The sequence below is a fragment of the Pseudomaricurvus sp. genome (genome assembly GCF_965662505.1).
Taxonomy (GTDB): Bacteria; Pseudomonadota; Gammaproteobacteria; order Pseudomonadales; family Cellvibrionaceae; genus Pseudomaricurvus.
Map to the genome: position 1 here is coordinate 1 of NZ_CBFIHX010000014.1, position 44,982 is coordinate 44,982.

The following is a 44,982-nucleotide window of genomic DNA, read 5'->3' on the forward strand; positions in this document are numbered from 1 at the left end:
TCACGTTGCGGGTTATCCCGGGCTATCAGCAAGACACCTTCAGTCCGGTGCAGCAGCGTCTGTTTTTCCACAACACGTTTGAAGTCAGCGATCGTTGCGACCGCATGGGCTATCGACTCACAGGGCCACAGGTAACATCCAACATTGAGGGTATTTTGTCCGAAGGCATTTGTCTGGGCGCGATACAGGTTCCCGCCGACGGCCAGCCAATTATTTTGATGAACGATCGGCAGACCATTGGCGGCTACCCGAAGCTGGGCTCGGTACTGTCACTGGATCTGGCCAAGCTGGCGCAACTGTTACCCGGCGGCAAGGTCAACTTTACCGCCATCAATATTCACGACGCCCACAATGCACTGCATTTGGCACACAGCCGGTTTAAGCGAGCGCAACTGACGCCGCTCGATTGAAGCGACCAAACCGCGTACACATAAAGCCGAGCTCACACCCACACACTGAGCCGGACTCAAACCCAAGCACTGAGACTGTATGAACCAGACCACAACCGACGAACAAACCCTGAGCCAGTCCATCGAAGACTTGTTGGTCGCTCGCAACCCGCGCGGCATGAAAGAAGCCCAGTGTGCGTTGACGCCGGGCTACTATCGACGGGCAGCCCGTTTGATGCGCGACATCAAAGGCACTGTATTGATCGGTACCGGTTTTCCTGTGGTCGACACCTTTGAAACCGATGGCCCGGTCGGCGCAATTGCTCTGTACAACGCGCTGGAGAAACTGGGAGCCCAGCCGGTGATTGTCTGCGGTCCGCCACTGTCCACGTCCATGGCCGATCAGTTTCGCGTGCACGAAATCAAAGTTGGCCCCCACAATCAGCGAGAGCAGGAAGCGCAGCAGGCGCTGCAACAACTGCAGCCGGAACTGATCATTTCCATTGAACGCCCCGGACAGGCAGCCGATGGCAACTACTACAATATGCGCGGAGAGGACATCAGTCCGCGCGCGGCCTGTTTCGATACATTTATGCAACAAGCCAGCTGCCCGACCATTGCCATTGGTGACGGCGGCAACGAAATCGGCATGGGGAACATTCAGGACGCGCTCAAAAATCTGGACATTGTTCCCGCAGCCACCACTTGCAGCGAACTGGTTATTGCCGATGTGTCCAACTGGGCGGCGCACGGACTGATTGCCCTTCTGGGCTGGTGGAAACAACAGGACTTACTGGCAGACATTGACCCGGAAGCCATTCTGCAATATTTATCGGAGCGAGGTAGCGTTGACGGCGTCACTCGCCTGAATACATTAACCGAGGATGGCATGCCCGCATCCGAAGGCATCAGTGTGATTCACGAACTGCGCAAGCTGACTGGATTTAACAACTGATGCGTCAACTCACCGGCTTTGCAAATTAAAACGCAACCTCTTACAAGAGCAACCAGTATGCGGATCAGAAACTTATCGACCTTTGTCAAAGTGGCTCAACTGGAAAGCTTTCACGCCGCGGCGCGCCAACTGCACGCCACTCAACCGGCTATTTCCGCCCGCATTGCGGCACTGGAAACCGAGCTGGGCGTGAAGCTGTTTATCCGCGATACCGGTGGTACACGCCTTACGTCACGTGGCCAGCAACTTCTGCCCTACGCCGAAAAGCTGGTTGCCATCAGCCGCGAGATGAAAAATCAGATCAGTGAAGACGTGCCCGAAACGGGCACCATCAAAATCGGCATCGCCGACACCATCGCTCACCTGTGGGTCGGACCGCTGCTCAGCCACTGGCACGAACAGTTTCCGCTGATTGAATTCGAAATTGCCGTGGACGTTTCCAGCCTGCTGCAAAAACAACTGGAAAACCACGAACTGGATCTGGCGTTGATGGTGGCCCGGGAGCACTCCCACACCACGGTCAGCCAACCACTGTGCAGCTATTCACAGTGCTGGGTTGCCTCTCCGGCGCTGTTCGAAACCCACCCCAGCCTGAGCGGAACCCTGGAGCTGGACCAACTGGCCCGCTTTCCAATTCTCAGTTTTCCCCGCGGCACCCACCCCTGGCAATACCTGCACGACCTGTTTGCCCCGATGAACGATCGACGCCCAATGCTGCACACCTGCAGCTCTGCCGAAAGCCTGTTAACCCTGGCCCGACAGGGACTGGGAATCACGCTGCTGCCTCGCCCTCTGGTAGAAGACCTGTTAAAGCAAGAACAACTGATGGAACTGGACACCACACAGGAAGCTCCGGAATTGAGCTTTTGTTGTAACTGGCGCACAGACGATGATCGCATCCTGCCAAGACTGCTGGCAGACAGCAGCCGGGACACCATCAACTAACGTCAGCAGTTGAAATCGACGACACCAAAATCTGCCGCCAGTCGTCATTAATAAGGTTAAAATCAGTGGATTCCACTAAAACCTGAGTTTTGGTAGTGGATTTCACCGAACCAGCGTATGAATAATCGATTTTACTCCGGGGCCTTATGATAAAGTTTGCCTTATTGATAAGCCTTATTAGTCAGTTGGCATCTAGCTCCACAAGGGGAAAGCAAGCCAGCCCCACCACCGATGTATAGAGAAAGAACCCATGAGTATTGTTTTTTTGAATGACGCGTTTATGCCAATGGAAGAGGCCAAAATCTCTCCCATGGATCGTGGCTTTTTGTTTGGCGATGGCATTTACGAAGTGATTCCATCTTATGATGGTCAGCTGGTGGGTTTCGCACCGCACATCGAGCGCATGAACAACGGCATGCAAGAAATTGGTATCGACTTCTCCTGGCCGCTGGAAAAGTGGCGTGAAGTCTGTGAAAACCTGATCGAAAAAAATGGCAACGGCAATCTGGGCATTTACCTTCACGTCAGCCGTGGTGCCGACACCAAACGTTTCCACGCTTATCCGGAAGGCGTTGCGCCAACCGTGTTTGCGTTCGCTTTTGAAATTCCCGCCGCTCCCGTTGCCGATAAGCAACAAGCCAAAGGCTACAAGGTCAGCACCACCCGCGATCTGCGCTGGGAACGCTGCCACATTAAATCCACGGCTCTGCTGGGCAATGTCATGCATTTCCAACAAGGCTATGCACAGGGCGCGAACGAAACTCTGCTGTTCAACGCCAACAATGAATTGACTGAAGCTTCCGCCTGCAACGCCTACATCGTGAAAGACGGTGTTGTGGCCACGCCACCACTGGACAATCAGATTCTGCCAGGCATCACCCGCTTTATGCTGCTCGACATCCTGAAAAAAGACGGCACCATTAAAATGGAAGAGCGCATTGTGACCATGGACGAAGTCTTCAATGCCGACGAAGTGTGGGTCACTTCTTCTTCCAAAGAAATTGCTCCCGTCATCGAAATTGATGGCAAGCCCGTGGGCAATGGCGAAGTGGGCGATGTGTGGCAAGCCGCACAAACGCTTTACAGTGCCGGCAAGCACAACTACTGATCGCAGGCTGAGAGTAAAAGACGCGTATGAGCCGTCCCGCCAAAGCCATCGTTGATCTGGCTGCTATTCGCCACAACTATCAACTGGCTCAAAAGTTAACGCCCAATGCGCAACCGCTGGGCGTTGTGAAAGCCAACGCTTATGGTCACGGCAGTGTGGCCGTCGCTAAAACTCTGGAGCCACTGGCTCCGATTCTGGCTGTTGCCTGTATCGAAGAAGCCATCGAATTGCGTCAGGCCGGAATCGTAAAACCGATTCTGCTTTTAGAAGGCGCGTTCGAAGCCGACGAAATCATCACCGCCAGCGAACAAAATTTCTGGTTGATGGCCAGCGGCATTGAGCAGGTTGAGATGATCGCCCAAGCCAAGCTCGACGCAACACAAGCCAACCTGGACGCAACACCGTCCAACGCACTGAACGTCTGGCTAAAAGCCGACACCGGCATGCACCGTTTAGGGCTCACCGGTGATCAGGTAAAACAGTCGTACGCCCGCCTTAAGGCTTTGCCGTTTGTGGCCGATGACATAGTTATCGCCACTCACTTTGCAGCCGCCGATGAACTGAACAGTGATTTTACTCAGCAACAGATTGATTGCTTTGCCTCTATGACAGAAGGCTTAACAGCCCCCGTCAGTCTGGCCAACTCAGCGGGCATTCTTGCGTGGCCACAAGCACACGGCAACTATACCCGCCCCGGTATTATGTTGTACGGATCGTCACCGTTCCCGGACGCGCAAGTGAATGCGGATAAATTGAAGACCGTTATGTCACTGGAGTCAGAAGTGATTGGTGTGCGTACCATCGAGGCGGGCGAAACCGTCGGTTACGGTCGCAGCTGGACAGCACAACGTCGCTCTACTATTGCCACCGTCGCCATCGGATACGGTGACGGTTATCCACGACAGATGCCCAACGGCACGCCGGTATTTATCAACGGCCAACGCGCCGAACTGGCCGGACGTGTTTCCATGGATATGATTACCGTGGATGTCACTGAAATCGGGACTGTTAATGTAGGCGACAATGTGGAATTATGGGGGCACAACATTCCACTTAATGACATTGCCAATTGTGTTGGCACCATCAGTTATGAACTGGTCACGCGTATGCCTTTACGCACACCGCGACTGTACATAAACGCAACCTGAAAACGTAAATACTGAATACGCTGTGTGATTTTTTATCGAAAGCCACGGTGTTCAGACACGAACCGCAAGCACTCAACAGGTAACCCCTGAATGTTTGCCAATGGGTCACAAGCCCAAAGCAGGAGTTTATATGTTGTACAAAGGTTATTTTTCTCTGGCTCACTGGTCTAATGCGGGCGAACAATTCTGGGTTCGCTACTGCGCTGTATTCCAGGCTGATTTTTTTCAAACCGGCGGCGCGGTGTTGCGTAAACTGGCTGCGAAAAAAATGCAGGAGCTCAATGCCGGTGGCATCAGTATTGAAGACATCGACGTTATCGCTGACAAAACAGCGGGCAACGCAGAGCAGATTGATTGCGTTGGAATATATTCCCGCGCAGACAGCGGCAACGAGCGCATCGAATTCCGCATCTAATCTCCCGAGCTTCATGCTCATCCGGGGCGACTGACTGAATCCTTCGCTCACGCCCCTGACCTTTGCACCGCTCACCGGTTGTGCATCTTTTGCCTGCCGGAAGCTTTGGCGCACCATTACACATCAAAAAAACAAATCCTCTACGCCACCGTTTCCCCGATACCGTTAGATTTTTTCACGAATTGAAGTGCTGTCAGGCAAGAGTGAAATACAGCGGCGCTACTGAGTGTGAACTGAAGAATCGTTGTGCAAGAGCAGGAAAACAGGTGTGAAGAAGCGTAATCGAGCGGGATTTCAGGAAACCTAAATAAGAAGATATCAACGCCAACGTCCCTATTGGCGCCAACTGGCATTAACTTTGTGTAATGCCTTGCTGCAGTGCGGACGGCATTTGCTGATCATCGGCAAAGGCTTCACCCAAGTCCAGGGAGCTGCCTAACACACCGAGAACAAACACCACCACTGCGATCGTAAGTACATCAACTTTCATTTAAAACCCCCTAAGGCCCTTCTTATTATGTTGTTGTCTAGAGCGAAGAGAGCAAGTTTTATACCGAATAAACATTAAAACGCCAAGCCTTTCACTACAATTGGTTCTGAGAGTTGTATTTTATGAGAAATACGTCCTTCAACAAGAGGCTTGGCATTCAGTTGAGACGCAGCTCACAGAGTGAGTGAGCACTTACAGAGGAGAAGTTGGCGTATTATGCCTTTTTATCTAATTCAGCACCCGGCAGACCAAAATTCCGACATAAGAAAAAGTAATTGATCCGGCACGCAGTGGCAGCCCCAAAAAGGGGCGGCGGCTGTAGATCCTCATCCAGGAAGTACTCTTTCACTTCTGAAGTACTCTTTCACTTCTGAAAGAACCGCCTGGAGAAAGCACTGCCTAGCCCAGGAAGAACTGATAAGCCTCGTTTTGCGTCTCATCCCAGTAGGGATAACCCAGCTCACTAAGAAACTTATCGACCTGTTTGTGTTCTTCTTTAGGCACCTGCATACCGACCAGTACCCGACCGTAGGCAGAGCCGTGGTTGCGATAGTGGAACATGGAGATATTCCAGCGCCCGGCCAGCTGCGAAAGAAAGTTAAACAAGGCACCGGGACGCTCCGGGAACTCAAACCGGTAGACTTTTTCGTTGTCCACTTGCGGAGCGTGTCCACCTACCATATGGCGGATGTGCATCTTGGCCACATCGTTATCGGTCATATCGACCACTTCGTAACCCTTATCCACCAGCCCCTGTACCAGATCTTTGCGATCCTCCTGATCCGGGGAGACCTGCACACCGACAAAAATCCGCGCTTCGCGGTCATCGGCGTAACGGTAGTTAAACTCTGAGATATTGCGGCTTTTGCCCAGATCCCGGCAGAAGGTCTTGTAGGAACCCGCTTTTTCCGGAATCGTTACCGCCAGAATGGCTTCACGTTTCTCACCGATCTCGGTGCGCTCAGAAATGTAGCGCAGACGATCGAAGTTGGTGTTGGCACCACTGGTGATCGCAACAAGCGTCTGATTTTCCACGCCCTGCTCCGCCACGTACTTCTTCAGACCTGCCAATGCCAGCGCGCCGGCGGGCTCGGTGATAGAGCGGGTATCTTCAAACACGTCCTTGATCGCCGCGCAGATCTCGTCCGTGGACGCCGTGATCACGCCGTCGATGGTGTCTTTAAGCACCCGGTAGGTCTCTTTGCCGATCTGGGCCACAGCGACACCATCCGCAAAAATACCTACCTGCGACAGTTTCACCCGACGCTTGTTCTCCATCGCGGCTTTCAGACAGGCCGCATCTTCCGGCTCCACCGCAAACACCTTCACATCCGGACGCACAAACTTGATATACGCCGCCACGCCTGCGCACAGACCACCACCGCCCACAGGGACAAACACGGCATCGATATGCGCCGGATGCTGACGCAGAATCTCCAGCGCTACCGTACCCTGACCCGCAATTACGTCAGGATCGTCGTAGGGGTGGATATAGGTCATGCCTTTTTCTTTCACCAGCATCTGCGCGTGAGCGGACGCCTCATCGTAGGTATCGCCGTGCAGCACCAGCTTGGCACCGCGGGCTTTTACGGCGTTCACTTTAATAGCCGGCGTGGTGCGCGGCATGACGATGGTGGCCTTCACCCCCATTTTTGCCGCCGACAAGGCCAGTCCCTGAGCGTGATTGCCCGCTGAAGCGCAAATCACCCCCGCATCCAGTTGCTCTTTCGACAACTGACGCAGCTTGTTGTAAGCCCCGCGAATTTTGAAAGAAAACACCGGTTGCAGGTCTTCACGCTTAAACAACACGTTATTTTTCAAACGGGTCGACATGTAACCTGCGTGATCCAAAGGTGTCTCAACGGCTACGTCATAGATACGTGCGTCGAGGATTCGCTTGATGTAAGACTGGGGCATGGTGAAACTCATTCCGGTCGGTCGTGAAAAATCAGATGGCAAACTGAAACGGGCCGAAACCTCGACAGGCTCCGGCGAATCAAAGGGGGACATAGTAAATCATTGACCCAGAAACGGCTATCGACGCAACCGCTGTCACCGTATAATAGGCCGCAAATCTTCCCTCTTTCACCGAAACGCACAGAAGACCAAGCCATGACCCAAGACGAACTCAAAAAAGCCGTTGCCAAAGCCGCTGTCGATTACATCCAGCCAAAACTCGATATCGACAGTATTGTCGGCGTGGGCACCGGCTCTACCGCCAACTTCTTTATCGACTATCTGGCCGAAATCCAAGGCAGCTTTGACGGCGCTGTGGCCAGCTCCGAAGCATCTGCCGAGCGACTGAAATCCCACGGGATTCCGGTGTACGATCTCAACAATGCCGACTCTCTGGTGGTCTACGTCGATGGTGCCGATGAAACCAACCCGGCTCTGGAGTTGATCAAAGGCGGCGGCGCCGCTCTGACTCGTGAAAAAATCGTAGCGGCAGTCGCCGATGAATTTGTCTGTATTGCTGACGGCAGCAAGTGGGTCGACACTCTGGGGAGCTTCCCGCTGCCGGTGGAAGTGATTCCCATGGCTCGCTCCCACGTGGCTCGTGAGCTGGTCAAACTGGGCGGCGACCCGGTCTACCGCGAAAACTGCATCACCGATAACGGCAACGTCATCCTCGACGTCTACAACATGGCAATCCACCTCCCCACCGAGATGGAGACGGCCATCAACCAGATCGTCGGTGTAGTCACTAACGGCCTGTTCGCCTGTCGTCCGGCCGATGTGTTGCTGATTGGTCGCGAATCCGGTGTCGAAACTGTTCGCGCCTGAGCCGGCATCTTAACCCGTCTGACAGACCGGCCATGGATGGCCACTGAACACCTCAAACCGCAACCTATAGCTCAGCGCACTACCTAGCCCATTACCTATAGCGAGCCTCACAGGGTACAATGACCCGGCCCCACGTCATCGAACAAGCGAAGAGACCATGAGCGAGAAAAAAACCACCCATTTTGGCTTTCAGGAAGTTCCGGTGGACGAGAAAGCCGGTCGCGTAGCCGATGTATTCCACTCGGTTGCCGCCAAGTACGACCTGATGAACGATCTCATGTCCGGCGGAGTTCACCGTCTGTGGAAACGCTTCACCATCGAATTGTCCGGTGTGCGCCGCGGCCACAAAGTGCTCGACATTGCCGGCGGGACCGGCGACCTCAGCTATAAGTTTTCCAAGCTGGTAGGCCCCGAGGGTCTGGTGGTTCTGGCTGATATCAACGAATCCATGCTGCGGGTGGGTCGCGACCGCCTCACAGACCGCGGCGTTGCGGGCAACCTGGTGGTCAGTCAGGCGGACGCTCAATATTTGCCGTTTCCGGACAACACCTTTGATTGCATCACCATCGCCTTCGGTCTGCGCAATGTGACGGACAAGGATCTGGCGCTGCGCTCCATGCTGCGAGTCCTGAAGCCCGGTGGCCGCCTGCTGGTGCTGGAGTTTTCCAAACCCCAGAGCGATCTGCTGACCAAAGCCTACGACACCTACTCGTTCAAACTGCTGCCGTTTATGGGCAAGCTGGTCACCAACGATGCCGACAGCTACGCGTATCTGGCGGAATCCATCCGTATGCATCCGGATCAGCAAACGCTGAAAACCATGATGGCGGACGCCGGCTTTGCCAACTGCGAGTTCCACAATATGACCGGTGGTATTGTCGCGCTGCACAAAGGCACCAAACCTTAACCACGCCCCGAACACAGGAATCACACGGTTATGGTCGACCCCACACTCAGCGCTGCGGCCACCGCCTCACTGGAGGCTGCGATCAATAAAGCGCTGCGCTACGATCCGGCTTCCCGCCTGCGTTGTCAGGCCCTGGCCGGCAAAAGCCTGGCGATCGAAATCGCTCTTGCCGGAAAGCACTTTCCCCTGTGTTGCCACTTCGAGGAAGACGGCATCCGTATATCGGCCAATATCGACGATCCGACCACCTGTTTACGCGGTTCACTGCCAGGCTTACTGGTGCTGGCCACCAGCGAGCGGGTCAATCTGGCTGAAGCGAATGTCGAAGCCTGGGGCAACACCGCACTGCTGGCGGACATCAAAAGCATCGCCAGCGATCTGGATCTCGACTGGGAAGAAGCCATCAACGAGTGGCTGGGAGATGTAGCGGGTCATCAGCTGGCAGAGAAAGCCCGCAGTCAGTTTCGCTGGATCAAAGAGCGCGGCCAGAGCGGTAAACGGCTGATGAGTGAATTTCTGACCGAAGAGTTGCGCGCGATTCCTTCCGCTGCCGAATTGCAGCACTTTAACGATCAAGTGGATGCCCTGCGGCTGGCCAGTGACCGACTGCTGGCTCGCTTCGAACGTCTGCGTTCATCTTCTACCAAGTCAAAAGCATAAGGATTTCCCCCCACGTGGTTGCCCTGTTCCGATTTTTGAGAATCCTCATCACCGCTCTGCGCTACCGACTGGATGAGCTGCTGCCACGCCACCGGCTGCCCTGGGCTCTGGCGCTGTTACTGAAACTCTTGGCCCTGATCCTGCCAGCCAGCTCGCAGACTCGCGGCCAGCGCCTGCGGCATTTCTTTGAAGATCTGGGGCCCGTGTTTATCAAGTTTGGGCAGGTGCTCTCCACGCGTCCGGACCTGATTGCTCCCGATATTGTGGAAGAACTGGACCACCTGCAGGACAACGTCGCCCCGTTTGATAACGACCAGTGCCGGGACATTATTGAGAAAGCCCTGGGCAAACCCGTGGGCGAGCTGTTCGACGACTTTGATCCCGAACCCCTGGCCTCCGCCTCGGTGGCCCAGGTGCACACGGCCAAATTGAAAGAATCCGGGCAGGACATCGTCATCAAGGTCATCCGCCCCGGTATCGAAACCACCATCGAAAAAGACATCACTCTGATGTACCTGCTGGCGAAACTGGTGCAGCGTTTTGCCACCGACGGCCAGCGCCTGCGGCCAGTGGAAGTGGTGGAAGAGTACGAACACACCATTTTCGACGAACTGAATCTACAGCGGGAAGCCGCCAACGCCTCGCAGCTGCGCCGCAACTTTGCCAACTCCCCCATGCTCTATGTGCCGGAAATTTTCTGGGATTACACCCGCGCCAACGTGATGGTGATGGAACGTATCTACGGCATTCCGGTGACCGACATGAACGCGCTGGCCGAACAGAATACCAATATGAAAATGCTGGCCGAACGCGGCGTTGAAATTTTCTTCACTCAGGTGTTCGAGCACAACTTCTTCCACGCCGACATGCACCCGGGCAACATCTTTGTCTCCCGCGAGCATCCCCAGCGGCCGCAGTACATCGCCGTGGATATGGCCATTGTTGGCTCGCTGACTCAGGCCGACCAGTACTATATGGCGCGCAATCTGCTGGCCATCTTCCGCCGCGACTACCGCCTTGTCGCCGAACTCCACGTACAGAGCGGCTGGGTGCCGGAAGATACCCCGGTGAACGAGTTTGAGGCCGCCATTCGTACCGTCTGTGAACCGATTTTTGAAAAGCCCCTGCGGGAGATCTCCTTCGGACAGATCGTTATTACGCTGTTCCAAACCGCTCGTCGCTTTGACATGGAAGTGCAGCCGCAACTGGTCCTACTGCAAAAAACCCTGCTCAATATCGAAGGATTGGGGCGCCAACTCTATCCCGATCTGGACCTGTGGCAGACCGCCCACCCCTATATGGAACGCTGGATGCAGGAGCGCTTCAATCCTCGCAGCCTGTGGCAACAGCTCAAGCGCTATGGCCCCGAATTGATGGAGCAGGCGCCACAAATGCCTCACAAGCTCTCCGCTGCGCTGGATCAGGTCCAGCAGCTGGGCGAACTCACGCCCAAGCTGGAACGGGCCACCGAGCTCATCAATCGTCAGAAAGCCAACGCCGGACGAACCCGCCGTCGACTATTGATTGGTGTATTGGCAGGCTTTGGCGCAGTCGCCACAGCACTGCCGGCTGCCGGCGTTAATTTGAGTGCCATTCCCACCTACAGCTGGGTGCTGGTGGCTATCGCTGGCTGGGCCTGGGTCAGCCAGTAACCACCTTGCTGGCGGTTGTATGGTGAATATCCAAAGACGGCGGGATAGGTTAGAATCGGCGACCTGATACGTTATTTGTAAGGTGAAAACACACGTGACCGACAAGGCCTTTCTCGACAGCATCAAGTGGACCGACGACGGTCTGGTGCCCGCCATCGCTCAAGATGCCAAAAGCGGCCGCATTCTGATGATGGCGTGGATGAACCGCGAATCCCTACAACTCACCGCCGATGAAGGCCGCGCTGTATACTGGTCCCGCTCGCGCCAACAGTTGTGGCGCAAAGGTGAAAGCTCAGGCCACACTCAGATAGTCAGTGAAATCCGTCTGGACTGCGACGAAGACGTGATTGTCCTGCAAGTGGAACAATTGGGCGGCATGGCCTGTCATACCGGCAGAGAATCCTGCTTTTATCGCGTGCTGAAAGATGGACAGTGGGTCGCCGTTGACCCGGTATTGAAAGACCCCAAAGAGATCTACGCATGAGTGTCACAAATGATTTACGCAACACGGATATACTGACCGAATTGTGCCGCATTCTTGAAGAGCGCAAAACCGCCGGAGACGACAGCAAGTCTTACGTCGCCAGCCTGCATCAGAAAGGGCTCAACAAAATTCTGGAAAAGGTCGGCGAAGAAGCGGTTGAGACGGTGTTAGCGGCCAAAGACGCACAAACCAGCGGTGACAACCGCGAGGTGATCTACGAAACGGCAGATCTGTGGTTTCACTCACTGGTGATGCTCTCTCATCTGGGTGAAGACGCCTCAGCGGTATTGAATGAACTGGCTCGTCGATTTGATATGTCCGGCCTGGAAGAAAAAGCGTCTCGCAACAAACACTGATCAATAAAAACAATTGAAGCGGCTCCAGCAAGCCATCACGCAAACGAGTTTGCTTCACACACTTTTGATTAACGTACAATTCTTGTACATCGACTTGGAGTAACCCTATGGGTATCGGTGGAATTAGTATTTGGCAGCTGTTGATTATCCTGGCCATTGTTTTCATGTTGTTCGGCACCAAACGCCTGCGCAACCTCGGCGGCGATCTCGGCGGCGCGATCAAGGGCTTCAAAAAAGCCATGGGCGATGAAGATAAAAAAGCCGAAGAAGAAGCTGAAGCAGGCAAGGTCGAAAACAAAAGTGGGGATGCCGAGAAAGTCGTTAACGGCGAATCCGAAAAAGTCGACAGTAACAAGTAAGCTGACGTGTTTGATATCGGTTTTTTCGAGCTTCTTGTCATCGGTGTCGTTGGCCTGCTGGTCATCGGCCCTGAACGCCTGCCCGAAACCCTGCGCACCCTGGGTTTGTGGTGGGGGCGACTGAAGCGCGGCATCCAAAACACACGCACCGAGTTTGAACAACAAATCGGTGCTGATGATATTCGTCGTCAACTGCACAATGAAGACATTATGCAGCGCCTGAATTCTTCCAAAGATGCAATCGCCCGCGCCGTCGGTGAGAACGTCGATGATATCCAGGGCAGTATGAAAGACGTCGAAAACAGCCTGAAAGATGTGTCCGACTCGCTGAGTGATCTGGATAACGCCAGTGACACGACGCCAAGTAAGACCGGTGAAGCAGATCACAAGATTGGCAGCGACATTCCCGCTGACGACACTCCGGCAGCAGACACCCCTAATAACACCACAGAAAGTTCTATTTCTGCTGAGCCGCAGGAAGGTGCCCAACGCAAACCTTCAGACAGCGGCCGTCACTGAGACTTCGTAATAAACTTATGAACGACAATCCTTCCAACGATCAGGAAATGACACTGGTTCAGCATCTGGTAGAACTGCGTGATCGGGTGCTGCGAATTGTTCTGTTTATCCTCGTCATCTTTTGTGGCCTGTTTTACTTTGCCAATGACATCTACACCTTTGTCTCTGAGCCTCTGCAAAACCTGCTCCCCGAAAACAGCACCATGATTGCCACCGAAGTGGCTTCCCCCTTTCTAACGCCGTTTAAGCTGACCTTTTTCCTGGCGCTGTTTTTATCGATGCCGTTTGTGCTTTACCAAATCTGGTCATTTATCTCACCAGCTCTCTACCACCAAGAAAGACGGCTGGCCGTTCCCATTCTGATTTCCAGCATACTGTTATTCTACGCCGGAATGGCGTTTGCGTATTTCGTCGTCTTTCCGCTGATTTTTGGCTTTTTTACCAGCGTCGGCCCGACCAACGTCACCGTCATGACCGACATCAGCAGCTATCTGGACTTTGTACTCAAGCTGTTTTTTGCTTTCGGACTGGCGTTTGAGATCCCCATCGCCGCCGTAATTCTGATTGTCGCTGGCGTGATCTCGCCGGAGGGACTGGCACAAAAACGTCCTTACATTATCGTCGGCTGTTTTGTGTTTGGTATGCTGCTGACCCCGCCGGACATTATGTCCCAGTCGTTACTGGCACTGCCGATGTGGCTGTTGTTTGAGGTGGGACTATTATTCGGACGCATACTCAGTCGCGCGCCCAAAGAATCCAGGCTTGAAGATTAAACCCGGAGAACGGATCCACTGGTTCTCCCCTTTTGCTGAAGTTCTCTCTCAGTGAAAATCAACTCTGTAGATCATGCCTGTCAAATACGGTCGTACAAATAACCCGCCGGGGATTCACCTCAATGCATGACCGTAATATCTGGAAACCGATAGCGTAATGAGACCACCCGATCCAGTACCCGCACAAACGCCTCTACTACAGCTGGATCGAACTGAGTCCCGCTGTGGGCATGCAGATAGTCCATCGCTTCTTTAACACTCCAGGCTTTTTTGTAGGGACGCTCTGAAGTTAGGGCATCAAACACATCACAAACACTGACAATGCGAGTGTACAGAGGAATTTCTTCCCCTTTCAGGCCACTGGGATAACCCTTGCCATCCCAGCGCTCGTGATGAGTTCTGGCGATTTCAGCGGCAGCCTGCATCAACTCGGAATCATAACCGCTGAGAATTTCTGCCCCCACTTCCGAATGAGTCTTCATCGTCTCCCATTCTTGTGTGTTCAGAATACCGGGCTTTAGCAATACCTCGTCAGGAATGGCAATCTTGCCAATATCGTGCATGGGACTGGCTCGCAGGATAAGTTCACACTGCTCATCATCCAGCCCCAGCTCCTTGCCCAGTAGCGCACAGCTTTGACTCATACGAATCACGTGCATACCGGTCTCATTATCACGGTACTCAGCGGCCTTACCCAGGCACTCAATCACTTTACTCTGCGCCTCATAAAGCTGCTGGGTGCGCTCCTGAACACGCTCTTCCAACTCTTCGTTCTGGTCTTTTAATGCCTTGTGCAGTAAACGAGATTCCATAATGTTGCGTACACGCAGTGCCACTTCAGTGCGATCAAAAGGCTTGCCAATAAAATCCTTGGCGCCTGCGGATAAACACTGATTGCGGGTTTCATCACTGTGATCGGCCGTCAGCATCACCACCGGCAAGTACTCATCCGGAAACGACTCCCGCAGTTTTGCCAAAACCTGCAGGCCATTCATGGTTGGCATGTGCACATCCAAAAGCACCAGGTCGTAAGGGTCATCACCGTACATCTCGACCACTTTTACCGGTTTACAGGTCACATCGATTTGCGTGTAACCTTCGTGACGCAGAATTTTCTCCATCAGCGCGGTGTTCACAGGATTGTCGTCCACAATTAGGATTCGTCCCTCAAGGACCTCCGTAATTTCCGGTGCATCCGGTATCAACTGCTCATTCCCTTCTGTATTCAAATATGACTGCCCCACAGTATAGACCTTAAGCTTTTCTGAAGAATTTTCGATGAATTTTCTGCCACCCTGTTTGGGGGCTAGGTTTCCAGTAAAAACGTCACCGGACCATCATTGAGCAACTCTATTTTCATATCCGCAGCAAAAATGCCCGTGGCCACATCATCGTGGCGAGCTTTAAGCTGCTCAACAAACTGATTGTAAAGCTCTTGAGCCAATTCCGGGGCCGCTGCCGTGGAGAACCCAGGGCGCATCCCCTTGCGGGTATCCGCAGCCAAAGTGAATTGGGAAACCACCAGAATCCCGCCCTCGATATCCGATACGCTCAAATTCATTTTGCCATCGTCGTCCGGGAATATCCGATAGTTCACTAACTTGTGAATCATCTTCTCCACAGACGCCGGCGTGTCGTCTCGCTCTACACCCAACAACAACAATATGCCTCGGGAAATATTACCGACGCTTTCCCCTTCGACTTCGACACTGGCCCGGCTGACCCTCTGAATTAATCCCCGCACACTCACGCTCCCGCACGTTCAAAAATGACGTATTGTACAGATATAGAGTGCACTGAGTACGGGTTTCATCGCTCAGCAAGGTATCAGGCATACACATCAAGCGAGTGTTGGGTTGTCCTCGGAAAACCGTCTGGCCATCGCCCGTGTGGCACGTATTAATGCATCCACAATACTGGCTTCACAGGAAGCGTGTCCGGCATCACGGACAATATGCAATTCGGAATCGTGCCAGACATGATGCAGCGCCAACGCATTGTCCAGAGGACAGATCATATCGTAACGACCATGCACGATGATACCCGGAATTCCCTCCAACTGTGCTGCCTGCCGGAGAACCTGGTTCTCTTCCAGAAACCCGCGATTGCAAAAATAAAACGCTTCAATACGCGCCAGCGCTAGCGCGGTATGGGGATCCGAAAAGGCATCGTGTAAATCGGGGTTTGGCCTCAAGGTAGCACAGCGCGCCTCCCACAAAGACCAGGCCTTGGCACAGGACATTTTCGCCAGCTCGTTATCGCCAGTGAGACGCTGATAGTACGCCTCAACCAGGTTGTCCCTCTCTTCGTCGGGAACCGGGTGCAGAAAATCCTCCCAGTAATCCGGGAAAATCAAACTCGCTCCGCGACGGTAAAACCAGTCAATATCCTGCTCGCGACACAAAAAGATCCCCCGCAGGATCATACCCATCACCCGCGTCGGATGGGTCTGTGCATAAACCAGACTTAAGGTCGATCCCCAGGATCCACCAAACAGTACCCATCGCTCGATGCCCAAGTACTGCCGTATGGTTTCGATATCCTCCACCAGTGTCTGTGTATTGTTGTTCTCCAGTGACGCATGAGGCGTCGAGCGACCGGCTCCGCGCTGATCAAACAGAATAATGCGGTAGCGAGCCGGATCAAAAAAACTGCGATCCTGTTTATGGCTGCCCGCGCCCGGGCCACCGTGCACAAAGAGCACCGGAATTCCCTCTGGATTGCCGGACTGTTCAACATAGAGAGAGTGACCGCGGTCGACGGGCAACATCTGGGTTTGATACGGTTTGATTTCGGGATAATGGATATGCATAACCGTCCTCTGAGCACTCGGCTCAATTATTGGGTTCCGCCACGCATGATGACCTCCCCCATTCCGGTGACAGCGTCAAAGACAACATAAACCCAGGTCGACTCGCCGGTTTTGTGCCACAGAATGGGTAAATTCTCTTGCCTGAGCGCGTCAAAATGATCCGGTTTAATCACCACAAAGTCACCCGTGCTTTCGAAGTACCGGCTAACCTCTGAATATTCCGGCAGGTCTTTCGTGGTTCGCGAAAAGGCACTGCGCAGGGCTTTTTTTACATAGTAGGACATCAACTGCCCCAGCTGTGGTTCATAAATCAATGCCGGCAAATGATCTATCAGGCGTCCCTGATAGCGATAGACTTCATTGCCATCGGCCTGAGTGACCGTAAGCCGAACACCCGCCTCACTGCAGGGCCCACCGCCCACCAAAATGGTTAATGTATCTGGCGCCTCGGCATCCGTGAAACTTATCAGCCGAGACCTCTCAACTTTGCAAGGCGCCAGCGCATCGACCTGCTCTTCCGGTATCGAGGCCTTGCTTGTATTTTCAGGAGCAGCGTCCGTCAAACCCGACTCCTGCCCCGTGGCTGCAATGGCTATCAGCGACAGGAGAATGGCGCAAAAAGCTACCGGCAGATGTATTTTTATACGCATAGTAACAACCCGTGACGGTGGACCCTGTTATAAAGCCAACTAACCTGTATTCGTTCCTGTCTTAGTTAGAACGGGTTTGTACTAATAACTTGGGTATAATGAGTGTAGACCAATCCGGTTTCCCGGGAGATAAGGCAACCCGGCCGCCAAACGCAAGATCGCGAACAAGGACAGCCGATACGACCAAACAACATGAACCGTGTTTGGTTTATTATGCAGCCCTCCATTCGGGATTCAATGACCGAGTTCTCTTTACAGGAAAGACTGATTCATGAGTGAAAAGCGCTGTGACTGGTGTCGAGGCAATCCATTGTATGAGAAGTACCACGATGAAGAATGGGGAGTCCCCTGCTATGACGATCTGACTCTGTTTGAGTTTCTGCTACTGGAAGGTGCTCAGGCCGGGCTTTCCTGGATTACTGTTCTGAAAAAGCGCGAGGGCTATCGCAAAGCCTTCGATCAGTTTAACCCGGAAAAAATTGCCCGCTACAGCGACAAGAAAATTGAAAAGCTTCTGTTAAACCCGGACATTATTCGCAACCGTTTAAAGGTTCAAAGTGCGGTGAAGAATGCCCAGGCATTTCTGCGTATTGCAGAAAACCAATCAAGCTTTAGCGATTATCTCTGGCAATTTGTCGACGGAACACCGATTCAGAACAAGTTTAAAACTCTGAGCGATGTCCCTGCTTCAACCCCGGTTTCGGACCTCATGAGCAAAACCTTAAAAAAAGACGGCTTTTCTTTTGTCGGCAGTACGATCTGCTACGCACACATGCAAGCAACGGGTATGGTAAATGATCACCTGATTAGCTGCCCAAGGCATGCTGACGTGAAACACAGCGTTTAAAAGTAATCGGATAGATTAGATCACAGCTGTGATTCAAGCGGAAAAAGAGCCATCAACCAGACAGCCATACGCTGAAACACCGTCGCCATGGGCTCAGTGCGGAAACGCACCCTGCCCTCATCGGTTTCCAACTCCCACATCAGTTTTCCCGTTTCATCCAAGACTAGTGCGTAGGCGTTTCCAGACAGAGACGCCAAGATGTCTTCAACCGCTTCACAGGTCATCTCCGGATTGTCCACGAGCACACCAATTTCCGTATTGATGAGCAACGAGCGGGGATCGAGATTCATGGAACCCACAAAGGTTTTCTGACGATCGATAAAAAACGCTTTGGCGTGCAAACTGGCTCTGGACGAACTGCCGATATGCATCTTTTTATTGGCATCTTTCTTTCGACGAAAGGCCCAACGCCGTATCCTGTGTTTTGGTTTCAGCTTTGGTGCGCCAGGGCCTTTTTCATGTCGTACGTCATAGCCCGGCCGTGCGTTAAAATCAGATCGGGTTTCATAAATCGAAACCCCCATTTTCAAAAGCCGTTTGCGATATTTTGCGTACCCGGAGTGGACCACGCCAACATCCGTTGCAGCCAGTGAGTTGGTCAGAATCGTGATCGCTACACCGCGGGATCTCAGCAAGCTAAAATAATCGAGGCCGGCCCGGCCTGGCACAAAATAGGGAGAAACTAATAATAGTTCCTGACTGACACTGTTCGACAACTCCGCCAACTGCGAGCTCAGAGATTTAAACTTGCCAAACCCGCGACCCAGCACCTTGTTCGGGTGATCGTAAAGAATGCTGGCCTGGCTCCAATACCATTTGACGTGACTGTCCGTTTCAACGCCACTGCCAGCAGAACCATCCACATAAAGAAATGCGTCGACCCATGCCTTGGGTGTGTATTGCTTAACGTATTCCCGGTATTTTCGATTGGCCTGAGCAAGCCTCTGGACACTGAATTTTTTATGGGCAATCAGTTCAATAGGGCAACTGAAATCGGAGTTCCAGTATTCATCAAATCCGTCCGACGCGTTCTCCACAACGGGTCCAATGGCCATCACATCCAGATCAGAGAAATCCACCTGACTGCAGGCTTCAAAATATTCATCGCCAATATTACGACCACCCACCAAAGTCACGGTGTTATCCACCGTCAGGGATTTATTGTGCATACGGCGATTGGCGCGACCAAAATTCCAAACCATGGACCACAGGCGTCTGACCCGGCTAATCAATGGGTTGAACAATCGCACACTGATGTTCACATGCTGGCTGAGCAGTAACAATCGTTCATCACCGATGGGGGAGCCCACATCGTCCAGCAACAAACGCACGCGCACGCCACGATCTGCGGCTTCGAGCAAATACGACGCCATCAGGTGCCCGCTCTGATCCCGGTGCCATATGTAGTATTGTAAATCCAGCGAGACTTCTGCTGCCGCAATCAACGCCAATCGCGCATCCAGAGCATCCTTTCCGGACACCAGTGGATACACACCACTCTCCCGAGGATGCTGATCGACATAAGGACGAATACGGCGCGATAAGCTGCTGCGCTCAACATCCGTTATCTTGAAAGTCGTTTCGACAACCTGTTTCTTCCGCGATTTCATTCAGCCCGCTTTTTCATCAAGCCCACGTCTTCATCTGCGCCTAACTGATACACATTTGCCGCATGGGTCAGAACGACAGTTCCACACCACTGAGCGCACTGGCGTCAGCTTTATGTTTGGGCAGGCAGACCAGCAACTGACTGGACGGTACCTTAAGTGCATCGCGCAAATACCGTTTCAAATTGTCCGTACGGGCATTGCCTAACTTTTTCAGCGGGTCTTTGTACTTTTCGGCTAATTCCACCGGAATCTGACTTGCCGCGGTAGTAGCGGGCTGGTCAGTCGCAGGGGCGGGCAAGGTATCACCACCCGCCGTCATTAGCGCCTGAAAATCCTGAAGATTGGTACGGCCACACATTTTTAAGGTCAACGCTTGTCGCTCTGTGAGCATGGCACCAATTTTTCCGGCATAGTCTTGGGCAACCGCATTCAGTTCGCTACTGCCAGCCTCAAACTTCACGGAATCCAACTTAACTTCCGTCATCTTTTCACCGGCCATTTGCGCCACGGTAATAATTGCCCCATACGGCTGCAACAGTGATTGCAACACCAACATCGAGGCTTTCTTCATCGCACCAGCCAGCGCTTTGTTAATAATCTGCTGAATATCCACATCGGGATCATTTAATGCGCCGGTGACAGGCACTTCCAGTTTTATTTGATCATTACTATCGCGCAACAAATCCAGAGCCTGATCCAGAGGCATAGTCAACGAGTGAGCAAAGTTCTCTACCGTATCCGTGTGCTCAGGTCGCAGTGTGACATGATTAATAATGGCTTCGTTATGAGAATCGAGCGTATTGTCCGCCAGCTTCACCGTAGAGCTTAAATTGAATACACCCGTTTCCAGCGCGTAACCGGTGAACTGCTCACTGTAGCCACTGAGACTGAGCAGTTGATACTCGTCCAACTTAATTTTGACATCCGCACTGGGCGCCAGCGCGTTGAATTTGCCCTCTGCGCTGATCGCAGCATCGTGAGTCAGCAATAACGCCATGGATAACTCAGCCGCCTCAGACGAATCTTTCAGTGACAGGTTTTTGATATCCAGCTTTGTAAAACGCACCTTTTCCTCAAACGGCGGTTTAACACCCGCATCCGCGATATCGACAACCACATCCGGCCCGATCAGCAGATGCTTCACCAATACCGGAGTGCCTGAAGCGGCCTCGCTTTCAGATGGGCTTGATGTCTTGTCACCCTGCTCGCTGGTCTGTGAATCAGCCTGAGTCGGGCTCTGACTTGCGCTGCTTCCACCCGCGCTTGCCTCCGCGTCGGGCTGCTCACTTTGCGGAGGTAATATCGCCGCCAATTGCGGCATCTCACCGTCTGAGTTGCGAATAAATGTGATCGCCGCTTTTGGCAGAGCGATTTTATCCACGACGACGTCCAGTGGGCGATCATCACTGGGCAGCGCAATGGACATACCATCCAGCGAGAGATTCGCGTCACTGACCAGTGGGGGTTGGTTTGGTGACGACAACAGCGTCAACCCACTCAGCAATAACTGTTTCACGGTGACATCATTGGTGCTCTGGTCACCGCTGCTGTCTCCCTGCAGACTGGACGTCAACGTCAGCTTTTTGAGATCGGCCAGAGGCGCATCCTTGAGTCCTGCGCTGGCAGGGCCGGTTTTCACGACACCCTCATCAGCAACAATATCCACATCTGCCTGATAGCTGACCGCCTCTCCCAGAGAGGCTTCGCTGTCGATATTGATTTCGGCATTGGCCCAGTGCAACAGCGCCTGAGGAGAGCGGACTTCCAACTCAGACAGCGCTGTCTTTGTGGTTCCGGTCACCGCCCAGTCACCATTTTTATTGCCGTTGGCATCCAGTTCGAGGGTCAGCTTGGGCAGCTTCACCGCGTTCTCATCCGCTTTTAGATCCAAGTCTGTCAACGTCAGCTTGCTTTTCAGAATCGCGGCCTGCGTTTCGCCCGACACGCTGCCGTCAATATTCATCTGCAGCGCTGCCTTGGGTAGTTTTATCGTGGTACTTGCTTTTGCGGTCTCAACCTCCAGCTTTGTCAGCGCCAGGTTCAGCAGTCCCGAGAGCGTTTGCTCGCCACTCTCTGATGCCGCATCCAGCTTCAAACCAATCACCCCTTCCGGCAAAATCACCGCCACATCCGGAGTTTTCACATCCAGACGGCTCAAGGTCGTTTTGGTATCGGCTTTCAGGGTCCAGTCTGCATCGATATATTCCGCCTCGCCATCCAGTTTCAGGTGTGTGTCAGGCAAGCTCAACTGACCCTGGGGGGTCATCAGCTGAATATCGGAGAGCGTTGACTCTGCGTGGGAGACCAACTTCCAGCTGTCCAGCCCGCGTCGTTCAAGGTCAAGCAATGTTGAGAGCTTCAACGCCAGCGATGCCTCCAGTTTCGCAGAGGGCAACACCAGCTTGTTCAGTTGTAACAGAATATCGACATCGCCCTTGTGCTCCACTCCGGTATCCAGTCGGGCGATAGAAATCTTTTCAATATTTACATCAGCCAGTACATTCGGTAAATCGACCAGCACACGCACATCTTCAACCCCGAGACTGTCGAGGGCAAACTGCCAGGTCGTCGCATCTTCATCCACTTCTGGCTCGTCCTCGACCACCTCCTCAACAACTTCTTGCGTGGCATCACCCGCCAAGTTAATGTCGTTAATGATGAAGTTGCCTTCCGCATCCTGCCGCAGCACCAACCTGGCACTGACCAGCCTGAGTCCTTTGACCCGAACCTTGCTACCCCATAGCGCCGACAATTCCAGATCCAGCTCCAGCTCATTGAGATGGTAATGCTCTGTGTCTTTAGAGAAATTGAGCCCCTGAATCGAGGCCACGCCGGTGTAGGGGTTGAGCCACAGTTTTTCAACGCTGACTTCGCTCATACCGCGTTTCTCAAGCTCAGAAGTAAGTGAATACTTAATAGCCAGAGACAAGAGAAGCGGCAGAAAGACTAAAAACAGGAGCAGCAAGACGAGTGCTGAGCGAGTCCATACGCGTTTATTCATGACTTATACATCACCAGACAACAAGGAGGTCTTCAAAGTGTATCAGCTAAACCTCGATTTGTTAGTTTCGCAACAGTCCGCCAGCGTCAGTCCGTTTGAATGTGCCACACAGGAACCTTAAATCCCGCTCCTCACGGCTTAAATCACCCCACGTTCCCTGTATGTAGCCGCACGAACCCGCTATAGTGCACAACCTTGGCAGACAGATTTACAGGTAAGAGCATCATGGGTAAGTTGATCGGGGCTATTTTAGGCATTTGGGCAGGTGGCTTTTGGGGGTTCCTGCTGGGGCTGTTTTTAGGCCACCTCGTCGACCGCAGCATCACCGTCAGTCGTTTCAGCATCCCTTCGGGCAATCGTCAGGCAATTCAGGATACTTTTTTCAACACAGCCTTTACCCTGTTGGGTTATCTGGCCAAAGCTGACGGCCGTGTTTCCGAAGCTGAAGTGCAGCAGACCGAAAAGCTGATGGACAAGCTGGGCCTCACCGCAGACCACCGTCGCGCAGCCATTGATCTGTTCAAAAAAGGCAGCCAACACAATTTCTCACTGCCGGAATTACTCAGCAACTTCAACCAGGTGTGCGGCCGTCACCCCAACCTGAAGCAAATGCTGCTGGTGTATTTGATCAGCATTGCCATGGCCGATGGTCAGATTGATAGCAGCGAAGAAGCGGTGTTACGCCAAGTCGCACAGGGAATTGGCTTTTCCGGCTTTGCCTTTGAGCAGCTACTGCGCATGATCAAGGCGCAGAGTCAGTTTTCCGGTCAGGGTCAGGGGCAATATCGCCATCACCAGCAAGCCCCTACCGCCAACGAGCTGGATATGGCCTATGACGCCCTCGGCGTCGATAAATCCATCAGCGACAAAGACTTAAAACGCGCTTATCGCAAACTGATGAGCCAGTATCACCCCGACAAGTTGATGGGTCAGGGCTTGCCTGAAGATATGATTCACGAAGCCACCGAGCGCTCCAAGGAAATTCAGGTGGCCTACGACCTGATTCAGAAAAGCCGCAAATAACTCAGATTTGTAACTCCGCAGCGTTCACCCCGCAGCTTTTACTCCGCGGCCTCCGACAGCCGCCCCGTCAGGATCAGCGACATCAGCTGATCCGTTTCTGGATGCCGGGGCTCGATAATTTCCTCCAACATCAAACGACTGTCTTCAAGTAAAGCAAGCCACTGAGCCTGCGTTCGGGAAAACCAAGGGGACGGTGCAGGAAAGTGCTCATCAAACGCCTCCCAGGTTTCTCTCTGCCATCCAGCGCTATCGGAGCTGCTCTTAACAGAATCTTCCGAGACCAGCCTGTCAGGATGAAGAGTTTGGATAATCAGGCAACCACCTGGAGTTAACAGCGAGTGAACCTTGGAGAATAATTGCGTCACGCTCTGCTCACCCAGCAGAGAGAAATTGCAAATCACGATATCAAAAGCAGTACCCAGATACCCCTGAGAGACATCCTCGTAGCTCATCGTTCTGTATTCAATCGCAGAGTCGGCAGGCAAAGTAGGCTCTGTCTGACGAGCCTGTTCAATCAACGCAGGAACAGCATCGATGCCGGTTACCGCCATTCCGAGGACTGCCAGCGCTCTGCACAACCAACCCTCACCGCACCCCAGATCCAATACCTTGGGCCGAGACTGAGGAGCAGCCTTCGACAAGCTCCCCACAACCGCATCGACGATGGCGTGATTAGTGATTTTGCGGCTATCGACCCGATTCTGCTGAATGACGTTAATCCAGGCCTCGGCATTCTCAACCCAGGCCCGGACGATGCCATCTTCGCTCAGCTCGGGATTGCTATGATGCTCCGTATTCAAGACATAAGGCATCCACGGTAAAAGCAACCTCGGACAGGTTAAGTGCCTGTCTTCGGTCCAACCCACACCTGCTGTGCGTTGACAAAGGCCAGTATGCCATGAGGCCCTAACTCACGCCCAATGCCCGAGTTTTTAATACCACCACTGGGCAGCCGAGGATCGGTTTTAACAATGCCGTTGATCGAAACCTGGCCGGCCTCGACCGTTGGCGCGATGGCTTCCGCCTGCTCACTGCCGCCCCAGATGGACGACGCCAGACCAAAGCGAGTGTCGTTGGCGATGGCCAATGCCTGACCCGCATTATCCGCTTTTAAGATGACAGTCACAGGGCCAAAAGTTTCCTCCTGACAAGCCACCATGTCATTGGTCACATCTGCCAGCAGCGTCGGCGGGAAGAAGTAACCCGGACCAGGCACAGGACGACCGCCCATTAAACACCGGGCCCCCTGCTCAATGGTGGCTTCGACCTGACGGGTCAGGTTGTCCCTCAAATCTGCTCGGGCGATGGGCCCAATGGTCGTGGTTTCTTCCCGGGGGTTACCCACCACCAACGCTTCCATTCGGGCTTTGATTTTATTGATAAAGGTATCGTACACCGGTGCTTCGACAATCAGACGTTTAGCGGCAATGCAGGATTGTCCAGCATTGATCATGCGTGACAACACCAACGTATCCGCGGCCTGATCCAGATCAGCGTCTGCCAGCACGATACTGGGGTCTGAACCACCCAACTCCAAAACACAGGGTTTCAGCGCCGCACCGGCCATACCCGCGACCCGGCTGCCCGCCTGACTGGAGCCCGTGAACGATACGCCTCGCACACGAAAATCCGCAATCACATTGCCCACCTGATCGTTTGCCAATGGCAGATTCTGCAACAACCCGTTTGGCACACCGGCCTTAACAAACAACTCTGCAATAGCTGCAGCGCAAGCCGGAACATGTGGATCGTGTTTCATCAGGCAGGTATTGCCCGCCATCAACGCCGGCGCGCAAAAACGAAACGCCAGCCAGAAGGGCGCGTTCCAGGGCAAGATACCCAACAGCGGCCCCAGCGGAAGATGCTGCACATAGCTGTGGTGAGCATCCGACTCCAACGTTTGACTGGCCAGATACTCCGCCGCGTGTTCTGCGTAATGTTCTGCACACCAGATGGATTTTTGCACCTCGGCTCGAGCTTCAACGATGGGCTTACCCATCTCATCCGTCATCAACAGAGCCAGCCGCTCCTGATCCTGTTTCATCATATCGGCAACCGCACACAAAGCGTCTGCCCGCTCTTCAAAGGTGACGGTTTTCCAGTAATCAAACGCAGCTACCGCTGTCTGAAGACTCTTTTCGATCTGTGCGCTATCCAGCGTCGGATAGGCGTGCAGCTCTTCACCCGTTGCGGGGTTAATCACATTCAGCATGATGTTGTCCTCATTATTGTTTCAGTCTCCTGCAGTACCCTTCTCAGAATCAGGGGCCAGGAGTCAGGAAAAACCGGGCTCAAGAACCCGATTTTTCTGCACGCTTGTCTTTTGCGCCTTTTGTGTCTTTGTTGCTATCGGTTTTCGCATTCTCCTGATCCGCCGAACCGTCTTTGGCCGCCGTCCGGCTCTCGATGGAAACCAGTCGCTTGGCTTCATCTGTCTTAGGCGATTCCGATTTCGAGGTGTCGGGTTTAAATTTGGCTTTTCCCTGATCGTCACCTTTGACGACGAAGTCCTGAGGAAAGTCCTGAAAGATGGATTTACAGCCGTCATCGGTCAAATAAATCGTGTCTGAAATCCCACAGGTCTTATCGCCTTCAACACCCCACATCCAGGGAATAATATGCAGCGTCATGCCTTTTTGCATCACGGTGGAGTCACCCTGCTTCAGACTGACGATATAGCCTTCATCCCAACTGGGTGGAAACGCGATGCCAATGGAGTAACCCGAACGGGTAATCAGCTGACCGCCGACATCATTTTCAGTGACGGCCGTGCGAATTAAAATATCCGCATCGGAAACCGTCATTCCTGGACGCACATTCTCATACACCTGACGCAGCGCGTACTTCATCACTTCCTGAGCTTTGTACATGGCATCGGTCATAGAACCACACATCACGGTGCGCATCATCGCTGTGTGGTATCGACGGAAACAGCCACCCACTTCCAGGAATACATGTTCATTAGGCTGAACGGTTCGCCCCTCCCAGGTGGCGTGACCAATCATGCTTCGAGGCCCCGAAGTAACATAGGGCATGACCGCGGGCGGCTCACCTCCCGCCCGAAACATGGCTTCACTGATCGCCGCACCGATTTCATTTTCTGTGATTCCGGGACGCACTATTTCAATACCGGCTTTCATCCCTGCTTCGGTAGCCACCGCCGCGCGTCGCATAATTTCAAGCTCTGCCTCGGATTTGGTTTTCCGCCCTTCTTCGACAATTCCGAAACAGTCCATCAGACGACCTTCACGGAATGACGTATTCAGAACATCCTGATGATAGGCCGGGAAAAAATAACTGTTGCGCTCATAACCGAGAATTTTTTTCGACAGACCAAATTCCCGCAGTGACTCCACCAGCATTTGAATCGAATCACCGGTATCCGAATAGGGTCGGGTGTGTTCCAGCCAGGTTCTGGCGTGCACGTTCGACTCTTCGAGTTTTCGAGTAATCATAAACGGCGAGTCATCAAGAGGGACAACCAACGCCTGAAAAAAAGAATAACCGGTGGTTTGATAATCCGTCAGGTACATCAGGTTTTCCGGATCGGTGATAATCACCGCATCCAGCAATCGATCTGCCATTCGGTCACGAAGCTCCCCCATGCGTCGTTCATACTCAGCAAAAGGAAACGTCATATCATCACGATGTCGCATAACTATCACCCCATACAATGTGCTACAGCAGCAGCAAGAATCGACAGCCCTTTATCCAGGTCATCATCGGAAATCGTCAGCGGTGGTAATAACTTAACCACCTTGCCACTTTCACCACAGGGGCCAACCAACAGCCCGGTTTCGAAGCAGTGTTTGGCAATCGCTTTGGCCAAAGCGCCATCACGCACATCCAGAGCCTGAATCAAGCCGCGCCCACGCACATCAAAACCGGCGTCGGGATAGCTGTCACGGATCTCCATCAGACGCCGGTGAACCAGCTCGCCACGCTCCCGTGTCTGCGCCATCAGACTGTCATCTTCGAAATAACGCAGGGCTTCACGACCGGCAACAAAAGAAAGATCCTGACCGCGGAAAGTACCGGTGTGCTCACCAGGCGACCAATGGGCATCGTGTTCCGGCTTATTCAAATTCATCGCCATGGGCGTACCAAAACCACCGATCCCCTTAGCCAGGCAAATGATATCCGGGTCGAGTCCCATACCATCGAAACTGAAATATTGACCGGTGCGGCCACAGCCCGCCTGAATGTCATCAAAAATCAACAGCGCGCCGGTGTCTTTGGCCAGCTGTTGTAATTCCTGCAACCATTCAACACTGGCAACATTGACACCGCCTTCCGCCTGAATCACTTCTACTAAAAACGCCGCCGGCGCTTCAACACCACTGGACGTATTTTCCAGCATGCTGCGCAATGTTTTTAAGTGCTCCACGCCACCGCCCTGATTGGTTTCAAAGGGGTGATGCGTGGCAAAGTGCAGTGGAACACCCGCCGCATTGCGGAAATATTCGTTCGCAGTACAAGCCAGGGAACCCAGTGTCATGCCGTGGAACCCCTGAGCAAACGAAATCACCTCATGCCGCCCGGTGACACGGCGGGCGAGCTTCAAGGCTGCCTCGACTGCATTGCTGCCCGTAGGCCCCATAAACTGCATTTTGTAGCTCATCTGGCGAGGTTTGAGGATGGTGTCGACAAATCCCTGTATAAACTCTCGCTTGGCGCTGGTGTACATATCCAGGCTGTGAACCACACCATCGCTCTGTAAATAATCGATGATCGCCTGCTTCATCTTTGGGTTGTTGTGCCCAAAATTCAAAACCCCTGCACCGGCAAAAAAGTCGAGATAAGTTTTTCCTTCTTCATCGGTCTGATGGGCATTGCTGGCAGTTTTAAACACGGTGGGATAGCTGCGGCAATATCCGCGGATCTCAGATTCCCATTGTTCGAACAACTCCATAGGGGCTCTCCTATTTGTCAGGCTGACTTTAAAATTGAGTTTCCTGAATTACTAATTATGAAAAAAGAGCGGCGTCTGTTTTTTCTTAGGCGCCAGAAAGGGAAGAATGGCGAACAGTTTTTACGCTTAGGTTCACACATTCTGGAAACTGTAACTCGCTATCGGGTCACGTGAAAAACCTCCAGCTCGATCCGGAGATTCCTTCATATGTTGAAGGTAGGAGACATCAAAGAACTGCGCAAGTCTGTGAATAGGAATAACTTTTCTCCTGTCTGATGACGCTTGAAATAACGCCTGGATACTCAGTGAAGCTGCTGAAGGCGGAACCAGATCTCATCCTCAGTAACTTGTTGTGAGTTCCGACGAACTTGATGCTACTGACACCAATTTATATAAAAAATCGAAACTCACGTCATAGCCGCTATGGCACACACAACTCTAGACTCCGCCCCGCGTCTTTATAAAGGAATGGTTAGCAGACAACTTTCATCTGGCGCCTGATGTTTGTCAGCGTGTGTTATTTGGAGTCAAGCAATAACCAAGCCAGCTCTCAAAACGAAACCGTTGACCAAGAATAATCAATACAATAAGAGAGATAATCATGCTTAAGAAAATGCCAAACAACCGATTGAAAATTCCTGCTGTTGTGGCAGGTTTAATGTTGTCAGCCAGCGCTCTGGCAGGCACCCCCGGTGGCAGTGAAGGCTTTGATAATTTGTTTGATCGTGCCGAGGATGATGGCAACTGCAGTGTGAATATTGTCAGCGGCTTGAACTCTACGTTCTACGTGCCTGTCGATGACGGCAACGGTAACGCCAAATTCAACGTCCTGGTATGGGGCAATGGAACCGGTGGCACCTCAACCACTTATAGTTCGTTGCTCGAATCGGTCGCCTCCCAGTGCATACTGGTTGCGGCCGCCAACACCGAAGACTCAGGCACCGGCGCAGAAATGGAAGACGCTCTGGACAACGCCCAGTTGCGCTACTCATCCATCATCGCCTCTAACGCCATCGTCTGCACGGCTGGTCACTCTCAAGGGGGTGGCGGATCTTTCAACGCAGCGAACCGTATTGGTGCAGATTGCGTTATCCCCGTTCAACCTGACACACGCTGGACCACACAAATTGACGACGATCTCGACAGCGATGTGGAAGTCATTACTCTGTGGAGCAGCTCTGACACCCTGGCACCGGCCAGCGGTAATCGCAGTAACGTGCAGGACGCGTCTTCGATCCTGACGCAGGTAGAAACTTCAGGGGAGGGCCATTTCGAACCCACCTCAGGTCGAGGCGGCAATATTGGCACCCTGTTCCGCATGGCAAACATCGCCCAGCTGAGCAACGAAGCGGCTACCCGCCAGGAGTTCCGTCAGGCGTTCTTTGGCCCAGAGACAGAGTACACAGTCACCGAAGACAACAGCGACATCAGCGATGTTCGTCGTGATTCAGGCGCCATCAACACGACACCTTAAGACAATACTCGAATAGCCCTCGCGCAAAGCCGCCAGTGTTTATCTGGCGGCTTTTTTGTAGGTCGCTTATGAGCGGGTTTTATGAATGGCTCTCAGGGATTTCAGCTCCGACCAGACGGGAGAAAACCGCCACCACCGGAGCCAGCAGCGCATCATTAAATTGATAATGAGGACTGTGGCAGGGGAATTGGTATTTGGACTCCCCTCCCATACCCATCAAGGCAAAGGCTCCCGGTATTTGCTGCAGGTAATAGCTGAAATCCTCCGAGGCCATGATTGGCTGCGGCAGCGACTCCATACACCAGTCTTCTCCCAACTCTTCAGACAAGGCCTGACGGAAGCGGCTGGCGGCCCCCCCATGATTGATGGTGGCTTCATAGCGGGGCTCGGAGCTGACCGTTGCCGTCACACCATAGGTGCGGGCGGTATCCTCGCTGATCTGTTGGATCAAGGTGTTCAACGTCTCGCGAAGTGATGGATCACTCAGACGGATGCTGCCCGTCATCGTCGCCAATTCCGGAGTGACTGTCGGTGCGGCGTCGGCTCGAATCGAGCTGACACTGACCACCGCAGCGGCCTGGGGAGGTAAACGCCGACTGACGATTTGCTGCAAGTTTAGCGTAATGGCTGCCGCCGCCAGTACCGGATCACGACACAACTCGGGCTGACTGGCGTGCCCCCCCTGCCCCGTGACCTCAATCTTGAACGTCCCGTTACCGGACATTACCGGACCATCCGGACAAGCCGCTTGCCCCAGCGGAATCGCAGGCCAGTTGTGCCAACCAAAAATGTAATCGACGCCGTCCAGTGCGCCGTCGGCGATCATCTCGCGGGCACCGTGTCCGCCCTCTTCCGCCGGCTGAAAGATCAGAGACACCGGTCCCGGCAAACGGTCCTCCTGCTGCTTTAACCAGGCTGCAGTGGCCCATAAGGCCGCCGTATGGCCATCATGGCCGCAGGCATGCATGCAGCCTTCAACTTCTGAACGGTAATCGACGTCGGTGAGCTCATGAATGGGCAGAGCGTCCATATCTCCCCGCAGGGCGATATGCTCCCCCTTGGCGTTCGGAGCCAGAATGCCCACGGTGCCGTGCTCGGCGCAGACGCGCCAGGGAATATTCAATTGATCGAGTGACTGTCGCACCCGCTGTGCGGTTTGTTGCTCTTGCCAGCTTAATTCAGGCGAGCGATGAAGTGTGTGCCGCAGGGATACGGCATCCTGCAAGATGGTTTGCCAGGGACTTTGCACGAGATCTCCTGTGTCGATTGAAGTCCTGTGTCGCTTGAGGACCCAGTGGTTAACAATACCTGATAACAGCTTACTGTAAAAACCACCTTACTGTACAAGCGACTTCGCTACATAACTCCCCTAACTACATAATTCCCCGGATTTTTCGAACCTCGCTGATTTTTTCCTGGTCATGCTGTTTTGTCTCCGCCCTGGCTGGAGGCGACTGTGATGCCGAAGCACCGGAGCGCATGTCCGCCGCCTCCGAATGCGCCTGATCAATAGCGTCTTCCCGACAGGTTTGATAGACACGCTTGGATTCCGACCAGCAGCTATCAGCATCCGAATGAACCTGATCCCGCAAACAGTTCTCAAGATACTTTACCGCCAGACGTTTACACATCGGGTAATCTTTACCCTCGGTTGAGGCGTTTACATAAGTGCTCAATAAAAACGACAGAAGAATCACGAAACAGCTTTTCATGAACTTTCTCCACATAAATGACACGATAGATTCAGATAACAGATTATTTAAATTCGATCATGCCCAGCTCACCTGACGCGCTGTCGTCCCCTTCATTTTTATCCACAGTCTTCTGATGACTCTTCTGTGGTGTCAAAGCGTCCTTGGGCTGAGCGCCCTTAACCTGAGTGCTCGTGACCTGAGTGCTCGCGACCTGAGTGTCCGACGGGCTGGCGACTGATCTCTTATCCAGTGTATGCAATGCCCCCGTTTTATCCACTGCCTTCTTCTTTGGCGAAGGTGTAGAAGTCATTTTGACGTCCGCTCGACTCTTGAGAACTTCGATAAGCTTCTGGCACTTGGCAACCTGAGCTTCCATGGAAGGGATATCTTTCAGAGCCAGAGCCATCAGCTCATACGCGGCCACCAAATGGAAATAACGGGGAAACTTTTTATGTATCCCGTTTAACAGCCCTACCGCAGCCTTTGGATTACCCGCATCACGATAGGCTCTGGCAAGTTCGTGGCAAACATCTGCCCGCTGGGGCCGATAACTTGAAGCCGCCAGCAAAACTCGTTTGTGATTGATGGTCAATTGATGCTGCTGTCCCGACTCAATCAAATAGCCTAAGTAAGCGTCGGCAACAGAACCCAGCTTCACAACGGGATCACGCGCCGGAACAGCTTTGCCTCTGGCTTCACTGGCTGCCAGCAGCTCCTGATATTTGGCGGCCTGACTCGGCAGCGTTGTCAGGGTCCAGAGAAAGTACTGCTGATTCAGTACTTCATTATCGGGAAAACGTTTCAGACCCTCCATATAAGCCTGCTCGACTGCCCCCCAGTCACCCGCCTTTAATAACATCTGGATTTTGACCAACAACCTCTGAGAATCGGATCTGACTTCCTGCTCTCCCGCACTCACCTCCTCCGCCACAAAGCCCAATCGATGTTGATACTGGAAGATCATATAACCCATCAAATGGAACATCACCACAGAATAAAAATTCGAGACAAAGGCCTGTAACGATAAAATAACAACCGACTCTTCAAATCCAATCAGTGCGCTCAGCAGATCGACGGAGGCAATCATAATCATCAGGATGGCCAGAATCAGCACATAAGGCAGACCAATGGCGTGGATCAGCGTGATCAATCTCAAAGGGTTCAACGCCTCGATCATACTTTCCGACAAGGCAAAAATAATAATCACGGCCGGCAAAGCGATCATAAAGAAAAACATCGCCAGCGAACCTAAAAAAGGACTTATTTTGACATACAAAAACCCAATCGCGACCGAGGCAATCAGAAACATCCCCATCAATTTGAAAATCAGCGTGACCCCGCCTTCATAGGCACTGGTGATTTCAGGGGCTTCCATATTGCCGGCGGCGGTTTCGGACAAGCAGTTGAAACAATACTTGATGATTACACCGGTCAGCAGGAGATTAAGACCAATCATCAGCGGCAACGGGAAAAAGCTGAATACTGCCGTGAGAAAAGAAATAACGGCGATAAAGATCAACAGCTCTTTGTTCAACGGATAGCGAAAGCTGGTGTCGATTCTGCGCCAGAAAGGCACCACATCCGCAGGGGCTCCCAGACTTTGAGTTTCACTGCCACAATGCATACAGCGGCTATCAGAACCAAACTTGCCTTCATCAACACAATCTCGACAAGTCTTCAGCTGGCATTTAGCACATCGGTAGGCGGCCGACTTTAAGGGATGATATTGACAGTAGTCCATTACGTTGCTCATTACGTGGCCCATTACACCGCCCCCCCGATTTGAATGTCCGCAATTCCTTCATAGTGAGATTGCTTGTCCTTATCTTTTAATTGCTCGAAAATAAATGACAGCTAGCGAGCCAGAACTCCCACCGAGGAACAGGGTTGCTTCGCGTCATAAAAGCAGCCAAAAATACGCTCTGCCAGTTCGATATGCTGCGCGGTCGAAAAGATCAGCCCCAACTTCAGGGCTCTATCCCTGTCGATGCGAGCATGCAGCTCAGGATTTTCTTGCCAAATTTTTGCGAGCTGAGTAATCTCTTGATCACCTTTCGGCTTCACCTGTATCAAATCATCAAACGCATTTTCATAACCATCCGCTCGCGTCACCTTCATCAGGTTGAAGCGCAACGCAGCCAATTCAAACGTCTTTCCATATTCCTCTATGATCGCCGTCACTTGACGAATGGCCTCTGGAAAACGGATGGTTTCGATACGCTCATACAAACCCGCCAGAGCCTGTCGACGAGGATCGACACTCTGATCTTCTTCCACGTAGTCGTGATTGATCAGGCCAGGCTTAAAGTAATAAGCCAGCAACGTCAGAATGCCTCCACTGACAAATCCCCCCGCATGGGCAAGAAATGCCACATTGGAATCCGACACCAGAAAGAAATCCACCAGTTCCTTGCCAATATAGAACGGTAAAATCAACAGCGCCGGCGCGCGAAAGTATCCGGCAAAAATAAAGATCCAATAAAAGAACTCAATTTTTTTAAGCCGGAAAACACCGAGGTACATAGCCATCACCCCGGAGATCGATCCCGACGCCCCGACCAGGGGAGTTCCACTCTGCAAATCCACCAGAGCAAACAACAAGCCGCCAAAAATACCGGAAGCCAGATAGAGCCCCAGAAACAACCAGGCTCCCAGTGCGGCCTCGACGGCAAAACCACAAATCACCAGAAAAAATATATTGCCCAGCAGATGCATAAAGTCGCCGTGCAAAAACTGATAGGTGATAAATGTCAGAGGATTTAACTGATCGGGAATCAGCCCCAGACTGAGCGAGCTAATAGAACCGATGTAATCACCGACCCGCTCTCGCTGTCGATTCCAGTTTTCCCAGTTGTCGCCCTCGTCGTAAGGGTCAAACACCAATTTATCGGCGTGCTGATTTAGATACGCGAGAAACTCATCATCGATAACAATGTGATAAATAATATCGTCAGTAAACTGTGTGTCGTAATCTTCCCGAAATTCCTGCAACAACTCTTGTTCGTTATCTTGCGACAGATAGTCTTGATAGGCGGGCCACTCCATGCGGAGTAGTTGAGACTGCTGATAGTGTTTCAGCGCTTGGGTAAATTTGTCGTCGTCACCCGACTGATACAGAAAAAATACCAGCACATTGAGTAACACCAACGAAAACAACATCACTGGCGCATACTGCCAGTCGAAGCGTTTCTCCGTGGGGAGAATGACCATAACCAACCTTCCTTAGTCTGTTTTATGGGCCTCTTCCGGGCACCTTTGCTGAAAACTGGCGATCAAACACCCAGTCAATTGTCGCATTTTCCAACGTTCGTGCAGGCAAGTCAAAGCGGGCTGGCCTCTCAAATGAAAGAAAACCAGCCTGAAACGTAAAAGAGTTAAGCGATTAGAAGGAAGGGAGCACAGAGAATGTCATTCATTTTCATGAGAAACGATGACTGAGGGATCACCAGATTCATCAATGGTGACGTCGAACTGAATTGGACGACAACACACCTGGCAGTCTTCGATGTAACTCTGCTGAGGTACCGAACAATCGATCAGTACCTCGATGGTTTCGCCGCAATAGGGGCAATCGATGGGACTAGGTTCCAAACCGTTGATCACAGACACCACCCTTCAGCGTTTGGCAACGCCCAGCTCGCCCAGCGTGGCTGCCATATCCTCTGCTGAAGTGGCTGGCTGCACATCGGTATCAATCTTCAGAATCTTGCCGTCAACCCCAATGTAGAAGGTCTCGCGCTTGGCAAACCCGAGCATGTGCAGCACATCGTAGGCCTTGGCTACCGTTTTATCGGGATCGCTCAATAGCGGAAAATCTGCCTTGGTTTCTTCCGCAAAGCCCTGGGTATCTTCCAGATCATCCACGCTGGCCATAAAATAGGTGACGTCGTACTGACGAATCAAATCACCGTTTTCCGCCAGCGATTTACACTCGATGGTACACCCCTTGGTGTAAGCTTTGGGAAACCACGCCAGCACCACGGCCTGCTTGCCACGAAAATCGGACAGGCTGTACGTCTTGCCATCCGAGCCTTGCAGAGTAAAATCCGGCGCCATGTCGCCCGTTTCCAACGCGCTGGCGGACACACTGAACATCAGACCCGCAATCACAGCCAACAGCGGAAGACCGAACAACCCAGACACATTGACTCTTTTCATAACAACTCCTGAATAGACTTTATCGTTAATCATCAATACTAGCAGCTCCTGGAGCCATCGTCTCAACCGGAGCTGTCAGACATCGATCAACAACTATTGGTTTCATCTTGCGGCTTTTCTGGCTCGGGGGTTTCCAGAATGGGTTTGTAGCCCCAATCCCGAATTTCCTGAATCGCCACATCGATATTGTCGGAAGGCACCTGAAGAATTTGCAGCGCAGTGGCCGCCAATCTCAGGCTGGACTCCAGAATTTCCGGCTGAGCATGGGTCGCGCCAGCAGCCAGTAACTGCGAACTGGCGGTCAGGTCGCGGGCCCGAGCAATCACGGGGACCTGGGGACACTTGCCACGCATCCACTCAATAGCCGCCTGAATTTTGAGGGTTTCGCCGGTGGAAAACACCACCAGAGAAGATTGTTCTACTTGCACGGATGCCAGCAGTACCGGATCGAGAATATCCCCGTAATGAACCTGAAAGCCGTCCTTCTGCCCCTGAGCCACCCGCTTGGGATCATTATCAAATGCCATAAAGGGTACATTATTGGCGTGCAGCAATACCGCCACGGTGTGCCCGACCCTGCCGTACCCGCAGATCAGGACCTGACGCTGAGGGGTATCTTTGGGGGGTAAATCAGAAGCCGGACGGCTTGTCTTGGAGGTCAAGAGCGAGGCTATGGGTCCATTGAAACGAATGAATACCGCGCCGACAACCATCGAACACAGCACCGAAGCAATCAGAATCTGACCCAGGTTTTGGGTAATCACCGAAGCGTCCAGCGCAATGGCCACCAGCGCCATACCGAATTCGCCCCCCACACTCATCAACAGGCCGGTGCGCCAGGCGGTTTCGCTATCGATCCCGGAGCGCCGTACCATGGCCGCCACTATCACGGTTTTGCAGAGGGTTACCAGCAACACCCCTGCTACCACCCAATACCAGATCGGCAGCAGGCTGGCCGGATCGAAACGCATGCCAATGGAGATAAAGAACATCCCCAGTAGCACATCGCGAAACGGGCGGATGGTGGCTTCCACCTGATGACGAAACTCGGTTTCCCCAAGCATCATGCCCACCAGAAACCCACCAAAGGCCAACGATAACCCCAAACTGTTGGTGGTCCAGGCCGCCAGCAACGCCACCAGCAGTACGGTCAGGGTAAACATTTCGCTGGAGCGTCGCTCGGCGACAAAGTGAAACATCGGTCGCAATAACCAGCGACCAAAAAAGAACACCAGCGCAAAAGCGATCAACGCTTTAACCAGGGCCATGCCGAGTGTGGATGCGAGTACCTCGGGAGCTAACGACACCGCCAACACCGGGATAACCACCAGGAATGGCACCGCCGTAACATCCTGAAACACCGACATGGCCACCCCGAGACGGCCATGCTGGCTGTTATCTTCCCCCTGCTCAGCCAGTAAGCTGGCGATAATGGTGGTGGACGACTGGGCAAACACCGCCCCAATCACAAAGGCTACCGGTGCCGATAGACCGGCCAGCCAGGACACCACCGCAATCACCAGCGTGGTGAACACCACCTGACCGGTGCCCAGTCCCAATACCTGATGTCGCAACGCATGCAGTTGCGGTAAGGAGAAACTCAGACCGATGGTAAACAGCAGAAACACAATGCCAAATGCACCAAACGCATCGAACTCGGGAACATAAATGACTGGCCCCATGGTGTGTGGCCCGAGAATCACCCCCACCAGCAAATAGCCCAAACTGGTGGGAATGTGCAGCCGCTGGCACGATACCACCACCGCGACAGCCACACCCAGTAACACGAGTATTTGCGTGAGATTTTCCATGGACAACGTCCCTACAACATTGGGGAGGAAGAGAGCGACTGAAGTCGCGTCGGTTACCTTCAGGCATCAAAAGATAAAGCTTGGTGGTCGTGGAAACGCCAACCTGAAATCTAAACCTTACCGGCAGACAGCCACTTAGCGGTTTCTGCAAACACCTGATCGCGATAGAACCCGGATTCATTCACCAGCTGATGTCGCCCATCGGCAATCATCACGACTCGGGTGTTGGGGAACTTCTGACAAATAGCTTTTAAATTGTAGCGGAAATCCACCGTGGTATCGGCGTCCCCCTGGATGATCGTCAGAGGACGCTGCTGAATGTCAAAACCCCGGAAAGCTTGTACCCACTCTTCCATGGCTGTCGCCCAGCGCAGTGGCGTAATCCGGGACTGTAACGGATCGTGATGGCGCACAAACTCCAGAAACGTTTCATCGTGTGAGGTCGTATTGTATTTGCGCGGCAACTGATCGGTCATCATTTTTACCGCCGGAAACAACCAGCGCGCACTGCCCCAGCCCTTGGGTCGAACCAGCGGAGCCAACAACAACAGCCGATCGATCTCGGTCTGATCCGGTTTGGCCCCCAGATAATTCAGCCACACAGCGCCCCCGGTACTCTGACCGATACCGTGCCAGGGCCTGGGCAGCGCCTGCTGACAGCCCGCCAGACACACCTGCAACACGTCACGATACTGATCAAAGGAATCAATACTGGCCTGCACTCCCGAGCTCAAACCGTGCCCTGGCAAGTCAAACGCCACCACATGCCAGTGGCTTTGCAGCAGGAAACGGATGGCGTGCTGCATTAAACCGACACTGTCGGTAAATCCATGAATCAAAAAGATGGTGCCTTTTGATTGATCCTTGTCCGATTCATTGCCCGTTAGCGCCTTCAGCGGACGCCAAATCTGCACGGCGATATCAAACCCGGCGGCCGCGAACTTTCCAAAGTGATGAGACTCACACAAACCTTCTTCGGCAAAGTTGATGCCGTAGTGATTTAAATACTCCTGCACCGGCTGAGTCACCAACCAATCCGTCTGGTCGACAGACAGAGAGAAATCGAAGTCGGGCAAGTGCGCAGCCAATTGCTGCAGAGACTCTAAGGTCGGGGGCATAGGGTGTTCACAATCAACAAGAGCAGTTGATCACGAGTATAAGGAAGGGAGAGAAGAGATGCGAGGCAGGATTACTGCCTCGCATTCAGGCTTTCAGAAACTTAACGTTTATTTAAACTTTATGTTAACGATCATCAAAACGTTAAGTTAAGGTTTCACTTAATTTTAGCTTTTAGCTCACCGCTGGCGTAGCGGGCAAACATGGTGTCCAGACTGACCGGCTTGATTTTGCTGGCGTTACCGGCAGTTCCGAAGGCTTCGTAGCGAGCCATACAAATCTCTTTCATGGCCACAACCGTCGCGGACAGGAATTTGCGTGGATCGAACTCGCTGGGGTTTTCCGCCAGGAAGCGACGCGTCGCACCGGTGGACGCCAGACGCAGGTCAGTGTCGATGTTGACCTTGCGCACGCCGTGCTTGATACCTTCAACGATCTGCTCAACCGGCACGCCGTAGGTTTCCGGAATCTCGCCGCCAAACTCGTTGATGATCGCCAGCCACTCTTGAGGAACAGAAGAGGAACCGTGCATCACCAGATGGGTGTCGGGAATACGCTTGTGAATTTCCTTAATACGGTCGATGGCCAGAATATCGCCCGTCGGTGGACGGGTGAATTTGTAGGCGCCGTGAGAGGTACCGCAGGCAATCGCCAGCGCATCCACATCGGTTTTGGCGACGAAGTCAGCCGCTTCTTCCGGATCGGTCAGCATCTGATCGTGGGTTAGCTTACCTTCTGCACCGATGCCATCTTCTTCACCGGCTTCACCGGTTTCCAGGGAACCCAGGCAGCCCAGCTCACCTTCTACAGACACACCACAGGCGTGCGCCATTTCCACGGTGCGACGGGTTACGTCAACATTGTACTCGTAATCGGCTGGTGTCTTGCCGTCTTCACCCAGAGAACCGTCCATCATCACTGAGCTGAAACCCAGCTGAATGGAGCGCTGGCAAACAGATGGTGAGGTTCCATGATCCTGGTGCATACACACCGGAATGTGCGGGAACTCTTCAATGGCCGCCAGAATCAGGTGACGCAGGAAGGGAGCGCCGGCGTATTTGCGGGCACCCGCAGAAGCCTGAACGATCACCGGCGAATCGGTCTCATCGGCCGCTTCCATAATGGCGCGCATCTGTTCCAGGTTGTTGACGTTATAGGCGGGAACGCCGTAACCGTACTCGGCGGCGTGGTCCAGCATTTGTCGCATGCTAAACAGGGCCATGATTTAAGTCCTTGTCTCTTGTCTGTGTGTGTTTCTATTTTGTCGAGCTGTAAACAGGTTATGGCGCAGCGCGCTCTTCCAGAATGGCGACGGCTGGCAGCACCTTGCCTTCGACGTACTCCAGGAAGGCACCGCCGCCGGTGGAGATATACGACACCTTATCGGCAATGTTGTATTTGTCGACCGCCGCCAGGGTGTCACCGCCACCGGCGATGGAGAAACCGGCGCTGTCGGCAATGGCCTTGGACAGCGACTCGGTGCCCCCACCAAACTGGTCAAATTCAAACACGCCCACCGGGCCATTCCAGATAATGGTCTTGGCGTCTTGCAGGATTTTTGCCAGTGCGGCGGAAGAGTCCGGGCCAATGTCAAAAATCATGTCGTCGGCGGTCACTTCGGACGCATCTTTCAAGGTTGCCTCGGCGGTTTCAGAGAATTCAGTCCCCGTGACCACGTCGGTGGGCACCGGAATATCGCACTTCTCCATCAGCGCCTTGGCGTTGGGAATCAGACCTTCTTCGTACAGGGATTTGCCCACAGGCTTGCCGCTGGCGGCCAGGAACGTGTTGGCAATACCGCCCCCCACAATCAGCTGATCCACCTTGTCAGACAGGGTTTCCAATACGGTTAGTTTAGTCGAAACCTTGGAACCGCCAACAATCGCCACCATTGGACGAGCCGGGTTGGCCAGGGCTTTTTCCAGCGCATCCAGCTCAGCCGCCAGCAGCGGGCCGGCACAGGCAACGGGGGCAAACTTCGCCACACCGTGAGTAGACGCCTGGGCGCGGTGAGCAGTGCCGAAAGCGTCCATCACAAAGATGTCGCACAGGGACGCGTAAGCTTTTGCCAACTCGTCCGCGTCTTTCTTTTCGCCCGGATTAAAACGTACGTTTTCCAGCAACACCAGCTCACCGTCCGCCACGTCGACACCGTTCTGCCAGTCTTTAACCACGGAGACGTCGCGATCCAGCAACTTACCGAGGTGGGTGGCCACCGGCTGCATGGAGAACTCTTCTGCGTATTCCCCTTCCGTGGGACGCCCCAAATGGGACATGACGATAACCTTGGCGCCCGCCTTCAGGGCGTGCTCAATGGTGGGTAGAGACGCACGAATGCGGGCATCGCTGGTCACGACACCATTCTTTACGGGGACATTGAGGTCTTCACGGATCAGCACGCGCTTGCCTGCCAGATCCAGTTCCGTCATCAGTTTTACAGCCATGGCTGTGGTTCCTCTGTGTATTGCAGTTGAATGTAAAGGTTTGATGATAAGGGTTTAAAGTGTCTGCCGCGTGAACACAGCGCACAGCAAACCCCTGGCATAAAACCTCTAAAGTTTTCTTATCCAGCTCTGGTGTTAATCAAAAACAACTTTAATCAAACACCACTTTTAATCGTCCAGAATGCCTTTCCACACCCGCACCACATCGATCATGCGATTGGCATAGCCCCACTCGTTATCGAACCAGGTGAGTACCTTGACCAGGCGCTTGCCCGCTACCCGGGTCTGACCTGCATCTACAATGCCAGAACGGGCGTCGTGGTTGAAATCACAGGAGGCCAGCAGCTCTTCGGTGTAACCGAGCACGCCGTGGAATTCGGTAGCGGCCACCCTGGCGAGCATAGCGTTCACTTCGTCTACCGTCACATCCCGCTGCACCACCACCGACAGATCGATGGCTGAAACATTGGCCGTCGGTACCCGCATAGCCTGAGCCTCAAAACGACCCGCCAATTGTGGCAGAAAGCGCTCAATTCCACGCGCCAAACCGGTGTCCACCGGAATCATGGAGGTAATGGCCGAGCGGGTTTTTCGCAAATCTGTGTGGTGGTAGGCATCAATCACCGGCTGATCGTTCATCGCCGAATGCAACGTGGTGATCACCCCGCTTTCCAGACCAAAGGCCTCGTGCAGAGCCTTGATTACCGGAATGCTGCAGTTGGTGGTGCAGGAAGCGTTAGAGACAATCGCATGAGCGGCCGTCAATTCCTGCTCGTTGATCCCGTAGACGATGGTCGCATCGACGTCCGCTTCTGCCGGCTGGGAGAACAAGACTCGCTGCGCCCCCTGATCGATGTGCTGCTGCGCCGTCCCACGATCACTGAACGCTCCCGTGCACTCCAGTACCAGATCCACCCCCAATTCCGCCCAGGGCAAATCGACGATACTCTCACAGTGCAGCACCCGAATCATCTGCCCATCAATGGAGAGATGGTCATCGGCAATGCTGACCGCACCGGGAAAACGGCCGTGGGTCGAATCGTATTTAGTGAGGTGAGCAATGGTCTTGCAGTCGGCCAGTTCGTTAATCGCGACGACTTGCAGTTGATCCTGCAAACCGGCCTCGAACAACGCGCGCAGAACGCAGCGGCCAATACGGCCATAACCGTTGATAGCGAGCCTGATAGGCTGACTGGAGGAAGGGTGTTCAGTGTTCTGAGGTGTGCTCAAGCGGATCTCTTACCCATTCAGGTGGAAACAAACCGAGGGAACAATCGGTGCAGTGGTACCCATTGTACGACGAGTACCACTGCCGAAGTGGAGAATTAATCCAGCACTTCTTCAACGGCGTTGATCACATTCTCAACCGTGAAACCGAAGTACTCCATCAACTCGCCACCCGGAGCAGATTCACCGAAGGTGTTCATACCGACGATGCGACCGTCCAGACCGACAAACTTGTACCAGTAATCTTCCTGAGCCGCTTCCACCGCGACACGAGCACCCACCTCAATAGGCAGTACCTGCTGACGGTATTCAGCATCCTGTGCACAGAACAGCTCGGCGCAAGGCATGGAGACCACACGGATTTTCTTGCCAGCGGCAACCAGTTTGTCTGCTGCGGCCACAGCCAGTTCCACTTCAGAACCGGTGGCAATGATGATGGCTTCCGGCTCACCGTCACAGTCTTTCAGAATGTAGCCACCGCGAGCCACGTTGCTCAACTGTTCGTCGGTACGCGGCTGAGGCGCCAGCCCCTGACGGGAGAAGATCAGAGAAGACGGGCCGTCGCGACGCTCAATGGCAGACTTCCAGGACACAGCGGATTCAACCGTGTCACAGGGACGCCAGACGTGCATATTCGGGATAATACGCAGGCTGGGGATCTGCTCAACCGGTTGGTGAGTCGGGCCATCTTCACCCAGACCGATGGAGTCGTGGGTGTACACAAAGATGCTCTGTTGCTTCATCAGTGCCGACATGCGCACGGCGTTGCGGGCGTATTCCATAAACATCAGGAAGGTAGCGCCGTAGTTAACAAAGCCACCGTGCAGAGCGATACCGTTCATGATGGCGCTCATACCGAACTCGCGCACACCGTAATAGATGTAGTTACCGCTGGCGTCTTTCGCCTCCACCCCTTTGCAGCCCTTCCACAGGGTCAGGTTGGAGCCCGCCAGATCCGCAGAACCGCCCAGTAATTCCGGCAGCAAGGGACCAAACGCATTCAGAGTATTCTGTGAAGCCTTACGGGAGGCGACCTTCTCGGCCTTTTCCTGACATTCGCGGATGTAAGCATCGGCTTTTTCAGAGAAATCTGCGGGCAGATCGCCCTTGATCACACGGCGCTCAAACTCGGCAGCCAGCTCAGGCTGTGCAGCTTTGTAGGCTTCAAAACGCCCCTGCCACTCGCTTTCAGCTTTGGCACCTGCGTCCTGTGCATTCCAGGCAGAAGCAATGTCCGCAGGGATTTCAAACGGGCCGTGCTCCCAGTTCAGGGTCTTGCGTACCAGAGCGATCTCTTCGTCACCCAGTGGTGCGCCGTGACACTCTTCTTTGCCCTGCTTGTTGGGAGAGCCAAAACCGATCACCGTTTTGCAGCAGATGATGGTGGGCTTGTCGGTTTCCGCGCGAGCGGCTTCGATAGCGGCCTTGATGGCGTTGCTGTCGTGACCGTCAACGGCGGGAATCACATGCCAGCCGTAAGACTCAAAACGCTTCGGCGTATCGTCAGTGAACCAGCCTTCTACTTCACCATCGATTGAGATGCCATTGTCATCGTAAAACGCTACCAGCTTACCCAGTCCCAGAGTACCTGCCAAAGAACAGGCTTCGTGGGAAATACCTTCCATCAGGCAGCCATCTCCCAGGAACGTGTAGGTAAAGTGGTCAACAATTTTGTGGTTGTCACGGTTAAACTGGTCCGCCAGAATCTTTTCAGCCAGTGCCATACCGACCGCATTGGTGATGCCCTGACCCAGCGGGCCCGTGGTGGTTTCAACACCGGGAGCATAGCCGTACTCGGGGTGACCCGGGGTTTTGGAGTGCAGCTGACGGAAGTTCTTCAGCTCTTCGATGGGCAGGTCGTAACCGGACAAGTGCAACAGGGAATAGATCAGCATGGAACCGTGGCCATTAGACAGCACGAAGCGGTCGCGATCAGCCCAATCCGGGTTGCTGGGGTTGTGCTTAAGATAGTCGTTCCACAGAACTTCGGCGATATCCGCCATGCCCATAGGGGCACCGGGGTGACCACTGTTGGCTTGCTGGACGGCGTCCATACTGAGGGCGCGGATGGCGTTGGCTAGTTCGGCACGGGATGGCATGGGCTCGGAGCTCCTGTTGATGCACTGCAAAGATGACACACTTCGATCCCCAAAGCCGGAAGTGGCGTGGGAATCGCAGAAAAGGGGGTCATTAAAAAAGGGCGCTATTTTCTCGCACTGGCCTGATGGGGTAAAGGGCAATCGGGCCGAAAGGGAGCGA

Annotated in this window: 41 protein-coding genes and 1 pseudogene; 18 read left to right on the plus strand and 24 right to left on the minus strand. The window is 53.4% G+C overall.

The annotated features are described in order from the left end of the window. The 6 genes and pseudogenes from ACTG33_RS03305 to ACTG33_RS03330 all read left to right on the plus strand — a co-directional run. Nucleotides 1–410 (plus strand): annotated as a pseudogene (locus ACTG33_RS03305) (allophanate hydrolase); the annotation flags it as partial. A gap of 79 nt (nt 411–489) precedes the next feature. Next, the gene (locus tag ACTG33_RS03310; protein ID WP_439133759.1) at nt 490–1,344 is read left to right on the plus strand and encodes a DUF4392 domain-containing protein; all 855 of its coding nucleotides are present in this window, start codon (nt 490–492) and stop codon (nt 1,342–1,344) included. Nucleotides 1,345–1,401: 57 nt separating this feature from the next. Then, nucleotides 1,402–2,289, plus strand: coding sequence for a LysR family transcriptional regulator (locus ACTG33_RS03315; protein ID WP_439133760.1), 888 nt, complete (start codon nt 1,402–1,404; stop codon nt 2,287–2,289). Between the two features lie 250 nt (nt 2,290–2,539). After that, nucleotides 2,540–3,397 carry a D-amino acid aminotransferase gene (locus tag ACTG33_RS03320; RefSeq protein ID WP_439133761.1) on the plus strand — a complete coding sequence of 286 codons (858 nt, stop codon included), beginning with the start codon at nt 2,540–2,542 and terminating at the stop codon, nt 3,395–3,397. 26 nt (nt 3,398–3,423) lie between these two features. Next, entirely contained in the window at nt 3,424–4,545 is a 1,122-nt protein-coding gene (alr, locus tag ACTG33_RS03325) for an alanine racemase (RefSeq protein WP_439133762.1), read from the plus strand. 130 nt (nt 4,546–4,675) lie between these two features. Further along, nucleotides 4,676–4,960 (plus strand): hypothetical protein, encoded by a 285-nt coding sequence (locus tag ACTG33_RS03330; RefSeq protein WP_439133763.1) that lies wholly within the window; start codon nt 4,676–4,678, stop codon nt 4,958–4,960. Between the two features lie 352 nt (nt 4,961–5,312). Here ACTG33_RS03330 and ACTG33_RS03335 read toward each other — a convergent pair whose 3' ends face one another. Both ACTG33_RS03335 and ilvA read right to left on the minus strand, forming a co-directional pair. After that, nucleotides 5,313–5,450: a hypothetical protein gene (locus ACTG33_RS03335; RefSeq protein WP_439133764.1), complete on the minus strand. Its 138-nt coding sequence runs from the start codon at nt 5,448–5,450 to the stop codon at nt 5,313–5,315. A gap of 399 nt (nt 5,451–5,849) precedes the next feature. After that, entirely contained in the window at nt 5,850–7,367 is a 1,518-nt protein-coding gene (gene ilvA, locus ACTG33_RS03340; protein ID WP_439133798.1) for a threonine ammonia-lyase, biosynthetic, read from the minus strand. 195 nt (nt 7,368–7,562) lie between these two features. Between ilvA and rpiA the strand changes: the two genes are divergently transcribed. From rpiA to tatC, 9 genes are all read left to right on the plus strand, one after another. After that, nucleotides 7,563–8,234 carry a ribose-5-phosphate isomerase RpiA gene (gene rpiA, locus ACTG33_RS03345; RefSeq protein ID WP_439133765.1) on the plus strand — a complete coding sequence of 224 codons (672 nt, stop codon included), beginning with the start codon at nt 7,563–7,565 and terminating at the stop codon, nt 8,232–8,234. 157 nt (nt 8,235–8,391) lie between these two features. Beyond that, on the plus strand, nt 8,392–9,141 hold the full coding sequence (gene ubiE / locus ACTG33_RS03350; RefSeq protein WP_439133766.1) for a bifunctional demethylmenaquinone methyltransferase/2-methoxy-6-polyprenyl-1,4-benzoquinol methylase UbiE: 750 nt from the start codon (nt 8,392–8,394) through the stop codon (nt 9,139–9,141). A gap of 30 nt (nt 9,142–9,171) precedes the next feature. Continuing rightward, the gene (locus ACTG33_RS03355; RefSeq protein WP_439133767.1) at nt 9,172–9,801 is read left to right on the plus strand and encodes a ubiquinone biosynthesis accessory factor UbiJ; all 630 of its coding nucleotides are present in this window, start codon (nt 9,172–9,174) and stop codon (nt 9,799–9,801) included. A gap of 14 nt (nt 9,802–9,815) precedes the next feature. Then, nucleotides 9,816–11,453, plus strand: coding sequence for a ubiquinone biosynthesis regulatory protein kinase UbiB (ubiB, locus tag ACTG33_RS03360; protein ID WP_439133768.1), 1,638 nt, complete (start codon nt 9,816–9,818; stop codon nt 11,451–11,453). 94 nt (nt 11,454–11,547) lie between these two features. Then, nucleotides 11,548–11,937, plus strand: coding sequence for a phosphoribosyl-AMP cyclohydrolase (gene hisI / locus ACTG33_RS03365; protein WP_439133769.1), 390 nt, complete (start codon nt 11,548–11,550; stop codon nt 11,935–11,937). Next, a complete protein-coding gene (locus tag ACTG33_RS03370; RefSeq protein WP_439133770.1) occupies nt 11,934–12,293 on the plus strand; it encodes a phosphoribosyl-ATP diphosphatase in 360 nt (119 codons plus the stop codon). Before hisI ends, ACTG33_RS03370 begins: the two co-directional genes overlap by 4 nt. 107 nt (nt 12,294–12,400) lie before the next feature. Beyond that, nucleotides 12,401–12,652: a twin-arginine translocase TatA/TatE family subunit gene (tatA, locus tag ACTG33_RS03375; RefSeq protein WP_439133771.1), complete on the plus strand. Its 252-nt coding sequence runs from the start codon at nt 12,401–12,403 to the stop codon at nt 12,650–12,652. A gap of 6 nt (nt 12,653–12,658) precedes the next feature. Continuing rightward, on the plus strand, nt 12,659–13,171 hold the full coding sequence (gene tatB, locus ACTG33_RS03380; RefSeq protein ID WP_439133772.1) for a Sec-independent protein translocase protein TatB: 513 nt from the start codon (nt 12,659–12,661) through the stop codon (nt 13,169–13,171). Nucleotides 13,172–13,188: 17 nt separating this feature from the next. Continuing rightward, on the plus strand, nt 13,189–13,944 hold the full coding sequence (gene tatC, locus ACTG33_RS03385; RefSeq protein WP_439133773.1) for a twin-arginine translocase subunit TatC: 756 nt from the start codon (nt 13,189–13,191) through the stop codon (nt 13,942–13,944). 119 nt (nt 13,945–14,063) lie between these two features. Here tatC and ACTG33_RS03390 read toward each other — a convergent pair whose 3' ends face one another. The 4 genes from ACTG33_RS03390 to ACTG33_RS03405 form a co-directional block, all read right to left on the minus strand. Continuing rightward, nucleotides 14,064–15,188 carry an HD domain-containing phosphohydrolase gene (locus tag ACTG33_RS03390; protein WP_439133774.1) on the minus strand — a complete coding sequence of 375 codons (1,125 nt, stop codon included), beginning with the start codon at nt 15,186–15,188 and terminating at the stop codon, nt 14,064–14,066. 62 nt (nt 15,189–15,250) lie between these two features. Then, nucleotides 15,251–15,688 (minus strand): D-aminoacyl-tRNA deacylase, encoded by a 438-nt coding sequence (dtd, locus tag ACTG33_RS03395; protein ID WP_439133775.1) that lies wholly within the window; start codon nt 15,686–15,688, stop codon nt 15,251–15,253. 96 nt (nt 15,689–15,784) lie between these two features. Next, nucleotides 15,785–16,756, minus strand: coding sequence for a prolyl aminopeptidase (gene pip / locus ACTG33_RS03400; protein ID WP_439133776.1), 972 nt, complete (start codon nt 16,754–16,756; stop codon nt 15,785–15,787). A gap of 26 nt (nt 16,757–16,782) precedes the next feature. Then, nucleotides 16,783–17,406 (minus strand): hypothetical protein, encoded by a 624-nt coding sequence (locus ACTG33_RS03405; RefSeq protein WP_439133777.1) that lies wholly within the window; start codon nt 17,404–17,406, stop codon nt 16,783–16,785. Between the two features lie 271 nt (nt 17,407–17,677). Here ACTG33_RS03405 and ACTG33_RS03410 point away from each other — a divergent pair, with 271 nt between their 5' ends. Beyond that, the gene (locus ACTG33_RS03410; protein ID WP_439133778.1) at nt 17,678–18,253 is read left to right on the plus strand and encodes a DNA-3-methyladenine glycosylase I; all 576 of its coding nucleotides are present in this window, start codon (nt 17,678–17,680) and stop codon (nt 18,251–18,253) included. Between the two features lie 20 nt (nt 18,254–18,273). Here ACTG33_RS03410 and ACTG33_RS03415 read toward each other — a convergent pair whose 3' ends face one another. Together ACTG33_RS03415 and ACTG33_RS03420 are read right to left on the minus strand one after the other, a co-directional pair. Further along, nucleotides 18,274–19,863, minus strand: coding sequence for a phospholipase D family protein (locus ACTG33_RS03415; RefSeq protein ID WP_439133779.1), 1,590 nt, complete (start codon nt 19,861–19,863; stop codon nt 18,274–18,276). Nucleotides 19,864–19,930: 67 nt separating this feature from the next. Next, a complete protein-coding gene (locus ACTG33_RS03420) occupies nt 19,931–22,864 on the minus strand; it encodes a DUF748 domain-containing protein (protein WP_439133780.1) in 2,934 nt (977 codons plus the stop codon). A gap of 225 nt (nt 22,865–23,089) precedes the next feature. Between ACTG33_RS03420 and djlA the strand changes: the two genes are divergently transcribed. Further along, a complete protein-coding gene (djlA, locus tag ACTG33_RS03425; RefSeq protein ID WP_439133781.1) occupies nt 23,090–23,887 on the plus strand; it encodes a co-chaperone DjlA in 798 nt (265 codons plus the stop codon). Nucleotides 23,888–23,925: 38 nt separating this feature from the next. Here the strand turns inward: djlA and ACTG33_RS03430 are convergent, their stop codons facing one another. From ACTG33_RS03430 to ectB, 4 genes are all read right to left on the minus strand, one after another. Next, nucleotides 23,926–24,687, minus strand: coding sequence for a class I SAM-dependent methyltransferase (locus ACTG33_RS03430; RefSeq protein ID WP_439133782.1), 762 nt, complete (start codon nt 24,685–24,687; stop codon nt 23,926–23,928). Nucleotides 24,688–24,725: 38 nt separating this feature from the next. Next, the gene (locus ACTG33_RS03435; RefSeq protein WP_439133783.1) at nt 24,726–26,099 is read right to left on the minus strand and encodes an NAD-dependent succinate-semialdehyde dehydrogenase; all 1,374 of its coding nucleotides are present in this window, start codon (nt 26,097–26,099) and stop codon (nt 24,726–24,728) included. 79 nt (nt 26,100–26,178) lie between these two features. Then, nucleotides 26,179–27,543, minus strand: a complete 1,365-nt coding sequence (doeA, locus tag ACTG33_RS03440) for an ectoine hydrolase (RefSeq protein WP_439133784.1) — start codon at nt 27,541–27,543, stop codon at nt 26,179–26,181. Nucleotides 27,544–27,548: 5 nt separating this feature from the next. Further along, complete coding sequence (ectB, locus tag ACTG33_RS03445; protein ID WP_439133785.1) at nt 27,549–28,799, minus strand: diaminobutyrate--2-oxoglutarate transaminase; 1,251 nt, start codon at nt 28,797–28,799, stop codon at nt 27,549–27,551. Nucleotides 28,800–29,400: 601 nt separating this feature from the next. Between ectB and ACTG33_RS03450 the strand changes: the two genes are divergently transcribed. Beyond that, nucleotides 29,401–30,273, plus strand: a complete 873-nt coding sequence (locus ACTG33_RS03450) for a hypothetical protein (protein ID WP_439133786.1) — start codon at nt 29,401–29,403, stop codon at nt 30,271–30,273. 79 nt (nt 30,274–30,352) lie between these two features. Here the strand turns inward: ACTG33_RS03450 and doeB2 are convergent, their stop codons facing one another. From doeB2 to tkt, 12 genes are all read right to left on the minus strand, one after another. Further along, complete coding sequence (gene doeB2 / locus ACTG33_RS03455; protein WP_439133787.1) at nt 30,353–31,522, minus strand: N(2)-acetyl-L-2,4-diaminobutanoate deacetylase DoeB2; 1,170 nt, start codon at nt 31,520–31,522, stop codon at nt 30,353–30,355. Between the two features lie 124 nt (nt 31,523–31,646). Continuing rightward, nucleotides 31,647–31,985: a hypothetical protein gene (locus ACTG33_RS03460; RefSeq protein ID WP_439133788.1), complete on the minus strand. Its 339-nt coding sequence runs from the start codon at nt 31,983–31,985 to the stop codon at nt 31,647–31,649. Nucleotides 31,986–32,028: 43 nt separating this feature from the next. Then, nucleotides 32,029–33,708, minus strand: coding sequence for a hypothetical protein (locus tag ACTG33_RS03465; protein WP_439133789.1), 1,680 nt, complete (start codon nt 33,706–33,708; stop codon nt 32,029–32,031). 113 nt (nt 33,709–33,821) lie between these two features. Further along, on the minus strand, nt 33,822–35,177 hold the full coding sequence (locus ACTG33_RS03470; protein WP_439133790.1) for a rhomboid family intramembrane serine protease: 1,356 nt from the start codon (nt 35,175–35,177) through the stop codon (nt 33,822–33,824). Between the two features lie 198 nt (nt 35,178–35,375). Continuing rightward, nucleotides 35,376–35,567, minus strand: coding sequence for a CPXCG motif-containing cysteine-rich protein (locus tag ACTG33_RS03475; RefSeq protein ID WP_439133799.1), 192 nt, complete (start codon nt 35,565–35,567; stop codon nt 35,376–35,378). 15 nt (nt 35,568–35,582) lie between these two features. Next, nucleotides 35,583–36,125 carry a peroxiredoxin gene (locus ACTG33_RS03480; protein WP_439133791.1) on the minus strand — a complete coding sequence of 181 codons (543 nt, stop codon included), beginning with the start codon at nt 36,123–36,125 and terminating at the stop codon, nt 35,583–35,585. Nucleotides 36,126–36,211: 86 nt separating this feature from the next. Beyond that, complete coding sequence (locus ACTG33_RS03485) at nt 36,212–37,936, minus strand: cation:proton antiporter (RefSeq protein WP_439133792.1); 1,725 nt, start codon at nt 37,934–37,936, stop codon at nt 36,212–36,214. Nucleotides 37,937–38,046: 110 nt separating this feature from the next. Next, nucleotides 38,047–39,054: an alpha/beta hydrolase gene (locus ACTG33_RS03490; RefSeq protein WP_439133793.1), complete on the minus strand. Its 1,008-nt coding sequence runs from the start codon at nt 39,052–39,054 to the stop codon at nt 38,047–38,049. 155 nt (nt 39,055–39,209) lie between these two features. Continuing rightward, the gene (gene fba, locus ACTG33_RS03495) at nt 39,210–40,274 is read right to left on the minus strand and encodes a class II fructose-bisphosphate aldolase (RefSeq protein ID WP_439133794.1); all 1,065 of its coding nucleotides are present in this window, start codon (nt 40,272–40,274) and stop codon (nt 39,210–39,212) included. A 58-nt stretch (nt 40,275–40,332) separates the two neighbouring features. Next, nucleotides 40,333–41,496, minus strand: coding sequence for a phosphoglycerate kinase (locus ACTG33_RS03500; protein WP_439133795.1), 1,164 nt, complete (start codon nt 41,494–41,496; stop codon nt 40,333–40,335). Between the two features lie 168 nt (nt 41,497–41,664). Further along, on the minus strand, nt 41,665–42,726 hold the full coding sequence (gene gap, locus ACTG33_RS03505; protein ID WP_439133796.1) for a type I glyceraldehyde-3-phosphate dehydrogenase: 1,062 nt from the start codon (nt 42,724–42,726) through the stop codon (nt 41,665–41,667). Between the two features lie 95 nt (nt 42,727–42,821). Beyond that, the gene (tkt, locus tag ACTG33_RS03510; protein WP_439133797.1) at nt 42,822–44,822 is read right to left on the minus strand and encodes a transketolase; all 2,001 of its coding nucleotides are present in this window, start codon (nt 44,820–44,822) and stop codon (nt 42,822–42,824) included. Nucleotides 44,823–44,982: the final 160 nt, after the last annotated feature.

Excerpts from the sequence above, each read along its gene's own strand:
- ACTG33_RS03310 (WP_439133759.1), top strand. The coding sequence starts at position 490 with ATGAACCAGACCACAACCGACGAACAAACCCTGAGCCAGTCCATCGAA.
- ACTG33_RS03315 (WP_439133760.1), top strand. The coding sequence starts at position 1,402 with ATGCGGATCAGAAACTTATCGACCTTTGTCAAAGTGGCTCAACTGGAA.
- ACTG33_RS03320 (WP_439133761.1), top strand. The coding sequence starts at position 2,540 with ATGAGTATTGTTTTTTTGAATGACGCGTTTATGCCAATGGAAGAGGCC.
- alr (WP_439133762.1), top strand. The coding sequence starts at position 3,424 with ATGAGCCGTCCCGCCAAAGCCATCGTTGATCTGGCTGCTATTCGCCAC.
- ACTG33_RS03330 (WP_439133763.1), top strand. The coding sequence starts at position 4,676 with ATGTTGTACAAAGGTTATTTTTCTCTGGCTCACTGGTCTAATGCGGGC.
- ACTG33_RS03335 (WP_439133764.1), bottom strand. The coding sequence starts at position 5,450 with ATGAAAGTTGATGTACTTACGATCGCAGTGGTGGTGTTTGTTCTCGGT.
- ilvA (WP_439133798.1), bottom strand. The coding sequence starts at position 7,367 with ATGCCCCAGTCTTACATCAAGCGAATCCTCGACGCACGTATCTATGAC.
- rpiA (WP_439133765.1), top strand. The coding sequence starts at position 7,563 with ATGACCCAAGACGAACTCAAAAAAGCCGTTGCCAAAGCCGCTGTCGAT.
- ubiE (WP_439133766.1), top strand. The coding sequence starts at position 8,392 with ATGAGCGAGAAAAAAACCACCCATTTTGGCTTTCAGGAAGTTCCGGTG.
- ACTG33_RS03355 (WP_439133767.1), top strand. The coding sequence starts at position 9,172 with ATGGTCGACCCCACACTCAGCGCTGCGGCCACCGCCTCACTGGAGGCT.
- ACTG33_RS03370 (WP_439133770.1), top strand. The coding sequence starts at position 11,934 with ATGAGTGTCACAAATGATTTACGCAACACGGATATACTGACCGAATTG.
- tatA (WP_439133771.1), top strand. The coding sequence starts at position 12,401 with ATGGGTATCGGTGGAATTAGTATTTGGCAGCTGTTGATTATCCTGGCC.
- tatC (WP_439133773.1), top strand. The coding sequence starts at position 13,189 with ATGAACGACAATCCTTCCAACGATCAGGAAATGACACTGGTTCAGCAT.
- pip (WP_439133776.1), bottom strand. The coding sequence starts at position 16,756 with ATGCATATCCATTATCCCGAAATCAAACCGTATCAAACCCAGATGTTG.
- ACTG33_RS03405 (WP_439133777.1), bottom strand. The coding sequence starts at position 17,406 with ATGCGTATAAAAATACATCTGCCGGTAGCTTTTTGCGCCATTCTCCTG.
- ACTG33_RS03410 (WP_439133778.1), top strand. The coding sequence starts at position 17,678 with ATGAGTGAAAAGCGCTGTGACTGGTGTCGAGGCAATCCATTGTATGAG.
- ACTG33_RS03415 (WP_439133779.1), bottom strand. The coding sequence starts at position 19,863 with ATGAAATCGCGGAAGAAACAGGTTGTCGAAACGACTTTCAAGATAACG.
- ACTG33_RS03420 (WP_439133780.1), bottom strand. The coding sequence starts at position 22,864 with ATGAATAAACGCGTATGGACTCGCTCAGCACTCGTCTTGCTGCTCCTG.
- djlA (WP_439133781.1), top strand. The coding sequence starts at position 23,090 with ATGGGTAAGTTGATCGGGGCTATTTTAGGCATTTGGGCAGGTGGCTTT.
- ACTG33_RS03435 (WP_439133783.1), bottom strand. The coding sequence starts at position 26,099 with ATGCTGAATGTGATTAACCCCGCAACGGGTGAAGAGCTGCACGCCTAT.
- doeA (WP_439133784.1), bottom strand. The coding sequence starts at position 27,543 with ATGCGACATCGTGATGATATGACGTTTCCTTTTGCTGAGTATGAACGA.
- ectB (WP_439133785.1), bottom strand. The coding sequence starts at position 28,799 with ATGGAGTTGTTCGAACAATGGGAATCTGAGATCCGCGGATATTGCCGC.
- ACTG33_RS03450 (WP_439133786.1), top strand. The coding sequence starts at position 29,401 with ATGCTTAAGAAAATGCCAAACAACCGATTGAAAATTCCTGCTGTTGTG.
- ACTG33_RS03460 (WP_439133788.1), bottom strand. The coding sequence starts at position 31,985 with ATGAAAAGCTGTTTCGTGATTCTTCTGTCGTTTTTATTGAGCACTTAT.
- ACTG33_RS03465 (WP_439133789.1), bottom strand. The coding sequence starts at position 33,708 with ATGGACTACTGTCAATATCATCCCTTAAAGTCGGCCGCCTACCGATGT.
- ACTG33_RS03470 (WP_439133790.1), bottom strand. The coding sequence starts at position 35,177 with ATGGTCATTCTCCCCACGGAGAAACGCTTCGACTGGCAGTATGCGCCA.
- ACTG33_RS03480 (WP_439133791.1), bottom strand. The coding sequence starts at position 36,125 with ATGAAAAGAGTCAATGTGTCTGGGTTGTTCGGTCTTCCGCTGTTGGCT.
- ACTG33_RS03485 (WP_439133792.1), bottom strand. The coding sequence starts at position 37,936 with ATGGAAAATCTCACGCAAATACTCGTGTTACTGGGTGTGGCTGTCGCG.
- ACTG33_RS03490 (WP_439133793.1), bottom strand. The coding sequence starts at position 39,054 with ATGCCCCCGACCTTAGAGTCTCTGCAGCAATTGGCTGCGCACTTGCCC.
- fba (WP_439133794.1), bottom strand. The coding sequence starts at position 40,274 with ATGGCCCTGTTTAGCATGCGACAAATGCTGGACCACGCCGCCGAGTAC.
- ACTG33_RS03500 (WP_439133795.1), bottom strand. The coding sequence starts at position 41,496 with ATGGCTGTAAAACTGATGACGGAACTGGATCTGGCAGGCAAGCGCGTG.
- tkt (WP_439133797.1), bottom strand. The coding sequence starts at position 44,822 with ATGCCATCCCGTGCCGAACTAGCCAACGCCATCCGCGCCCTCAGTATG.